This window comes from Duncaniella muris, from assembly GCF_003024805.1.
GTDB classification, from domain to species: domain Bacteria; phylum Bacteroidota; class Bacteroidia; order Bacteroidales; family Muribaculaceae; genus Duncaniella; species Duncaniella muris.
In genome coordinates this window covers 1-49,935 of the sequence record NZ_PUEC01000024.1, presented here as the reverse complement: position 1 = coordinate 49,935, position 49,935 = coordinate 1, and the positions used below count along the sequence as shown (strand labels likewise).

At 52.1% G+C, this 49,935-nt stretch carries 46 protein-coding genes, 1 tRNA gene, 1 rRNA gene and 1 riboswitch; of the genes, 21 read left to right on the top strand and 27 right to left on the bottom strand.

Annotated features, from left to right (window positions below; translation table 11 throughout):
• Positions 1-245 precede the first annotated feature (245 nt).
• From der to rhaD, 5 genes are all read left to right on the top strand, one after another.
• On the top strand, positions 246-1,565 hold the full coding sequence (der, locus tag C5O23_RS10505) for a ribosome biogenesis GTPase Der (RefSeq protein ID WP_107032900.1): 1,320 nt from the start codon (positions 246-248) through the stop codon (positions 1,563-1,565).
• Positions 1,566-1,666: 101 nt separating this feature from the next.
• Positions 1,667-3,100 carry a rhamnulokinase gene (locus tag C5O23_RS10500; RefSeq protein ID WP_107032899.1) on the top strand — a complete coding sequence of 478 codons (1,434 nt, stop codon included), beginning with the start codon at positions 1,667-1,669 and terminating at the stop codon, positions 3,098-3,100.
• A gap of 46 nt (positions 3,101-3,146) precedes the next feature.
• Entirely contained in the window at positions 3,147-4,400 is a 1,254-nt protein-coding gene (locus C5O23_RS10495) for an L-rhamnose isomerase (RefSeq protein ID WP_107032898.1), read from the top strand.
• Entirely contained in the window at positions 4,397-5,428 is a 1,032-nt protein-coding gene (locus C5O23_RS10490) for an L-rhamnose/proton symporter RhaT (protein ID WP_107032897.1), read from the top strand. Before C5O23_RS10495 ends, C5O23_RS10490 begins: the two co-directional genes overlap by 4 nt.
• 23 nt (positions 5,429-5,451) lie before the next feature.
• On the top strand, positions 5,452-6,261 hold the full coding sequence (rhaD, locus tag C5O23_RS10485; protein ID WP_107032896.1) for a rhamnulose-1-phosphate aldolase: 810 nt from the start codon (positions 5,452-5,454) through the stop codon (positions 6,259-6,261).
• Between the two features lie 127 nt (positions 6,262-6,388).
• Here the strand turns inward: rhaD and C5O23_RS10480 are convergent, their stop codons facing one another.
• A complete protein-coding gene (locus C5O23_RS10480; RefSeq protein WP_107032895.1) occupies positions 6,389-7,192 on the bottom strand; it encodes a TrmH family RNA methyltransferase in 804 nt (267 codons plus the stop codon).
• 190 nt (positions 7,193-7,382) lie between these two features.
• On the opposite strand from C5O23_RS10480, the gene C5O23_RS10475 reads away from it, so the two are divergent.
• Positions 7,383-8,240, top strand: a complete 858-nt coding sequence (locus C5O23_RS10475; protein ID WP_107032894.1) for an enoyl-ACP reductase FabI — start codon at positions 7,383-7,385, stop codon at positions 8,238-8,240.
• A gap of 90 nt (positions 8,241-8,330) precedes the next feature.
• On the opposite strand, the gene C5O23_RS10470 is transcribed toward C5O23_RS10475, so the two are convergent.
• The 3 genes from C5O23_RS10470 to C5O23_RS10460 are packed head-to-tail and all read right to left on the bottom strand — an operon-like array spanning position 8,331 to position 9,410.
• Positions 8,331-8,645 carry a TfoX/Sxy family protein gene (locus C5O23_RS10470; protein WP_107032893.1) on the bottom strand — a complete coding sequence of 105 codons (315 nt, stop codon included), beginning with the start codon at positions 8,643-8,645 and terminating at the stop codon, positions 8,331-8,333.
• A gap of 5 nt (positions 8,646-8,650) precedes the next feature.
• On the bottom strand, positions 8,651-9,055 hold the full coding sequence (locus C5O23_RS10465) for a VOC family protein (protein WP_107032892.1): 405 nt from the start codon (positions 9,053-9,055) through the stop codon (positions 8,651-8,653).
• A 1-nt stretch (position 9,056) separates the two neighbouring features.
• The gene (locus C5O23_RS10460; protein ID WP_107032891.1) at positions 9,057-9,410 is read right to left on the bottom strand and encodes a winged helix-turn-helix transcriptional regulator; all 354 of its coding nucleotides are present in this window, start codon (positions 9,408-9,410) and stop codon (positions 9,057-9,059) included.
• A gap of 214 nt (positions 9,411-9,624) precedes the next feature.
• On the opposite strand from C5O23_RS10460, the gene C5O23_RS10455 reads away from it, so the two are divergent.
• Positions 9,625-10,518: a radical SAM protein gene (locus C5O23_RS10455; RefSeq protein WP_107032890.1), complete on the top strand. Its 894-nt coding sequence runs from the start codon at positions 9,625-9,627 to the stop codon at positions 10,516-10,518.
• A 57-nt stretch (positions 10,519-10,575) separates the two neighbouring features.
• Here the strand turns inward: C5O23_RS10455 and C5O23_RS10450 are convergent.
• The 3 genes from C5O23_RS10450 to C5O23_RS10440 form a co-directional block, all read right to left on the bottom strand.
• Positions 10,576-10,648 (bottom strand) — tRNA-Thr (locus C5O23_RS10450).
• 113 nt (positions 10,649-10,761) lie between these two features.
• The gene (locus tag C5O23_RS10445; RefSeq protein ID WP_107032889.1) at positions 10,762-12,183 is read right to left on the bottom strand and encodes a DUF4270 family protein; all 1,422 of its coding nucleotides are present in this window, start codon (positions 12,181-12,183) and stop codon (positions 10,762-10,764) included.
• A 12-nt stretch (positions 12,184-12,195) separates the two neighbouring features.
• Entirely contained in the window at positions 12,196-13,020 is an 825-nt protein-coding gene (locus C5O23_RS10440) for a glycogen/starch synthase (RefSeq protein WP_107032888.1), read from the bottom strand.
• A 248-nt stretch (positions 13,021-13,268) separates the two neighbouring features.
• Between C5O23_RS10440 and C5O23_RS10435 the strand changes: the two genes are divergently transcribed.
• The 14 genes from C5O23_RS10435 (at position 13,269) to C5O23_RS10370 (ending at position 28,517) form a co-directional block, all read left to right on the top strand.
• Positions 13,269-14,129: a sigma-70 family RNA polymerase sigma factor gene (locus C5O23_RS10435; protein ID WP_107032887.1), complete on the top strand. Its 861-nt coding sequence runs from the start codon at positions 13,269-13,271 to the stop codon at positions 14,127-14,129.
• 30 nt (positions 14,130-14,159) lie between these two features.
• Positions 14,160-15,323, top strand: a complete 1,164-nt coding sequence (locus tag C5O23_RS10430; RefSeq protein ID WP_107032886.1) for a DUF4861 domain-containing protein — start codon at positions 14,160-14,162, stop codon at positions 15,321-15,323.
• A 151-nt stretch (positions 15,324-15,474) separates the two neighbouring features.
• Positions 15,475-16,566 carry a GDP-mannose 4,6-dehydratase gene (gmd, locus tag C5O23_RS10425; protein WP_107032885.1) on the top strand — a complete coding sequence of 364 codons (1,092 nt, stop codon included), beginning with the start codon at positions 15,475-15,477 and terminating at the stop codon, positions 16,564-16,566.
• A 153-nt stretch (positions 16,567-16,719) separates the two neighbouring features.
• Positions 16,720-16,827: riboswitch (TPP riboswitch) on the top strand.
• Positions 16,828-16,945: 118 nt separating this feature from the next.
• Positions 16,946-17,770 carry a bifunctional hydroxymethylpyrimidine kinase/phosphomethylpyrimidine kinase gene (thiD, locus tag C5O23_RS10420; protein ID WP_107032884.1) on the top strand — a complete coding sequence of 275 codons (825 nt, stop codon included), beginning with the start codon at positions 16,946-16,948 and terminating at the stop codon, positions 17,768-17,770.
• 37 nt (positions 17,771-17,807) lie between these two features.
• Positions 17,808-18,008 (top strand): sulfur carrier protein ThiS, encoded by a 201-nt coding sequence (gene thiS / locus C5O23_RS10415; RefSeq protein WP_107032883.1) that lies wholly within the window; start codon positions 17,808-17,810, stop codon positions 18,006-18,008.
• An 18-nt stretch (positions 18,009-18,026) separates the two neighbouring features.
• On the top strand, positions 18,027-18,608 hold the full coding sequence (locus tag C5O23_RS10410; RefSeq protein ID WP_107032882.1) for a thiamine phosphate synthase: 582 nt from the start codon (positions 18,027-18,029) through the stop codon (positions 18,606-18,608).
• Between the two features lie 5 nt (positions 18,609-18,613).
• The gene (locus tag C5O23_RS10405; protein ID WP_107032881.1) at positions 18,614-19,249 is read left to right on the top strand and encodes a thiamine phosphate synthase; all 636 of its coding nucleotides are present in this window, start codon (positions 18,614-18,616) and stop codon (positions 19,247-19,249) included.
• Between the two features lie 47 nt (positions 19,250-19,296).
• Positions 19,297-20,073, top strand: coding sequence for a thiazole synthase (locus C5O23_RS10400; RefSeq protein WP_107032880.1), 777 nt, complete (start codon positions 19,297-19,299; stop codon positions 20,071-20,073).
• 29 nt (positions 20,074-20,102) lie between these two features.
• Positions 20,103-21,803, top strand: a complete 1,701-nt coding sequence (gene thiC, locus C5O23_RS10395; RefSeq protein ID WP_107032879.1) for a phosphomethylpyrimidine synthase ThiC — start codon at positions 20,103-20,105, stop codon at positions 21,801-21,803.
• Between the two features lie 161 nt (positions 21,804-21,964).
• The gene (locus C5O23_RS10390) at positions 21,965-22,522 is read left to right on the top strand and encodes a DUF3575 domain-containing protein (protein WP_160631214.1); all 558 of its coding nucleotides are present in this window, start codon (positions 21,965-21,967) and stop codon (positions 22,520-22,522) included.
• Between the two features lie 12 nt (positions 22,523-22,534).
• Positions 22,535-24,592 carry a carboxypeptidase-like regulatory domain-containing protein gene (locus C5O23_RS10385; RefSeq protein ID WP_107032877.1) on the top strand — a complete coding sequence of 686 codons (2,058 nt, stop codon included), beginning with the start codon at positions 22,535-22,537 and terminating at the stop codon, positions 24,590-24,592.
• On the top strand, positions 24,589-26,865 hold the full coding sequence (locus tag C5O23_RS10380; RefSeq protein WP_107032876.1) for a hypothetical protein: 2,277 nt from the start codon (positions 24,589-24,591) through the stop codon (positions 26,863-26,865). The genes C5O23_RS10385 and C5O23_RS10380 overlap by 4 nt, the downstream gene beginning before the upstream one ends.
• A 63-nt stretch (positions 26,866-26,928) precedes the next feature.
• Positions 26,929-28,038, top strand: a complete 1,110-nt coding sequence (thiH, locus tag C5O23_RS10375; protein ID WP_107032875.1) for a 2-iminoacetate synthase ThiH — start codon at positions 26,929-26,931, stop codon at positions 28,036-28,038.
• A 167-nt stretch (positions 28,039-28,205) separates the two neighbouring features.
• Complete coding sequence (locus tag C5O23_RS10370; protein ID WP_107032874.1) at positions 28,206-28,517, top strand: phage holin family protein; 312 nt, start codon at positions 28,206-28,208, stop codon at positions 28,515-28,517.
• A gap of 85 nt (positions 28,518-28,602) precedes the next feature.
• Here the strand turns inward: C5O23_RS10370 and asnS are convergent, their stop codons facing one another.
• From asnS to rrf, 20 genes are all read right to left on the bottom strand, one after another.
• Positions 28,603-29,994 (bottom strand): asparagine--tRNA ligase, encoded by a 1,392-nt coding sequence (gene asnS / locus C5O23_RS10365; RefSeq protein WP_107032873.1) that lies wholly within the window; start codon positions 29,992-29,994, stop codon positions 28,603-28,605.
• A gap of 24 nt (positions 29,995-30,018) precedes the next feature.
• Positions 30,019-31,560 (bottom strand): pseudouridine synthase, encoded by a 1,542-nt coding sequence (locus C5O23_RS10360; RefSeq protein WP_107032872.1) that lies wholly within the window; start codon positions 31,558-31,560, stop codon positions 30,019-30,021.
• A 319-nt stretch (positions 31,561-31,879) separates the two neighbouring features.
• A complete protein-coding gene (gene purU / locus C5O23_RS10355; protein ID WP_255201602.1) occupies positions 31,880-32,749 on the bottom strand; it encodes a formyltetrahydrofolate deformylase in 870 nt (289 codons plus the stop codon).
• 164 nt (positions 32,750-32,913) lie between these two features.
• Entirely contained in the window at positions 32,914-34,887 is a 1,974-nt protein-coding gene (gene pulA / locus C5O23_RS10350; protein WP_107032901.1) for a type I pullulanase, read from the bottom strand.
• Positions 34,888-35,016: 129 nt separating this feature from the next.
• On the bottom strand, positions 35,017-35,895 hold the full coding sequence (locus tag C5O23_RS10345; RefSeq protein ID WP_107032871.1) for a Cbp1 family collagen-binding glycoprotein adhesin: 879 nt from the start codon (positions 35,893-35,895) through the stop codon (positions 35,017-35,019).
• Positions 35,892-36,626: a 16S rRNA (cytidine(1402)-2'-O)-methyltransferase gene (gene rsmI, locus C5O23_RS10340; RefSeq protein ID WP_107032870.1), complete on the bottom strand. Its 735-nt coding sequence runs from the start codon at positions 36,624-36,626 to the stop codon at positions 35,892-35,894. Before rsmI ends, C5O23_RS10345 begins: the two co-directional genes overlap by 4 nt.
• Complete coding sequence (locus tag C5O23_RS10335) at positions 36,626-37,234, bottom strand: hypothetical protein (RefSeq protein ID WP_107032869.1); 609 nt, start codon at positions 37,232-37,234, stop codon at positions 36,626-36,628. Before C5O23_RS10335 ends, rsmI begins: the two co-directional genes overlap by 1 nt.
• Positions 37,221-38,633, bottom strand: a complete 1,413-nt coding sequence (dacB, locus tag C5O23_RS10330; RefSeq protein ID WP_107032868.1) for a D-alanyl-D-alanine carboxypeptidase/D-alanyl-D-alanine endopeptidase — start codon at positions 38,631-38,633, stop codon at positions 37,221-37,223. The genes C5O23_RS10335 and dacB overlap by 14 nt, the downstream gene beginning before the upstream one ends.
• Positions 38,633-39,199, bottom strand: a complete 567-nt coding sequence (locus C5O23_RS10325; protein ID WP_107032867.1) for a GNAT family N-acetyltransferase — start codon at positions 39,197-39,199, stop codon at positions 38,633-38,635. The genes dacB and C5O23_RS10325 overlap by 1 nt, the downstream gene beginning before the upstream one ends.
• A gap of 3 nt (positions 39,200-39,202) precedes the next feature.
• Positions 39,203-40,168, bottom strand: a complete 966-nt coding sequence (gene ribD, locus C5O23_RS10320; RefSeq protein ID WP_107032866.1) for a bifunctional diaminohydroxyphosphoribosylaminopyrimidine deaminase/5-amino-6-(5-phosphoribosylamino)uracil reductase RibD — start codon at positions 40,166-40,168, stop codon at positions 39,203-39,205.
• A gap of 10 nt (positions 40,169-40,178) precedes the next feature.
• Positions 40,179-41,873, bottom strand: coding sequence for a (E)-4-hydroxy-3-methylbut-2-enyl-diphosphate synthase (ispG, locus tag C5O23_RS10315; RefSeq protein ID WP_107032865.1), 1,695 nt, complete (start codon positions 41,871-41,873; stop codon positions 40,179-40,181).
• A 3-nt stretch (positions 41,874-41,876) separates the two neighbouring features.
• Entirely contained in the window at positions 41,877-42,383 is a 507-nt protein-coding gene (gene purE / locus C5O23_RS10310; protein WP_107032864.1) for a 5-(carboxyamino)imidazole ribonucleotide mutase, read from the bottom strand.
• Positions 42,384-42,420: 37 nt separating this feature from the next.
• The gene (locus C5O23_RS10305; RefSeq protein WP_107032863.1) at positions 42,421-43,026 is read right to left on the bottom strand and encodes a phosphatase PAP2 family protein; all 606 of its coding nucleotides are present in this window, start codon (positions 43,024-43,026) and stop codon (positions 42,421-42,423) included.
• A gap of 34 nt (positions 43,027-43,060) precedes the next feature.
• Complete coding sequence (gene rpoN / locus C5O23_RS10300) at positions 43,061-44,497, bottom strand: RNA polymerase factor sigma-54 (RefSeq protein WP_107032862.1); 1,437 nt, start codon at positions 44,495-44,497, stop codon at positions 43,061-43,063.
• A 62-nt stretch (positions 44,498-44,559) separates the two neighbouring features.
• Positions 44,560-45,573, bottom strand: coding sequence for an N-acetylneuraminate synthase (neuB, locus tag C5O23_RS10295; RefSeq protein ID WP_107032861.1), 1,014 nt, complete (start codon positions 45,571-45,573; stop codon positions 44,560-44,562).
• Positions 45,574-45,577: 4 nt separating this feature from the next.
• Entirely contained in the window at positions 45,578-46,549 is a 972-nt protein-coding gene (locus tag C5O23_RS10290; RefSeq protein WP_107032860.1) for an ATP-grasp domain-containing protein, read from the bottom strand.
• A 5-nt stretch (positions 46,550-46,554) separates the two neighbouring features.
• Positions 46,555-47,544: an NAD-dependent 4,6-dehydratase LegB gene (locus tag C5O23_RS10285; RefSeq protein WP_107032859.1), complete on the bottom strand. Its 990-nt coding sequence runs from the start codon at positions 47,542-47,544 to the stop codon at positions 46,555-46,557.
• 28 nt (positions 47,545-47,572) lie between these two features.
• Positions 47,573-48,043, bottom strand: coding sequence for a lipocalin-like domain-containing protein (locus C5O23_RS10280; protein WP_107032858.1), 471 nt, complete (start codon positions 48,041-48,043; stop codon positions 47,573-47,575).
• Positions 48,040-49,488: a capsule assembly Wzi family protein gene (locus C5O23_RS10275; protein ID WP_161553593.1), complete on the bottom strand. Its 1,449-nt coding sequence runs from the start codon at positions 49,486-49,488 to the stop codon at positions 48,040-48,042. Before C5O23_RS10275 ends, C5O23_RS10280 begins: the two co-directional genes overlap by 4 nt.
• A gap of 348 nt (positions 49,489-49,836) precedes the next feature.
• Positions 49,837-49,935: ribosomal RNA gene (rrf, locus tag C5O23_RS10270) — 5S ribosomal RNA — on the bottom strand; the annotation flags it as partial.

Below are 49,935 nucleotides of genomic sequence, written 5' to 3'. Positions count from 1 at the left end.
GGCAATGCAGATTATTAAAGAGCATGTCGACAAAAGTAGTCTGAAGAAAAGACGCTTCAAAGCGAGCCTTTCCAACGACTATCTGACCGATATGCTACTTAAAGCAAAATTTTGATGCGGTTGCCCTGTTCTAACACGGCCGAAAGTTGTGGGATAGGAAATTATTCATTAAATTTGCACTGACGTTCGGCTTGTTTTTAACAACCCGGAACTCAACAACCGGAACCATCTATATAATCATCCAAATGGGACAAATGATCGCCATAGTGGGGCGCCCAAATGTAGGCAAATCCACACTTTTCAACAGACTTACCCAGTCACGCACCGCTATCACCAACGACGAGGCCGGAACTACCCGCGACCGCCAGTACGGCAAAGTTGACTGGAACGGGAAAGAGTTCTCGATTGTCGACACCGGCGGCTGGGTGGTCAACAGCGAAGACATTTTCGAAAACGAAATCAATAAGCAGGTCCACCTCGCCATCGAGCAGGCTGACGAAATTCTTTTTGTGGTCGATGCCATGAACGGCGTAACCGACCTTGACGACCAGGTAGCCGAAATTCTCCGCCGGTCAACCAAGCCCGTAATTCTCGTGGCCAACAAAGTTGACGCAGGTGACTCGCTCTACAACATCGCCGAATTTTACAGTCTCGGACTCGGTGACCCTATGGGAGTCTCAGCAGTAAGCGGCTACGGCACAGGCGATCTTCTTGACGAAGTGGTCCTCAAAATGCCCGAAAAAGATGATGACGAAGAGTCAAAGCTCGATGACATACCCAAGATCGCCATCGTAGGCCGTCCGAACGCAGGGAAATCATCGATCATCAACGCGTTTATTGACGAAGACCGACACATCGTGACCGACATCGCAGGTACTACACGCGACTCAATCTATACGCGCTACAATAAATTCGGCTTCGATTTCTATCTCGTTGACACAGCCGGTATCCGCAAAAAAACCAAGGTGACAGAAGATATCGAATATTATTCTGTGATCCGTTCGATACGCGCCATCGAGGCTTCGGATGTATGCATCCTCATGATCGACGCCACACGAGGCATCGAGTCGCAGGACGTCTCAATCTTCTCTCTCATCCAGCGCAACAAGAAAGGTCTTGTGGTTGTGGTCAACAAATGGGATCTCGTAGAAGACAAATCGAAGGAAGCCATCAAACATTACGAAGATGCCATCCGCGAGCGCTTCGCTCCCTTTGTCGATTTCCCTATCATATTCGCATCGGCTCTCACCAAGCAGCGCATCTACAAAGTGCTTGAAACAGCCCTCCACGTATGCGAAAACCGCAAGCGAGTGGTCCCCACCTCGCAGCTCAACACCGTGATGCTCGAAGCCATTTCAGCCTATCCGCCTCCCGCCAACAAAGGAAAATTCATAAAAATCAAATATGTGACAATGCTGAAAGGCTCCCCCATTCCAACATTTATCTTCTTCTGCAACCTGCCGCAGTGGGTCAAGGAACCCTACCGCCGCTACTTGGAGAACAAGATCCGAGAAACATGGGACTTCCACGGCACACCGATCAATGTTTTCATGCGTGAGAAATAATCACCACGCATGAAAACACACTCCCTCTCTCCCCTCACCTTCTCCCTCACGCCACGACAAATCACACACTACCTTAGGATTTAATAAACAACGTCATTATCATGAAAACTGAATCTGCCACCTATTATATAGCGGTGGATCTCGGCGCGACCAGCGGTCGCCTTATCCTTGCATTGTTTGACGGCGAAAAAATTTCAACCGAAGAACTTCACCGGTTCAAACACCCGATGCTTCCCATAGCAGACCACCTGTTCTGGAATTTGCCCGGACTTTACCACGAAATTCTCACCGGCCTGAAAACGGCAGCTGAAAAACTCAATAGCCTTGGAGCCAAAGCCCGGTCCATAGGCATAGACACATGGGGATGCGATGTGGCCTATTTCCATGCCGACGGCACACTTGCCGGACTTCCCTACTGCTACCGCGACCCCCACACCACCGGAGCTGTCGACAAGTTCTGCGAAGACATGTCAAAAGAGACAGTATATGGAAAGACCGGAATCCAATTCATGGATTTCAACACTCTGTTTCAGCTCTACACTATAGGCAAAGATCAGGGCAACGCACTCCACAACTCAGACAAAATCCTGTTCATTCCGGATGCGCTGGCCTATATGCTGACAGGCGAGGCCGTGACTGAATATACAGTCGCGTCAACATCTCAGATACTCAATCCCACAACCGGCCGGCTTGACGACGAACTTCTTGCCCGGATAGGACTGAGCGAGGATCGCTTCGGCAAACTCGTGAACCCAGGTCATCGTATCGGCTCACTTACACCCGCCGTTCAGCAGCTGACCGGACTGGGCGAGGTCCCCGTCATTGCAGTAGCCGGACACGACACAGCCTCGGCCGTGATCGGCGTACCTGCCAAAGATGCGAATTTCGCATATCTGAGCTGCGGCACATGGTCGCTTCTCGGCATCGAGACACCTAAGCCCATCATCAACGAAAAAGGCTTTGCCTACAATTTCACCAATGAAGGCGGCCTTGACGGCACCATCCGATATCTGAAAAACATCTGCGGAATGTGGATATTCGAACGCGCCCGCACCGAGCTGAAAGACGCGCCGGCCAGTGTTGCCGATCTGTGTGCGCTCTACACCGAATCTGACATCGACAGCACAATCAACCCAGACGATCCGTCATTTGCAAATCCGGCCTCGATGACCCAGGCCATCTGCGACTACTGCGAGCGTACCGGACAGAAAGTGCCGGTCACAGTGGCTGACTACGTACGTCTGATATTCCGCAGTCTGGCTCTCCGCTACAAAGAAGTGCTCGGCTGGCTGCGTGAGCTCTCCCCAAAAGAAATCAATACCCTGCATGTGATAGGCGGCGGATCACTCAACGCCCATCTGATGCAGCTCACCGCCAATGAACTCCAAATGCCCGTGGTGGCCGGTCCGACCGAATCCACAGCCCTCGGCAATGTACTCGTGCAGCTTCGCGCTGATGCCCGCGTCAGCGACCTCTCCGAAATGCGCAAGGTGGCAATCAACTCAACCGAGACAAAAACTTATCTCCCTCAATAAACAGACACATCAAATTTTACCTAAATACATATAAATCTATCTTATCATGAACGAAGGAACTGTAAAACAAGCTTATGAAATAGCCAAAGAGCGTTACGCAAAACTTGGTATCGACACTGACAAGGTGCTGCAGCAGATGCAGGACTTCCACCTCAGCATGCACTGCTGGCAAGCTGATGATGTAGCCGGCTTTGAAAACCAGGGCGGCTCGCTGACCGGCGGCATCCAGGTCAACGGCAACTATCCCGGCAAAGCACGCAATATCGACGAACTCCGCGCCGACATTCTCTATGCCATGAGCCTCATCCCCGGCAAGCACCGTCTCAACCTCCATGAAATCTACGGCGATTTCGGCGGCAAGTTCGTTGACCGCGACCAGTGCTCTGTCGAACACTTCCAGAGCTGGATCGACTGGGGCAAAGCCAATGACATCAAGCTCGACTTCAACTCAACCTCATTCTCTCACCCGAAGAGCGGCGACCTCAGCCTCTCGAACCCCGACAAGGGCATCCGTGATTTCTGGATCGAACATTCAAAGCGCTGCCGTGCCATCTCTCAGGCCATAGGTGAAGCTCAGCAGGACCCCTGTATCATGAACACCTGGGTTCACGATGGTTCAAAAGACATCACCGTCAACCGCTATCTCTACCGTGAGCTCCTCAAAGACTCTCTCGACCAGATCTTCGAACACAAATATGACTGGATGAAAGACTGCGTGGAGTCAAAGGTGTTCGGCATCGGACTTGAAAGCTACACCGTAGGCTCAAACGACTTCTACACATCATACGCCGCCAAGAACAACATGATGATCACCCTTGACACAGGCCACTTCCACCCCACCGAAAGTGTAGCCGACAAGGTGTCAGCCATGCTGCTTTTCGTGCCCGAACTGATGCTCCATGTGAGCCGCCCCATCCGTTGGGACTCTGACCATGTCACCATCATGGACGACCCGACAATGGACCTCTTCAGCGAAATTGTCCGTGCCGGCGCCCTCAACCGCGTGCACTACGGCCTCGACTACTTCGACGGCACCCTCAACCGCATCGGCGCTTACGTGATCGGTAGCCGCGCAGCCCAGAAGTGCATGCTCCGCGCACTGCTCGAACCCACCGAAACTCTGCGCAAATACGAACTCGAAGACAAGAGATTCCAGCGCCTTGCCCTCCTCGAAGAGTGCAAGAACCTCCCCTGGAATGCCGTTTATGACATGTTCTGCCTCAAGAACAATGTGCCTGTCGGCGAAAACTACATCGTCGAAGTGGAGCAGTATGAACGTGACGTCACCAGCAAACGATGATACTGATAGGTCTCCTTATAATCGCGATCGGCGCTTTCTGCCAGTCCAGCTGCTATGTACCCATCAACAAGATCAAGTCATGGAGCTGGGAAAGCTACTGGATTGTGCAGGGCGTTTTCGCGTGGCTCATTCTGCCGTTTCTGGGCGCACTCCTCGCCGTTCCGGCCGGCCATTCGCTGACAGAGCTTTTTACAGCCGACCAGTCATTCAACATCTGGATGACCATTCTCTTCGGAGCACTCTGGGGAGTGGGAGGTCTGACCTTCGGACTCTCCATGCGCTATCTCGGAGTGGCGCTCGGTCAGTCTATAGCCCTCGGCACATGTGCCGGCTTAGGCACCATAATGGGCCCCGTGCTGCTCAACATTTTCTTCCCTGAAAACGATCCGCTCTCTCAGCTGACAATGGCTGTGATCCTCGGAGTGGTTGTCACCTTGATCGGCATCGCCATCATCGGCATCGCCGGATCAATGAAAGCCTCATCGCTCAGCGAAGAAGAGAAGAAGGCTGCTGTCAAGGACTTCAATTTCCCCAAAGGAATCACCATCGCCCTGCTTGCAGGTTTCATGAGCGGCTGCTTCAACGTAGGCCTTGAATTCGGCAGCGGAATCAATTTCGGTTCACTCACCCCTGACATCTACAAAACCCTTCCGGCCACTCTGCTTGTGACCCTGGGCGGATTCGTCACAAACGCCGTCTACTGTTTCTATCAGAACCACAAGAACCGGACCTGGGGCGACTATGCCAACAGAGCCGTCCTCGGCAACAACCTGCTCTTCTGCCTCCTTGCCGGAGCTCTCTGGTACAGCCAGTTCTTCGGACTCGCACTCGGCAAAGGATTCCTGACCGACTCCCCTACGCTGATGACCCTCTCGTTCTGCATCCTCATGGCGCTCAACGTGGTCTTCTCCAACGTCTGGGGCATAATACTTAAAGAGTGGAAAGGCTGCTCGTCAAAAACGATCACAGTGCTTGTCATAGGCATCGCAGTGCTCATCGTTTCGTGCTTCCTTCCGCAACTGATCTGACCATCAATATTTATCACATACTTATGTCATCAATATTAGAAAACCGCCCCGTGCTCACAGCCGAGGTTGAAAAAGTAGCTGAAGTAGCCGGCTATCTCTGGGAAAAGGGATGGGCCGAACGTAACGGAGGCAACATCACAGTCAACGTAACCGAATATGTCGACGATGCGATCCGCGCCATGCCGGCCATCGCTCCCGCCGCTCCTATCGGCATGACTCTTCCCAACCTCAAGGGATGCTATTTCTTCTGCAAAGGCACCAACAAGCGTATGCGTGATCTCGCCCGCAAGCCTATGGCCAACGGTTCTGTGATCCGCATCACCGATGACTGCGCCCACTATGAGATCATCGCAGACGAACCGGTGAAACCCACCTCGGAACTGCCTTCGCATCTTGCCGTCCACAACTACCTCATCGGAAAAGGCTCGAAATACAAAGCATCGCTCCACACTCATCCGATCGAACTCGTGGCAATGTCACACTGCAACAAATATCTTGAAAAAGACGTGGCCACTCGCCTGCTCTGGAGCATGATCCCCGAAACCAAGGCTTTCTGTCCGCGCGGTCTCGGCATCATCCCCTATCAGCTTCCCGGCTCAAACATCCTCGCCGAGTCTACCATCAAGGAACTTGCCGACTACGACGTGACACTCTGGGAAAAACACGGAGTCTTCGCCGTAGAGGAAGATATCATGATGGCCTTCGACCAGGTTGATGTGCTCAACAAATCTGCCCAGATCTACATCTGCGCCAAGAACATGGGCTTCGAACCTGACGGCATGTCTGACGAGCAGATGAAAGAGATGACAGTGGCCTTCAACCTGCCCAAATAATCAGGCGCAAGCTACCCACACATAATCAGCCCCAGAAAGGCGGCCAAAGCCTCCTTATATATAAACGGTCCTGCCGGTCTGAAAGAAAAAATTCAGACCGGCAGGACCGATACTTTATGCAGAATCCCTATCGGGCTCTAAGCTCCCAGAAAGCCACAGCCGCCGCGGCGGCCACATTGAGCGAATCGACCCCGTGAGCCATAGGAATACGCACTGTATAATCGGCATCTTCAATAGTCGCATCGGCAAGTCCATCGCCCTCGGTACCCATAACTATAGCGAGCCGAGGCTCCTCTCTCAGCGCCGGGTCTTCAAGAGAGACAGACTTGTCAGTCAGAGCCATCGCCACCGTCTTGAACCCGGATTCACGCAATGAGCCGATCGGTCCGTCAAGCCATGTCCACGGCACAAGAAATACCGACCCCATCGAAACCCTTACCGCTCTGCGGTTGAACGGATCGCATGATGACGGCGTAAGCAGCACGGCATCAATGCCAAGAGCGGCAGCTGAGCGAAATATCGCTCCTATGTTGGTTGTGTCTACCACACCGTCAATCACCACCACCCTGCGGGCTTCATTCAGCACTGCACCGACAGTCGGAGCCTGCGGACGGCGCATGGCACAGAGCACCCCGCGTGTCAGAGTATAGCCGGTCAGAGTGCCAAGCAGATCCCGGTCACCTGTATAGACCGGGACTGAGTCTCCGCAACGCGCCACAATGTCGGCAGCGTCACCTTCTATATGTTTCCGCTCACACAGCAAAGCCACAGGCTCATAACCGGCTTCAAGAGCCACACGTATCACCTTAGGACTCTCTGCTATGAAGACACCCTTGTCAGGTTCTAGTCTGTTACGCAACTGGGCTTCGGTCAATGAGCTGAAAATCTCTGCTCCGGGATGTGTCAATGATGAAATTTCAATTATCGGCATAATTCTCAATCGTTAGTGGAGGGGTGTGAGCGTCAGAAAACTTTACTCCAAATTATCACAAAATTAAGTCAATATTACGGTTGTTGCAACCTCCGGGGAGCGTTTTTGCCGAAAATATTTCAAATCCCGCCCAATTCTGCGTAACTTTGCACCCGCGAAATAAAAGAAACGAATTAATTTAATAGACCAAATGGCTTATAATCTTTTGAAAGGAAAGCGCGGCATTATCTTCGGCGCGCTCAATGACATGAGTATTGCCTGGAAAGTAGCTGAGAAAGCTGTAGAAGAAGGCGCTACAATCACTCTGTCAAACACCCCGGTCGCAGTCCGCATGGGTGATGTCAGCAAACTCGGCGAAAAGCTTAATGCTGAAGTTATCCCGGCCGATGCAACCAATGTGGAAGATCTCGAAATGGTATTCCAGAAATCAATGGAAATCCTCGGAGGAAAGATCGACTTCGTTCTCCATTCTATCGGCATGTCACCCAACGTGCGCAAGAAACGTCTCTATGATGACATCGACTACGATCTGCTCAACAAGACGCTTGACATATCAGCCATATCATTCCACAAGATGATTCAGGCCGCAAAAAGACTTGATGCGATCGCTGACCACGGCAGCATCGTGGCCCTCAGCTACATCGCAGCCCAGCGCACAATGTTCGGCTACAACGACATGGCCGATGCCAAAGCGCTCCTCGAATCAATAGCCCGCAGCTTCGGCTACATCTACGGTCGCGAAAAGTCAGTGCGCATCAACACCATCTCTCAGTCGCCCACCCAGACCACTGCAGGCAGCGGCGTGAAGGGCATGTCTTCGCTCATGGACTTTGCAAACCGTATGTCGCCCCTCGGCAATGCCACAGCCGACGAATGTGCCGACTATTGCATTGTCATGTTCAGCGACCTTACCCGCAAGGTCACCATGCAGAACCTCTTCCATGACGGCGGTTTCTCAAGCATGGGCATGAGCCTCCGTGCAATGGACCAGTACGAAAAAGGCTTTGACCAGTACCGCAACGAAGACGGAACAATCCAGTACGGCTAAACACTCAGCCAGACAGATCCAGACTATAAGCACAGATCCCGAAACCGCCACGGCTTCGGGATCTGTCTTTTCTGTGTGAGCTCTCTATTGTTACTTTTTCTTTGATTTCGGAAACGGGAGATCATTCCATAGAGTTTCAATCACCTTAAGAGCCTTGCGGGTGTCAGCGAAGTCAAGGATATAGGCCTCCTTTGCGCCCTGATAAGGAAAGCCGCACTCGGCATCAGTCATCAAGTCGGCAATACAGGGCAATTTCTTTACGTAAGCGATATTGTCGCAGGCTGTGATTACACATTTTTCATTGACATAGATGACGTAATCGCCCATCATCTTGCGACTGCGAACCACACCCAATGGAGCAAGTGCATCACAGATGAATTCAATAAATGCATAGGTACACGCCATTTTATTTAGTCTTTGGTGAAAGAGTGGATTTCAATCAGGTTCCCTTCGGGGTCTGCAATATAGCAGGTGCGTTGCCCCCAAGGCATAGTTTGCGGTGCAAATACTGACTTTGCTCCAAGGGCGGTCACTCTCGCATACTCTTCATCTACATCGCTGAATGTCGGTACATAAAAAGCCAGTTCGACCGTGCCGTTCAGTCCGCATGGATAAGAGTATTCCCGCCCGGTCATCTGTTCAAAGGCGGTACGTGGGAACAATATTAGCCACATATTGCCAAGCTGCATCCTTACATCAGGGTCTTCACCGTTCCAATCGGTTTCAAACCCCATTATGTCACGATAGAATGCCACCATGCGGGTATTGTCAGTCGTAAACAATCCGATGGTATTGAAATTAAATTTAGCTGCCATATTATCTGTTTGCATTTTTACGGTTTTCCATTATCCGTTCAAAATTCTCGCGTCCCCAGTTGAGCAGAGCCTCGACGTGAGGCAAAAGAGTTTTACCGAACTCCGTCACCGAATATTCCGTCCGTGGAGGGACATCCGGAAAGAGTTCGCGACGGATTATGCCGTCGGCGGCCAGCTGACGAAGCACTTGCGACAGTACCTTCTCCGATACTGACGGAATGTTGCGGTACAGCTCATTGAAGCGCACCGGTCCGTTCTCTGAAATCTTCACGAGAACCACCAGCGCCCACTTGTTGCCGAGCCATTCAAGCATCGGAGCCGCCTTGCAATATTCGTAGTCAAGTTTTTTTGCCATAACCGAGGTTTCAAAAATGACTGATCACGAGCAATACAAACTTTTCGGTAAGGGTCAAACCTATCGGTAAGTCATTGCTTCCACACTGATAATCATCTAATTTTGCACTACAAATGTGAAACATTCGCGAGTGAGCAGAGAGCGCATGTCGGCGCAGCCGATGCGCGGTGCAAAGCACTCTGACTCACCGCAAAGTTACAAAAAATAATCAAATATGATGTATCCGCAACTCCATTTCACCGGGCAGGTGTGGCGTCCGCCATACGAGGCCAATTCGCAGCTTCTTCAGATCACATCCGGCTGCACATGGCACAAGTGCAAATTCTGTAGCCTTTATCACGGCACTCCGTTCCGTATGTCGCCGCTGTCAGAGGTGGAAGAAGACCTGAAAGTCATTCGCCAGTGGCAACCGCGTGCCAGACGAGTATATCTCACAGGAGCCAACCCTTTTGCGTTGAGCTACAACAAACTGATGGATGTGGCACTTCTGTTAAGAAAATATCTTACTCACATGGTATCGTTCGGAATGTTCGCCCGTGTGACAGACATTAAATCAAAATCTGTGGAAGAGCTGAAAAACCTCCGGCACATGAAGCTCGACAGCATCAACATCGGCATCGAGACGGCTCACGATGAGACCCTCGACAGAATGAACAAAGGTTATCACGCCTCTGACATTCTCGAACAGTTATCGAAACTTGACGAAGCCGGAATCCGCTACAACGTGTTCTATCTGAACGGACTCGGAGGACGAGGGAAAGGAGAGGAAAGCGCCGTGGCAACAGCCCATGTCCTCAATCAGCTCCACCCCTGCATAATCAACATTGTATCACTCACGATATTCCCGGAGTCACAACTGTTTAATGAAGTACTCGACGGGACTTATGAGGAAGAACCGGAAATCGAGAGGCTGATGGAAATGCGCACACTCATTGACCGACTTAGCATAAAAGTCAACCTCCTTGGCCATCACATATCCAATACGGTACCGATCACCGGAGCGCTTCCAAACGACAAAGTCACATTGCTCCGAGAATTTGACAATGCGATAGCCAAGTTCCCGGAAGAAGAACTCAAAACATACCGCCACCGGATATGGCATCTGTGATTTGCACATGCAAAGTATCAAAAAAAGCAGGGAGCGACATTTCTGTCACTCCCTTTGAGCCGCGAGTGGGACTCGAACCCACGACCTTTTCGTTACGAATGAAATGCTCTACCGACTGAGCTATTGCGGCTTGATGGCTGCGGTCCGGACTCTGGGATGTCCGTCATATGCCTAGACCACAAAAAAGTAACTTTGCGGCAACCCCGTCAGGACTATTGCAGCGCAAAGTTACTAATTTATTTTTTAATTACCAAGGGTCTGCTTGCTGTAGCTGAACTTGATCTTGGCATTCGAGAAATCAAGCGTTGCCATTACCGGTTCGGTTACATAAGGTGTTATGGAGCTTACCTGAGTGGATGTGGTGTTGTAGCCGTAGTAATAGCTGTAGTAGTTTGAATTGGAATTCACATAGAACGACACCAGTGCCGGACAGATGACGAACTCCTCATCCTCTTCCGTAGCTTCGCCTTTCTTGATTATGTCGAGAATATAATCGCGCATTGACGAGAATGTATAGCTCTTGGTGGTAGAGTTGTATGAAGCATAGAACGACGAGAGATTGTCATTGATCTGAGTTCCGGCAAAAAATTTGTCCTTATCCTTCTTCTTGACAAGCAACACATATGGCGGAGGTGTCAGACCGTAGTCATTTTCGATCTCTTTGGCGGGAATCGAGAGCGAAAGTGAGTTGACCACTGCAAGCGATCCGCTGTTTTCCTGATAGCGGCGGAGTATTTCGCGTGCCGGGAAGTTGAACTCCACATCGTAGCCGGTGGGAGCTATAAGCATTGTTTCGCCTGACTGGGCGCGCTGCTTAAGTTCTTCCGACATCTTATATACTATATTATTGTTGGTGATTACCTCCGGAGTGACAGCCATATATGATCCGACGAGGTTGAACACTGTGTCACGCTGCGGATCGGTGTCAGGAATCGGCATAACCGAACGGTAATAGACGTTGATCATATTGTTGACTATTCTTGTCACACGTCCTGAACCGAATGAATTGGCGATGTATAATCCGGGAAACCATTTTGCGAATGCCTGTGGGGTGGCAAATGTGGCCTCCGAGGTCTTGAACTGATTGTAGAGACGGACACCGAATTCTGTCGGCAGAGTCACCTTTATATCCTTTATAATACTGCCCTCGCTGTCAGCCCCTATATCCTCGGCTCCGTCAATGAGCGCCGAGTACGATGTTGAACCGATAGGTGCCGAAGGATCGTAATATCCGTCAGGAGTGAAGTCACTGTAGATCGGCGAAGGCAACTGTTTGTTGAGTTCATAAACCGTAAGCCCCATCGGCACCACAGAGTCTCCGGCAAATCCGTCCTTATACATAGAAAGGACGAGCTTGACAGAATCAATATAGTCCGGCTTGACATAAAATGTATCGACATAAGACGATGGCATATACTGGCAGACGATATCGCTGCGGAGATTGCCATATCCTTTGGCATCCAGATTTCCGAGAAGCTGAAGCACAGTGCGTGACTGCACCAGATCATTGCTGACCGGGCGTCCGCTGACGGTAAAGTTGGAGTCTATGACGATCTCAACCTCATCCTCGACCAAGCTCCCGCCGGCTGTTGAGGTGCTTTCGTCACATGAAATGACTGAGAGTGTGGCTATTACGCCTGCTGAAAGCAGAGCTAATTTTTTCATTTTGATCGGAGATTAATCATCTTCCTCGCCTAAAAGCGAGCGATAAAATTCTGTGTAACGGTCAACGCGATCTTCCTCGCCCTCATAAGCAAGGAATGGTTTACCGGAAGCCTTGGCATATTCAACCAGCGCTGGATCGACATCACCGGTCACCTGGATGACGGCATCGGCATAGTCAATGGCCAGACGGTTAAGGGTGGCGAAATCCACGGGGTCGGAGCCGAGAGCCGCTATATCTTCTTCGCTGAAATCACTCATGCGCAGTTTCTCTGCGAAACGCGGGTCAAGAGTTCCTTCAAACTTTTCAGGCTGCAGGGCATAGACGATCTTTGAGTCTCGAAAAATCGGGTCATCCGAATAACGTCTGCGCAGATACAGTGGAGTCAGAGCCGAAACCCAGCCGCTGCAGTGGATCACAGCCGGCTGCCAACGGAGTTTTTTGACGGTCTCCGCAACACCCATTGTGAAGAACATGATGCGTTCGTCATTGTCAGCCGGCAGAAGATCTGTTTCGAGCCCCTTTTCAGGTAATGGCTGAAAATAATCGTCATTGTCAATAAAATAGACCTGCATGCGCGAAGGCAGCAAGGTCGCCACCTTAATTATCAAAGGGTGGTCTGAATCATCTATGATAAGATTCATGCCGGAGAGACGAATCACTTCGTGGAGCTGGTTGCGGCGTTCGTTGATGCAGCCATATTTCGGGGTGAAGCTCCTCACTTCGAATTCTTTGCCATGAATACCCTGCGGTATGTCACGACCAAGGACTGACATTGATGTGTCCGGCAGATAAGGCGATACTTCTTGCGAGACGAATAGAACTTTTTTGGGCGCCATTTAGGATAGATAGTCTTAGCGAACCGGCCAAGGTCCATATTTTTTACAGCTGAACTCTTGGCCCAGGCTCTTTGTTATGTGATTGGATTGCAAAGTTACAATTTTTTTTTCATTTTTCCACCATCGCGCGCATCCAAACAGCAACTTTTCGACTTTCAGACCTTGATCTCACCTCTTTTAAGACTCTCAAATTTTGATATAAGCCGAAAAATTACTACCTTTGCACGAATTATCTGCTATAAGTAGACATGAGACAATTAAAAATCACCAAATCTATAACCAATCGTGAAAGCGCGTCGCTCGATAAATTCCTCCAGGAAATCGGCCGCGAAGAGCTCATCTCCGTCGAAGAGGAAGTAGAGCTCGCCCAGCGCATTCACCAAGGAGACCAGAGAGCTCTCGACAAGCTCGTTCGTGCCAACCTCCGCTTCGTTGTATCTGTGGCAAAACAATATCAGAACCAGGGGCTCAGCCTCCCCGATCTTATCAACGAAGGCAATCTCGGCTTGATTAAAGCGGCACAGAAATTTGACGAGACACGAGGCTTCAAGTTCATCTCCTACGCCGTGTGGTGGATTCGTCAGTCCATCCTCCAGGCTCTGGCCGAACAGAGCCGCATAGTGCGCCTGCCGCTCAACCAGGTAGGTTCGCTCAACAAAATCAGCAAGGCACTCTCGAAATTCGAACAGGAAAACGAACGCCGTCCGTCGCCTGAAGAACTCGCTGAAAAGCTCGACGTGCCTGTCGACAAAATCGCCGATACACTCAAAGTTTCAGGACGCCATATTTCTGTCGACGCCCCCTTCGTTGAAGGCGAGGACAACAGTCTTCTTGACGTGCTCACAAACGATGACTCTCCTATGGCTGATGCAACACTCACCCAGGAGTCTCTGTCAAAAGAAGTAGAGCGCGCCCTCAAGCAGCTCCACGACCGTGAACGCGAAATCCTCAAAATGTTCTTCGGCATAGGCTGTCAGGAAATGACCCTCGAAGAAATCGGCGCCAAATTCGACCTGACCCGCGAACGTGTGCGCCAGATTAAAGAAAAGGCCATCCGCCGGCTCAAGGGTCAGAAAAGCCACCTGCTCAAAGCATATCTCGGCCAGTAATCAGCATAAACCTCAAAACCGACTCAATTCATGCTCGCGTTTTCACTCCTGCTTTCAATTACTGTTACCGTTACGAATCCACAACCGACACCCCGCCAGGCGGTGCCGGTTGTTGTTCCTATAGCACAAAACGGTAAAGAAATCAACTCGGCGGTCATCAAAGGCCAGCCCGACACGCCTTGGCAACTTGACGATCTCAACGACGACGGCCGTCCCGATGAACTCGTTTTCCTCGTCGACCTGAAAGCCAACCAGACAAAGACTCTGACCGTCGACCTCTCATCGGCCCGCCCGAAAACATCATTCACCCCCGAAACCAAGGCCTACCTCAAGCTCAACGACAAAAACAAGAAGCATCCTGAGATACAGGCCATCGCTTTTCCGGGCGATGTTGACAACCGCCAGATGTACAACAGCATCTACGGCCACGGAGTTGTGCTTGAAGGGCTCTATAATGCCATTCGCATCTACATGGACAACCGCCAGAGCGTAGACCTCTACGCCAAAAACACCCCGCGGCTCGAACTTGACAGCACCGGCTTCTACACCACCCGCAAGCAACTCGAACAAGGCTACGGCCGCGACGTGCTATGGGCCGGAACCTCAGTGGCGCTCGGCTCGTTCCGCGGATGGCAGAACGGCAGCCCCGTCACCATTGACACCGTCACCACCCGAATGCAGCGCGTGATCGCCACAGGTCCGGTCCGCTCCATAGTCGAAGTCTCTGACCGCGGCTGGATCTACAACGGCACACCTCTTGAAATGCGCCAGCGCTACACAATCTATGCCCGTCACCGCGACATCGACGTAGACATCACCATTTCAGGCGCTCCCAAAACATATACTTATTGCACAGGGGTGCAAAAACTCGCCACTGACAACCAAGGCTTCCTCACCCAAACCGGTCTTGCCGGAAGCTGGGGCACAAATCTGCCTGACAAAGGAATGCCCGACATAACCGACACAATCGGGCTCGGCATCTTTGTGCCGGCAGCCTATCTGCGATCTGTCAAGGAAGATAACGTCAATTATCTGACACTTCTGAAAACCGACACCAAGGGCCGCATCCGTTACAGCTTTATCTCCGGAGCCGAACGCGACAGCGCCTCTCCCCACTCTGCCACCGAATGGTTCAACTACCTACACCGGTGGGAAAAAGAGAAACGAAATCCGGCAAAAATAACAATCAAATAAAACAATTCGAGAGGATGCTTGGTTATCAGGCATCCTCTCAATTCGTTAATATCAAAAAAAATAAAATTTCAATTTTAATATATCACAAACATTCATTACCTTTGCGGCTCAAAACTCACTTAGTAGCTTGTAACAAATCAATTAAAGACTAATGAAAACTGCACTGATCACAGGTATCACCGGCCAGGATGGTTCGTTTCTGGCAGAGTTCCTTTTAGAGAAAGGTTATGATGTTCACGGCACCATCCGCCGTTCGTCAGTAGATTATCGCGAACGCATCGCACACCTTGAGGGAAAGCCCAACTTCCATCTTCACTATGCCGACCTCGGTGACTCGATGTCGATACTACAGGTAGTGTCAAAAGTGCGCCCTGACGAAATCTACAATCTTGCCGCCCAGAGCCACGTCCAGGTATCTTTTGACTCGCCCGAATTCACAGCCGACATCGATGCCACCGGTGTGCTCCGCATCCTTGAGGCCGTGCGCCTCACCGGCCTTGCCGACACCTGCCGCATCTATCAGGCTTCAACTTCAGAGCTTTATGGAAAGGTTGAAGAAGTTCCTCAGAACGAAAAGACACCCTTCCACCCCTACTCACCCTATGCAGTGGCAAAACTTTACGGATTCTGGATCATCAAGGAATACCGCGAGGCATATAACATGTATTGCTGCTCAGGCATTCTCTTCAACCACGAATCAGAACGCCGCGGCGAGACATTCGTAACACGCAAGATCACCCTTGCCGCAGCCCGCATCGCCCAGGGAAAACAGGAAAAACTCTATCTCGGCAACCTTTCATCGCTCCGCGACTGGGGCTATGCCAAGGACTATGTGGAATGTATGTGGCTCATCCTCCAGCAGGAAAAACCCGAAGACTACGTGATCGCTACCGGCGAACAGCACTCAGTGCGTGAATTCTGCCTCTACGCTTTCCGTCGCGCAGGTATCGAACTGCGTTTCGAAGGCGAAGGAGCCGATGAAAAAGGCATCGATGTAAAGACCGGCAAAGTAGTCATCGAAGTATCGCACGACTTCTACCGCCCGACCGACGTTGTCAACCTCTGGGGCGATCCTTCAAAAGCCCGCAAGCAGCTCGGCTGGGACCCTTCCAAGAAGACCTCTTTCGAGCAGCTCGTCAACCTCATGGTAGATGCCGACATGGCCAAAGTAGCCGTAGAACGCGCCGGCGAACAGGTACGCACCAACCTTGCCGAATATCTTGAAAAAGGCATCGTGAAATAACCGCAGACAAAACTCTGCTCTCAAAAGGAGCTCATTTTTGCCGATGCGCCCGGAGTGGGGCGCATCGGTGATTTTTCAGATGATTTTTCAAAGTCCCGATGCCGTTTTTAGACCGCTTATGATTTGGAAAATCACGAATAAAACTCTACCTTTGCGCCGACAAAGGGGTGCGGCATTCACCCTCCTGTGATTGCCGCTGAGATGATACCCTCTGAACCTGATGCGGTTAGTACCGCCGAAGGGATTGCACTTGACTTTGCCTCAGCCGCTTTGTCAGTCCGACGTCTGACCGCCTGCCGTCAGCCGGACTTCGAAGAGTATCGTCTGGCCTTATGCCCACTATGGCATAAAGCAGGAGTTTTAATAATAACAAAGCGCGATGAGAACTTACTATCCCACTCTCACAATCGCCGGGTCCGATTCATCGGGTGGCGCCGGCATCCAGGCTGACATCAAGACAATGTCGGCCATCGGCTGTTATGCCATGTCGGCCATAACCTCTATCACAGCCCAGAACACCACCGGGGTGCGGTCGATCATGCCAGTGTCGCCGGGAGTAGTGACCGATCAGATCGACATGGTCATGACCGACATTCCGCCTCTGGCCGTCAAGATCGGGATGCTCTGCAATGCAGAAGTCGCCGCGGCTGTAGCCGATCGTCTCGAACACTATCGTCCCGAAAATCTCATTATCGATCCGGTAATGGTCTCGACCTCCGGATCAATGCTCCTTGAAGAGGATGCCATCGAAATCCTTGTCAGCCGCATTTTCCCTTTGGCCACGCTTGTTACTCCCAACCGGATGGAAACCGAAAAACTGGCCGGATCTTTAGACACCGCAGAGCAGATCGAAGCATTGCGGAAATTTGGCTGCAAGAACATTCTGATCAAAGGCGGCGACTCTGACAATACTGATTTCAAAACCGACACACTGTATCTCGGCGCCACCGGAGAAACCATCGAACTCAAAGCCGATGCTGTCGACACAAAAAACTCCCACGGAACCGGGTGCACCCTCTCATCGGCCATAGCCTCTTATCTCGCACTCGGCTACTCCCTGACCGAAGCCGTCAGAATGGCAAAACTCTACGTGACACGCGCCCTTGAAGCCGGTGCATGGATCTCCACAGGCCACGGCCACGGACCCGTGAACCACTTCTTCTCACCCAGACGATTAAAAAATTTCAATCCGAAAAGCCGCTGATCCCGGCAGGCTATTTCAACAGATAAAACCAACAACCATGACCGTAAAAGTCAACCAAGTAGACATAACCCTCTCTGACGGCGCCTCTCTGCAAGATGCTCTTGACGCCAAAGAAATAAAACCACAGGGAATCGCCACAGCCGTCAACGGAAAAGTAATACCCGCCGTGCTGCGTCCGTCTCATAAACTTGCCGACGGAGATGACATTGTCATCATCAAGGCATTCTACGGAGGCTAAGCCATAAATCTCTCCGCGATGACAGCGATAGCCATTACACCGGAACGCCTCGAAAACGAGCGGCATGAAGCAGCAGCGGTATGCGCGCTTCTTGATGCCGGATGGCACAGAGTACACCTCCGCCATCCCGGAGCGTCACGCACCGATGTCAGAAAACTCATCGAAGCAATACCCCAGGCTTTCCACAGCTGCCTCGTGCTCCACGGCCACTTCGACCTCTGCAACGATTTCAATCTCGGAGGCCTGCATCTGAACCACCGCTGTCCGGACGCACCGGCCCTCTACAGAGGAGCCTTGAGCCGTTCATGCCACTCGATCGATGAACTCAGAAAATGCACAGGGCTGGCCTATGCCACCCTCAGCCCCATTTTTGACAGCATCTCCAAACAAGGCTATCACTCAGCATTCACCGGCGAGACCCTCTCCGCTCTTGACGATATCCCGACTCCGGTCATCGCACTCGGAGGCGTTACTCCTGAACGAATTCCATATCTCAAACGTTATAACTTCAATGGCTTCGCCATGCTTGGAGCCATTCCGTGGAACAGCCCGGCCACAACTGTAAGGCAGTTTGCGGAACAAACCATAAAACTAATCTGACTCTTATGCTCCAGTTCATAACCCATCCATCCGAGCGCTACACGATTGCGGAAGAAGTCCAGATGGTCCTTGAAGGAGGCTGCAAATGGATACAGCTCCGCCTTAAGGATGCCACTGATGAAGAATTCCGGCAGACGGCTCTTGAAATCATCCCGCTCTGCAAGGAAAACGAAGCCTTCCTCGTGTTCGACGACCGCGTAGAACTTGCCATAGAGATGTCGGTCCACGGCGTGCACCTCGGCAAAGATGACATGAATCCGCTCGTCGCACGTGAGAACATGGGAGCGGAAGCCATCATCGGATGCACAGCCAACACCGCCGCTGACATCACCCGGCTCCGCGGCTGGGACGTGGACTATGTAGGCCTCGGCCCCTTCCGCTACACCACCACCAAAGCCCGCCTCTCGCCGGTAATCGGCCTTGACGGCTACACGGATATAGTCCGTGAAGTCCGCGCCGCTGACATCCTGCTCCCCATCGTGGCTATCGGCGGAATCACCCTTGAAGACATACCGGCAGTCATGGCCACAGGAGTCAACGGAGTAGCCATGAGCGGATCAATCATCAACGCCGATGACCCGGTGGACTACACCCGCAAGGTGCTCGGCGCTCTTCAGGAAGCATTTGAAAAGCGCCGGTAATCATCAGCCACACCACTTCCAGACAAAATCATCACACAAGCTTATATATGAACGACATTTTAACCATCGGAGGAAAAGAATTCACCTCACGCCTATTCGTAGGCACAGGCAAATTTTCGTCCAACCGCCTGATGCTTGAATCAATTCTCGCTTCAGGCTCGCAGATGATCACTGTGGCCATGAAGCGGATCGACATGGACCATGAGGAAGAAGATGACATGCTGCGCCACATCAACCGCGAGCATGTACGGTTTCTCCCCAACACTTCAGGCGTCCGCACAGCCGAAGAAGCCGTGCTCGCAGCCAATCTTGCCCGTGACTGTTTCGGGACCGATTTTATCAAACTTGAAATCCACCCCGATCCCAAATATCTGCTCCCCGACCCCATCGAGACACTGAAAGCCACCGAAGTCCTTGCAAAACAAGGCTTCAAGGTGCTCCCCTATATCCAGGCCGATCCGGTTCTGTGCAAGCGCCTTGAAGAAGTAGGCACCGCTGCTGTAATGCCACTCGGCGCACCGATCGGAACTAACAAAGGGCTCAAGACACGCGATCTGCTTGAAATCATAATCGAGGAAAGTCGTGTGCCGGTGGTGATCGACGCCGGACTCGGAGCTCCCTCTCACGCAGCCGATGCAATGGAAATCGGAGCCGATGCCGTTCTGGTCAACACAGCAATCGCCGTAGCAGGCGACCCTGTTGAAATGGCCGTCGCATTCAGACTTGCAGTCGAAGCCGGACGTAAAGCCTATCTCGCCGGTCTGGGATCTGTCTCTTCATCAGCATCCGCAACAAGCCCTCTCACTGAATTTCTCAATCTATAAATCAGACATTTATCACCATAACTCAGAATATGGAAATAGAAAACATCGACGTAAACAGCTATCCCGGTTCAGAAAAAGTCTACATTGACGGAAAACTCCATCCGATCCGCGTAGCCATGCGGCGTGTCAACCTCACCCCTACTGTAAAAATCATTGATGGCGAACGCCTGACCCGCGAGAACGGCTCTGTCTATGTCTATGACACCAGCGGTGTCTACACAGACCCGAACGTAACCGTTGACATCAACGCCGGACTTCCCCGTCTGCGCGAGGAGTGGATAGCCGGACGCGAAGACCTCGAACAGCTCTCATGCATCACCTCTGACTACGGACGCATGCGCGAAGCCGACAGCTCTCTCGACTCAATCCGCTTCAGCCACCGCTACGCACCCCGCCGCGCGGCCGAAGGCAGGGAAATAACCCAGATGGCGCTTGCCCGCCAGGGTGTCATCACCCCTGAGATGGAATATGTAGCCATCCGCGAGAACAATAATGCCGAAGCCCTCGGCATCAAGAGCCACATCACTCCTGAATTCGTACGCCAGGAAGTAGCAGCCGGACGTGCCGTCATCCCCGCCAACATCAACCATCCCGAAGCCGAACCGATGATCATCGGCCGCAACTTCCTCGTAAAACTCAACACCAACATCGGAAACTCCGCCCTCTCTTCCGGAATCGAGGAAGAAGTCAGCAAAGCCGTGTGGAGCTGCTACTGGGGAGGCGACACTCTGATGGACCTCTCGACCGGTGACAACATCCACGAAACCCGCGAATGGATCATCCGCAACTGCCCGGTGCCCGTAGGAACAGTCCCCGTCTACCAGGCTCTTGAAAAAGTCAACGGCAAAGTGGAGGATCTGACCTGGGAAATCTATCGTGACACACTGATCGAACAGGCAGAGCAGGGTGTTGACTACTTCACCATCCATGCCGGAGCTCTCCGCGCTCATGCTGACATGGTTCAGGAACGTCTGACAGGCATCGTGTCGCGCGGCGGATCTATAATGACCCGCTGGGCCGTGATCCACGATCAGGAAAACTTCCTCTACACCCATTTCGATGAAATCTGTGAGATCCTCGCCCGCTACGACGTAGCAGTTTCGCTTGGCGACGGTCTGCGTCCGGGTTCTATCCACGATGCCAATGACCGCTCGCAGTTCCTCGAACTCGATGTGCTCGGTCAGCTCACTGAAATAGCCTGGAAACACAATGTACAGGTGCTCATCGAAGGTCCTGGCCACGTGCCGATGCACAAGATCCGCGAGAACATGGACCGCCAGATCGACAAATGTCACGAAGCGCCGTTCTACACCCTCGGCCCGCTGACCACCGACATCGCTCCCGGCTACGACCACATCACCTCGGCAATCGGAGCCGCACAGATAGCCTGGATGGGCACCGCTATGATCTGCTACGTGACCCCCAAGGAACATCTCGCACTCCCCAACCTCGAAGATGTGCGCAACGGTGTGATCACCTACAAGATCGCAGCCCATGCCGCCGACCTTGCCAAAGGACATCCCGGCGCACAGGTCCGCGATGACGCCATGAGCAAGGCCCGCTTCGAATTCCGCTGGAAAGACCAGTTCAACCTGTCGCTCGATCCAGCCCGCGCACGTCAGTACTACGTAGAGAGCCACAAGGACGATGACCACTTCTGCACCATGTGTGGTCCCAACTTCTGTGCGATGCGAATCACCCAGCAACTTGTTGACGACTGCGCAAAATAAAATATTCATCACTTGATGCCACCGTATATAACCGCAAGAGGGACCCTACTGCGATTGTAGCACCCTCTTGCGTCTATCAGTGGTTATTGCTTTTCATGTCTTCTGATGACATAATCACACACTATAACTTAACCGTTCAACTATTTTTACAATTTTCACCGATGACCAATAGGCTTTTTCTTTGGCTCCTCTCCATCCTCTCTTTCACACTATGCTATGTCCCGGCCAAAGCGCAGAGGGTCGCGTTGAAGACCAACACGCTTGACTGGGTGCTTATGTCGCCCAACCTCACCCTTGACACCCGTCTGTCACGCAGAGTCACTTTCGAGATCGGCGTTGCCGGAAATCCTCTCGACAAGACTGTCTACGGCTCAGATATCAAGCTCAAAAACCTGCGCATCGAACCGTCGCTGCGCTACTGGTTCAACCGCCCGATGGCCCGCCACTTCATGGGAGTAGCATTCAGCGGCGGAGTCTTCAACCTGCGCCTGCGCGAACACTGCTACAAAGGCAACGGAGTAGCCGCCGGTCTGACCTACGGCTATGCCCTCGTGCTCAACCGACACTGGAACGTAGAATTCACTCTTGGACTTGGAATGGCACGTGTATGGGGCTACAACTATCTCTACCAGAACGGCCAGCCTGCCACCACAAACATGAGCCGGTGGGTGCCTGTGCCTGTCGGAACCGGAATTTCATTCTCTTACATTTTTAAATAATCCGCGAAAGAAATGGAAATGACAACAGCCAAACGCATCCTCTCCTCTATCGCGGCTATCCTCATGATAGCGCTCGCCGCTACAGCACGTGACATCAATGTCCGCGGCATCGTTACCAATTCACAGGGCGAGCCGATGCAGGGAGTCTGCATTTACAATGCTGAAAACGAACAGCTCCTCACAAGCACCAACGAAGAAGGCAAGTATCTCGTAATCATTGACGGCGACGGCAAGCTCGTGTTCTCCATCCTCGGCATGGAAGACACCGAAGTCCCCGTAGAGGGACGACTGACCATCGATGTTATGCTGACACGTTCCTCGATAACCCTTGATGAAGTCCTGGTCAAGGCCAAAGGCAAACTCAAGACCGTGGCCCCGGAGCCTACCGACATCGAGATCAAAGGTAACTATGCCCACATAAAGACCCGCATAAAAGTGCCTCACCGCTTGTTCGGCTCCTCCACCCGATTGATAATCCAGCCGGCACTCTACAATGTCTCGGCATCGAAAATGTGGTATCTCAAGCCACTCGTGTTTGACGGACGCCGCTACAACATCACCCAGGACCGAATGCTCGACTTTGATCTCAATGACGATCCGCTCACACCCTATGTAGAGGTCCAGAAACATTCAAGCCGCAAGGACGACATGATCTTCTGGAGCGACTCCGTCTATCTCGATAATCCTGACCACGACTTCCACTGCGACATGCTCATGGCAATGGAAAACTACAACCGCGTATTCTATCGCGACACCACAACCATAGCCCGCGGCACTGTCAACCCGATGCGCTTCTTCCAGTACAATCTGATCGGGACCGAAGTCACCGACACCACATTCTATCCGACACCTGAAATGCAGATGCGCGACACCCGTGGCGACGTCATGCTGACATTCCGCGTCAACGACGCCCGCCTTGACATGGACCAGGGCAACAACCGCTCTGAAATGAACTCGCTTCTGAGCCAGCTGCAGCGCATCGAAAACGACCCGGATGCCGCCCTCAAGAGCTTCTATATCTACTCCACTTCGTCGCCTGAAGGCAACTATGAGAAAAACGTGACTCTCTCGCAAAGACGCATGCAGTCGGCTCTTGACCTGATCATGGACAACCTCTCCCCCACTACCCGCCGATACATGGAAGTCAAAAGCGATGCCTCAGTCGAACCGTGGGAAACTCTCGTCAAAATGCTCCGTGCCGACAGCCTCAACACCGAAGCCGATGCAGTGGCCGAGATCATAGCCCGCTACCCCGGACAGATGGACATGCAGTCAGTCCGTGTGCGCAAACTGCCCTTCTATTCATCGCTGATACCCGAAAAATATCTTCCCCGCATGCGTAAGGTCAGCTATGAATTTCTGACATCGCAATACCGCTATCTGACCGACGATGAAATAGCCGAAGTTTACAAGACAGATCCCAAATCGCTTTCACGTTTCGAATTCTTCCGTCTTTACCGCTATGTGGCCAAGACACCGGCTGAGAAAGAGGAATATCTGAAAAAAGCGCTTGAGACACATCCGAACTTCATTGTCGCCGCCACTGACCTCTCGGCCATGAAGCTCGAACGCGGCGAAGCGGACTACGACCTACTCGCCGCCTATCTCAAACCCGGAAACAAGACAAAGAAAATCCCCGACGAATCACGGCTCAACCACATAGCAGCCTGCCTCGCCTCTCACCACTATCTCGAAGCCGACTCGCTGGCATCGCTTCTGCCTGACACTCCGAAATTCCACAAAGCCAAAGTCTACACCGATGTGTTCAACGGACGCTATGAGGAAGCCATGCAGGAAGTAGCCGCCGAATCACCCATCAATGAAGTGGTGATACTCCTTGCCCTCAAAGCCAATGATCAGGCCTGGCGCAAGGCTTCAAAACTCGGAGGCTCAGCTGAAGAAGAATACCTCAAAGCTGTGGCGGCAAACCGTGTGGATGAATACATGGCAGCCGTAAGCCACCTTGAAAATGCTCTCCGCCTTAAGCCCGAACTTAAGGAAATCGCCAAAATAGACGGCGACCTTATTGACCTTATGGAAGAACGTGAAGAAGAGGAGGAACAGATATGAAAACCAATATACGCACCATCTGCACTATTATAAGCTCCTGCATTCTGCCCTTAGGCGCTTATGCCACCCAGGATGCTCCGGTGGCCATCGACTCGACTATGAACGCGCTTGACTACGTGCTCCAGCGCCCTGCCCCTGCCGAGAAATTCGCTCACAAACGCTTCGGCGACCATCTTTTCATCTCTATGGAAGGCGGCCCCGAATGGATGCGCCCCAACTCGCATCTGTCAGGTCCGTCATCCGAAAACGGTTACCGCGCGGGGATATCCATCGGAGACTGGATAACTCCCGTCCACGGCTGGCGTCTCGGAATCAGCGGCGGACGCCACCACGGACTCAGAGACTACAAACCGTATTTCGCAGCCCTCTCACTCGACTACATGATGAACCTCTCATCCCTGCTTCGAGGCGACAACCCCTCACGCCATTTCGAACTGGTCGGAATCATGGGAATCGAAGGCCAGGCGCTCCACCGCGAAGGTCACCGTCTCTGGGGTGTGGCCGGTGCCAGAATAGCCCTGCAGCCAAGAGTCTACCTCACATCATCCACCTATCTCTATGTGGAACCTCGTCTCGGCATCTACGGCGACAAGCTTGACGATGTCAAGACATGGCACAAATATGACTGGAACGCATCTGTCATGGTCGGTCTCGGCTACCGTATGGCCGGAGGAAAAGGCATCAGCGTGGACAACTCCATGTTTGCCAACAACCATTTCCGCGACAATCTCTTCATTGGTCTCTCAGGAGGAATTGTGTCAATCGGCGAAAACACCTCTGAATGGCGTGACCGCATAGGCGCCGCAGGAACCCTCTCTATCGGAAAATGGTTCAGCGCACCCGCCGGCCTGCGTCTTTCGATCGGCGGCGCGGAACTCCGGCAGCCCGCAGGATTCAAAAAACGCTACAGCACAATAGCCGATCTTGACTTCCTTTGGAATCTTAATTCGGCATTCGTAGGCTATAACCCCGATGCCAAAATAGAGACAAACGTGGTGCTGGGTGCAAGCGCAGCCTGCCTCTCAGGCGAAGGAAAGAAATTTTTCCCCGGGCTTCATGCCGGACTTCAGGGCATATGGAAAGTCTCACCCTCTGTAGGGCTCTATCTTGAACCCAATGTCAGGGCATTCGACAGTGAGATAGCTCGTGCCAGCCACCGCGTCGCTCTGATGCCAGGAATTAACGTTGGCCTCGTCTACCGCTTCAACACATCACCCGAATATGATGCCTACAAGTCGCATTTCGACTATCGAGAATTCCTCTACTCACGCCGCTACTTCTTCGATCTTCTCGGCGGAGTGCTGATGCGTTCGCGCTCATGGCAGCCCAACTGCGCCGTTGCCATAGGCTTCGGCAAATGGTACACACCGGAGAGCGCCTGGAGAATCAACGGTGAATACGAATATTATAACACCGGAGCCAACTACCGCTCCCTCTCGCTCTCGGCCGACTATCTGTTGAGCCTGTCGACACTCGCCGGCGGCTTTGACAGCGAACGTAGCTTCGATCTTGATGCCTTCGTAGGCATGAACGCCGGTATCGCACATTATAACCATAAGCACAACAGCATTATCTGGGGACCAAGAGCCGGACTGCGCGGACGCATCGGTGTGTCACCCGCAGTCGACATCATCCTCGAACCTCAGGTGCAGCTGCTTGCCATCCCGAACTACACACGCCGTTTCAATCCTGAAGCACGTCTGCTCGCAGGCCTCAGCTACAAAATAGGCCGCACCAGGAAAGAACGTTCGGCCCATGCTTCTGCCACTGATTTATCGGAATTCCGCCCCTATGTCGGAATAGCGGGAGGCCCGATGCTCTACAGCGAAAGTTTCTCCAACACATCGTTCCGCAAAGTCTCCTGGGGCTTCAACGCCACAGCCGGAGGGTGGCTCACCGGCACCTCCGGACTGCAACTCTCATTCGCTTATGACTGTGTGCCCTTCAACCGGATCGTCAATCAGGAGATCAAAACCCTCAGCCTCGACTATATGCTCAATCTCACCCATGTGTTTACCGGAGAGACTGACCGCCGCTTTGAAATCAGCCCGATGGCCGGAATCGGCTTCGGCTGGGGATCATGCAGAAACTCCAAGACATCACTGGCTCTTGAAGGCGGCCTGCGCGCCAGCTATCGCCTGACCGACAACATCGGTCTGACACTGACTCCGATGGTGACCGTCTGGCAGCCACGAATCAATGGCGAAAAACACAACGGCCACCACTTCGTGGGAGTCGGTCGCCTACCGCTTGGCATAACCTACCGATTTTAACCGAGAGGCTGACGCTGCTCTCTCGCGTCGGCCTCTTGCAAAAACATAAACACCAAAACTCTTATGTTTTCAGAAGAACTAAAAAAATATGACTGGGATGAGACCACACGTTTCATCCAGTCTCGCACGGCAGCTCACGTCGAGAGTGCCCTGCGCAAGCAGCATCTCAGTGTCGAAGACTTCATGGCACTGATCTCGCCTGCCGCGGAGCCTTATCTCGAACAGATGGCGCAGCTTAGTCACCGCTACACTATGGAGCGCTTCGGCAAAACCATCTCTCTCTACATTCCGCTCTATGTGTCTAACGCGTGTACTAACTCCTGTGTGTATTGTGGCTTCAACCACAACAACCCCCTCGAACGAGTCACACTGACCCTTGATCAGGTCAAGGCCGAATGCGAGGCCATCCGCCGTTTAGGTCCTTTTGAAAACCTGCTTATCGTATCCGGTGAATTCCCGGCCCTCAACGGCGTAGACTATCTTGAAAAGGTGCTGAAAGTGGCGCGTCCCTATTTCAACAATCTCACCATCGAAGTGATGCCAATGAAGACCGAAAGCTACGCACGGCTGGTTGAAAGCGGTCTTAACGGAGTGGTATGCTTCCAGGAGACCTACAATGCCGCCAACTACAAGACCTATCACCCCAAAGGCATGAAGTCCATTTTCGACTGGCGCGTCAACGGCTTCGACCGCATGGGCCAGGCCGGGGTCCACAAAATCGGCATGGGAGTGCTCATAGGTCTCGAAGACTGGCGCACCGACCTTGCAATGCTTGCCCGCCACCTGCGCTATCTGCGCAAAAACTACTGGCGCACCCGCTACAGCGTGAATTTCCCGCGCATGTGCCCGGCCGAGGGCGGCTATCAGCCCAAGGTCGTGATGAGCGACCGCGAACTGGCTCAGGTGACATTCGCTTTCCGCATATTCGACCACGATGTGGACATATCTTATTCTACACGCGAGGATCCGGAGTTCCGCGCCAATATGATGAAACTCGGTGTCACCTCCATGAGTGCCGGAAGCAAGACCGAACCGGGCGGATACTGCTCTACGCCTGACGCACTCGAACAGTTCGAGGTGTCTGACCCACGCTCGCCTGAAGCTGTGGCAGCCGACATCCGCCGCCTCGGATATGAAGCCGTCTGGAAAGACTGGGACAAGATCTTCGATTGACCTGAGAGTGTAATTCCACACACCAATACAAGAGCCGGTTGGACAACCCTGTCAGCCGGCTCTTGAAGTTTTTATCAGCGTTTTATTGCTGCATGACAAAACTTTTTCACTCCGCAGCCATTTATTATATATAACATTACTCACTTATAAAACTATTTGACTGTCTTATGAAATCTTTTGGCAAAGGCCTTTTCTGGATTGGCTTCATACTCCTGATGGGAGTGGTAATAGCATATATGATAACGATGTTTGTCGGAGTTGTGGCTCTCGCGTCATGGACCACCGCCGTCACATTCGGCGCGCTGATAATTGTCGGCGGAATTTTCATGCTCATAGGCCGTGCCTCAGAGCGCCGTGGCGAAATGAAGCGCTTCATCGAAAATGAGAAGAAAGATATAGCCACAGCAGAAAAAAAAGCTTCATCCGCTACTGATGAAAGTCAGGCATCAACCATCCCCACCTCTTCGCAGATGCAGTAACAGTCAGGCTCTCTACGAAACAAAACGCCGGATTCCTTCTCGGAGTCCGGCGTTTCTACTATATAAAGAAAATGATTCAGTATTATCAGAATTCAGCCTTGCCCGGAGTGCGCGGGAAAGGAATGACGTCACGGATGTTGGTCATGCCGGTAACAAAGAGCACCAGGCGTTCGAATCCGAGACCGAAGCCGGAGTGAGGCACTGAACCGAAGCGGCGGGTATCGAGATACCACCACATATCCTTCATCGGGATATCGAGTTCCTCAATGCGGGCCAGAAGCTTGTCATAATTTTCCTCGCGTTCAGAACCTCCGATGATTTCACCGATATGCGGGAAGAGCACGTCCATAGCGCGGACTGTCTTGCCGTCTTCGTTCTGCTTCATGTAGAAGGCCTTGATTTCTTTCGGATAATCTGTAAGGATCACGGGCTTCTTGAAGTGTTCTTCCACAAGATAGCGTTCGTGTTCGCTCTGAAGGTCGGTGCCCCAGTGCACAGGGAATTCGAACTTCTTGCCTGATTCCTCAAGAATCTTCACGCCCTCGCCGTAAGTCAGACGCACGAAGTCATTCTCGACCACGAACTTCAGACGCTCGATGAGATCCTTGTCATACATATCCTGAAGGAAGGTGATGTCATCAATGCAGTGTTCGAGCGCATAGTTGATGCAGTATTTCACAAACTCCTCGGCAAGATCCATGTTGTCAGTGATGTCATAGAAAGCCATTTCCGGCTCGATCATCCAAAACTCCGACAAGTGGCGCGGAGTGTTTGAATTCTCTGCGCGGAAAGTCGGGCCGAATGTGTAGATCTCACCGAGAGCGGTGGCGCCGAGCTCGCCTTCGAGCTGACCTGACACAGTCAGTGCGGTCGGCTTGCCGAAGAAATCCTGAGAATAGTCGGTCTTGCCGTCTTCAGTCTTGGGAAGGTTGTTGAGGTCAAGGGTTGTGACCTGGAACATGGCTCCGGCACCCTCACAGTCACTCGCTGTGATCAGCGGAGTGTGGAGATACTGGAATCCCCGTTCGTTAAAGAATTTGTGGATGGCGAAAGCCAGTGCGCTGCGCACTCGCAGCACGGCTCCGAACGTATTGGTGCGGGGACGCAGGTGAGCTATCTCGCGAAGGAATTCCAATGTGTGGCCCTTCTTCTGCAGGGGATAGCTTTCAACATCGGCTGTGCCGTAGACCTTAAGGCTCTCGGCCTGCACTTCGCAGGTCTGGCCTTTGCCCTGCGACTCGACGAGCATGCCTTTGACGCAGATGCTTGATCCGGTTGTGACAGGTTTGAGTTCCTCATCGCTGAACTTGGCCATGTCAAACACGATCTGTATATTTTTTATTGTAGAGCCGTCACTGAGTTGCACAAACTGCACGTGTTTGTTGCCGCGGCGGGTGCGCACCCAGCCTTTGGCTTCAACCTCGGTTCCGATCAAAGACGAATCTTTGAGCAGATCAGCTACTTTTGTTCTTTTCATTTGCAAGAGTCTGATTAGTAATGATTATTCAAACGAGCCCATTTTGAGGAAGTTTACTTCTTCCTGGGTCAGATAGCGCCAGCGACCGCGGGGCAGGTTCTTCTTGGTGAGTCCGGCGAAGTAGACGCGGTCGAGCTTGGTCACGTGATAGCCGAGGCTTTCAAAGATACGGCGCACGATGCGATTGCGTCCGGAGTGGATCTCGATACCGGCCTGGTTGCGGTCAGTGTCGGTGGCATATGAGATAGCATCGGCGTGGATAGGTCCGTCTTCAAGCTCAATGCCGTCAGCAATACGCTGCATATCCTCTTCGGCTATATCTTTGTCAGTCCAGACATGGTAGATCTTTTTCTTGACATATTTGGGGTGGGTCAGCTTGGAAGCGAGATCGCCGTCGTTGGTAAGCAGAAGCACACCGGTTGTGTTGCGGTCGAGACGGCCTACGGGGTAGATGCGTTCGTCGCAGGCTCCCTTGACGAGATCCATCACAGTCAGACGTCCGTTGGGATCATCGCTGGTGGTCACGCAGTCTTTCGGCTTGTTGAGCAGGATGTAGCACTTGCTTTCCAGTGCCACTACCTTTTCATCATATTCAACCACATCGCTGTGTGAGATCTTTGTTCCGAGTTCGGTGACAACATTGCCGTTGACCTTGATCAGACCCTGCTGGATGAATTCATCAGCTTCGCGGCGCGAGCAGAGACCTGCATTGGCCATGAACTTGTTGAGACGGATCTGTTCATTTGGATCGGGCAGCGGCATTTCATATTCTATGCGGCGGGGGCGCGGAGTGAAGCTGCGACCTCCCTGCGGCATTCCATACTGGTTCTGGCGGGGAGCCTGCTTTTTGAATCCACCCTGACGGTTGTTGTAGCCGTTCTGGTTGTTATAGCCACCCTGGCGGTTGTTGTTATAGCCGCCCTGATTGTTATAACGGTTATTGTTATAGCCGCCCTGACGATTGTTGTTGTAGCCGCCCTGGCGGTTGTTGTTGTAGCCGCCCTGACGATTGTTGTTGTAGCCGCCCTGGCGGTTGTTGTTGTAGCTACCCTGACGATTGTTGCTGTAGCCGCCCTGGCGATTGTTGTTATAGCCGCCCTGACGATTGTTGTTGTAGCCGCCTTGATTGTTATAACGGTTATTGTTGTAACGGGGCTGATAGCCTCCGCCTGCGTTTTCGCCTTCTGATGAAGTTGCGTTCACGCTTCCTTCGGGTGAAGTCTGAGGCTCTCCTTCGAGCTGGGGATTAGCCTGCGGACGGGGCTGATAATTATTATTGTAGCGGTTATTATTGTTGTTGTAACGGTTATAACCGCCCTGGTTGTTATTGTTGTAACGGTTGTTGTTATAGCCGCCCTGACGATTGTTGTTATAGGGACGCGGCTGATATGGACGGTTGTTGCCATAAGAGCTGTTGCCATAGGAAGACTGATGACGTTCCTGGCGTTCCTGGCCCTCATGTCCACCTTCCTGTGATGAGAAGTCACTGCGGTTTTCTACACTGTCTGAATTGATGGGGCGAACTCCGATTCGCGGGCGTTTGCTTTTCTTTTCGTTGCTGTCCATGAGTGGTTTTCTGAATTTTGGAAGTTTGAGATACAGTATGGATTAATTTTTGATCAAAGCCTCGCGGCTTATTGGTTACGGTTGTTTTTTTTGATTTTCAGCTATGGTTCAGCTGCAAATTTAAATACTTGATAGTTGAGTGAATAGAATATCGTTATTATCGTTGATTTCCTATCGGATATTGTAATTGTGATGCCAGGCTCTCCTGCTTGGCCAACACAACTGCAAAAGTAATCATTATTTTCAATTTTTCCTATATCCTGACAATGAAAATTTTGCTATTTTTTCAAGCCTTTTTCGCAGCAACGCCGAGCAGGCATCAGCTGAACACAACGGTTTTGTTGTTATATGTCAGTATTTTACGCTGTATATGCTTTTCAACGGCCCGCGATAGCACTATTTTTTCCAGATCACGGCCTTTCTTGACAAGTTCATCGATGGTATCCTTGTGTGAGATACGGGCCACGTCCTGCTCTATGATCGGTCCGGCGTCAAGGTCGGCTGTGACATAGTGACTCGTGGCTCCGATGAGTTTCACGCCTCTCTCATAGGCCTGATGGTAAGGCTTGGCTCCTACAAAAGCCGGAAGGAAGGAATGGTGTATGTTGATGATGCGGTTAGGATATCGCCTGATGAAATCCTCTGAAAGCACCTGCATGTAACGGGCAAGCACTATGAAATCAACCTTATGCCGGTCAAGTATCACAAACTCACGTTTTTCCATTTCCTCCTTGTTGTCGCGTGTGACCGGAATGTGCTCGAACGGTATGCCGAACTGCTTTCCGGCTATAGCGAGATCAGGATGATTGCTGATGATCACAGGAATATCAACATCCCACTCGCCGGCCATATGGCGCGCGAGCATATCGTAGAGACAATGTGACATCTTGCTGACGAAGATAGCCATACGCTGCCTGCGGGTCGAGAAACTGATGCGGTAGGTCAGCTCATAGCGCCGGGCATAAAGGGTGTTGAAATATTCATCGATCTTTTCGGCCGGGATCATGAAGTTTTCAAGCTCCCACTCTACGCGCATGTAGAATATGCCGTTCTGACGGTCTACATACTGGTCGAGATAGATGATATTTCCTCTGTTTGTTGTGATGAAATCTGTTATTACAGCTATGATTCCGGGCTGATCCGGACAGTGCATACGCAGGATGGCGGTAGGTTTCTTTCTGTTATCCACGACGGTTTGCTTTTTCAGATAAGTAACTAATTTCAATATTCCGCAAATATACTCAATTTTCCACTACCCTAAAAACATCAGCATAAAAAACCCGCGCTCCGGAAGCTGAAGGCTTCTGAAGCGCGGGGCCTATATCTTGCAAAGATTGCCGGAAAAACAATCTTCTACTGCGGCAAGGCGAGTATGAGAGCCGAGCGCGGAGCCACTGTCATTTTGCCGCCCTTGCTTTCGCCAAGTCCTGAGGCGGAAATGCGGCCGTCATCAGCGATCACAAGCCACTTACCGCGCGGAATCTTCACTTCACGGGCCTCATCGGCTCCGTTGAACACCACTTTGATCTCTTTCCACTGATCGCCGTTCGCATGGTCTTTCAGTGAATAGGAAATGAGATTCGGTTCCTTGACATTGTCAAATTTCAGATGCCTGGCCACCTGATCGGCTGTAGCCATTCTGAATGCAGGATGCTCCTTGCGCAGCTTGATCAGCTCGCGGTAATAGTCAAACTGTTCGCGGTTGACATGCTTGAGATTCCAGTCGATAGCGTTGATCGAGTCAGGCGACTTGTAGGAGTTGTGGACTCCTTTCTTATCACGGAAAATCTCTTCGCCGGCAAACATAAATGGTGTGCCCTGCGAGGTGAACACTATGGTCTGGGCCAGACGTGCCGCGCGCTGACGGTCGGCCTCGCTTGCGTCAGGCATCGACTTGCGCAACTTGTCGGTGAGCATAAGGTCGTCATGACACGAAACATAGTTGATGATCTGTGTCGGAGCCGAGGCATAGGCGAATTTAGAGTTGTTGCCCTTTGAATAGTCTACCTGCGGATGGGCTGTGGCACCTACAATACCGATCTTCACAGTCTCTTCCAGTCCGGGCTTACCGGTGGCGAATCCGCGGTCAGAGGCATCGGTATAATGGCCCTTGACAGCATCTCGGATGTCATCGCTGAACACTGCCACCTGAGGCATCTTGCTGACATTCTCTTTCAAAGCGCGCTGGCTGACAGGCAGAGGCGAGTCACCTGCTGTCCAGCCTTCGCCATAGACAAAAATATCAGGATTGATCTCTTTCAGCGCGGCAGCCACCTCATTCATTGTCTCGATATCATGAATGGCCATCAGGTCAAAGCGGAATCCGTCAATGTGATATTCCTTTGCCCAGTATTTGACAGAGTTGACAATAAAGTCGCGCATCTGCCGGCGGTCAGAAGCTGTCTCATTGCCGCAGCCCGACGCATCGCTGTAACTGCCGTCAGGACGGTGACGGTAATAGTAGCCGGGAGCGGTCAGAGAGAAATTGGAGTTGTCATTGTCGGCAGTGTGATTGTAGACCACGTCCATGATCACTCCGATGCCGTTGTCATGCAGCGACTTGACCATCTCTTTCATTTCTCGGATTCTTGCTGACGGATCGGCCGGATTGGTCGAATAGGAGCCTTCGGGCGCATTGTAGTTGTAGGGATCATAACCCCAGTTATACTGGTTGGAAGGCAGATTTGCTTCGTCGACACTGTTATAGTCGTATGACGGAAGAATATGGACATGCGTGATGCCAAGCTCTTTCAGATGGTCAATTCCGGTTGCTTCGCCGTCAGGACTGGTGGTTGACGGTTCGGTCAGAGCGAGAAATTTTCCTTTGTTGACTATACCGGATGACGGGTCGACCGAAAAATCCCGGTGGTGCATCTCATAGATGACGGCATCGTTGATATGTGCGATGGCCGGGCCCTTGTCGCTCTCCCACCCTTCCGGATCAGTGGCGGCAAAATCGATCACCGCCGCACGGTGGCCGTTGGTACCGACAGCCTTGGCCCAGACTCCGGGAGTTTCGTCAAGCCACTTGCCGTTGTCGAGAATCGAGAAGGTGTAGAATGAGCCGTAGAGCTGACGCGGCACTGCCGCAACCCAAGTTCCACCCTCGCCGCGAGTCATGTCAATAGTATCCACAGCTTGTGTGTTTCGGTCACTGTCATAGAGAATCACTCTTGCCGCCTGAGCTTTAGGCGACCACAGACGCCAGTGTGTTCCCTTGCTGTCCACTGTCAGTTCAAGATCCTCACCGGAATAGGTGGGATAAGTCTGAAAGACTGCATCGGGGTTCTCTGCCTTTGTGGCTACGGATGCGCTTAATGCGAGCATTGTCAGATAGATTGATCTTTGATGCATTGGATTGAATGATATGGTATTAAAATGAAAAGAATCGGGAGCGCGAACTCCCGATAGGTAAGTATGTATATAATGATATTTTTTATCAATCCGAGCCGGTCATCAGTCAACCTCGATCACCAGGAAGTCTGAAAGCTGCCAGAATTTTGCTGGATCTGAAATTCTTATTACTTTCTGACCATTGACGTCAACGATCGTGTAGGAACCCTTGGGCTGAGAGGTGAGCACTTTGGCCTTCTTGCTGTGAGTGGGGATCTCGGCGAGGGTGCGACGGTCACCGGCGGTGAAATAGCTCATGTCGAAATTGCCTTCCATCACTTTGGTCTTGCGGAGGAAACCGGACTGAAGAATCTTCTTTTCTTTAAGTTCCTTACCGGTTCCAATGGCATAATATACAGTGTTGAGTTCGTTGGTAGCGGCATTGGCAGCTTCCTGCGCGGCTTCTTTCTGCTCGCGTTCTGCTGTCAGACCGGTGTTGAGCGAGTCAACGTCGCTGTTCAGATGAGTCACCTGATTGTTAAGTTCTTCAATTCGGATGTTGGCGCTCGCAAGCTGATTTGTCAGAGTGGCGATTTCAGTCTGCTGCTCGGCCATCTGCGCTTTCAGATTTGCGATTGTACGTTTGAGAGTGCTGCTCTCACCGCCGTTGTCGGCAAGTTTCTTTTCGAGTTCGGCAAGACGTTCGCGACGCTCCTGAAGAGCTTTCTGTATGGCGATCATGTCATTCTTGATCTGGTCTCTGCGTGACACCGATTCACCGAGTGAGCCGGGAGTCGAGATGATCTTTTCGAGATCTTTGATCTGATTCATGCCGTCTGAAATGTCATTGACAAGAACCAGAAGACTGTCTTGGGTGGCAAGCGTCTCACAAAGATCGCCTTTCAGCTGTTCATTCTGAGCTTCGGCTTCACGAAGTTTACCTCCGTTACAGGCGCTGAGTATTGCAGTAGCAATAACTGCCAAGGTTGCAAGCTTTTTCATAAATCTGTTGTTGAATGTGAGTTTTGTCTATATTTATTCTTATGTACCTTAGGTGCCTTATCATCCCGTGCACCTACGATTATAACAATTTCTCCTCGCGGAATGTTTTCTGTGAAGTAATTCTTCAGTTCGTCGAGCGTTCCGTTGACGGTGGTGTTATGCAGTTTCGAGATCTCACGGCTGACAGAAGCCTCTCGCTCTCCGCCACAAGCCACTGCAAGCTGCTCAAGTGTCTTCACAAGCCTCAGCGGCGATTCATAGATGATTGAGGTGCAGTCACTGGCGGCGATTTTCTCCAGCCTTGTCTGACGGCCCTTTTTCGGCGGTAGAAATCCCTCGAATGTGAATCGGTCTGTAGGAAGCCCTGAATTTACGAGCGCTGGCACAAAAGCCGTGGCACCCGGCAGGGTTTCCACCTCGATTCCATCGCGCCGGCACTCACGTGTCAGCAGAAATCCCGGATCACTGATGCCCGGAGTGCCGGCATCCGAGATCAGCGCAACTGTCTCTCCGGCAAGAAGCTGGTCAATGATCGGCCTTACTGTGGCATGTTCGTTGAACTTATGATGGCTCGAACAGGGGGTGGTGATTTCGAAATGGCGCAGAAGCACTGCCGAAGTCCTTGTGTCCTCGGCATAGATGCGGTCACAGCTCTTAAGCACCTCGATGGCTCTCGGTGTCATATCGGCCATATTACCGACCGGGGTAGGAACTATATAGAGTCTGCCCATCAGAAATGTTTTGCGACTATAGCCATGAATTCCTTGACCTCTTCCTTTTCTGAATCCCAGCAGAGATCGTTGTAGAAATATTCCTCGGCTTCATCCATATCGGCCATCGAGCCTATCACTTCAAGTGTCTCCTTGAACTCCTCGTTTGAGTTGCGGAAAAGTTCACGGCAGAAACGGAAGCGGTCATTCAGAGTGAAAGCCTTTGAAATATCAGCCGCACGTTCGCGGGCAAGTTTTTCGTCAAGAGTCAGTCCTGACGGCGCCTCATCGGCATCGGCCTTTTCTTCAGCCTCGACGCTTTCCGCTATTTCAGATTCCGGAGTCCGGACATCGGCATCCTCATGGCTGACAGCCGCTGTCTCGGCGGGAATCTCAGCCTCGGCTTCGGCCTCCTGCTCCTCAACCGCGGCATCGGCATCGGCTGCCGGAGCGTCACAGACTACCGCGGCATCGCAGGCTGCAAGCGCATCGGCAAGCAGCTTTGCCTTGCCGGCAAGCAGCTCTTTCATTTCAGACGGAGTCTCGTCGCCGCGGTTGATCCGGAGCAACAGCAATCCCTCTATCTCGTAGGCCAGGTTCAGCAGGCCGGTCATATCATTGTTCATCATTCGGATTTTCAGTTATAGTCTCTTCCTCTGAAAGATTTTCAGACTGCAAACTTACGTCAAATTTTTCTAATAACAATCTCTCTATGTCATTTTTTAACGCCGCACGGCTGCAACGGAAATTGTTGACCATAAAAATTATCACATGGGTCGGATGGCCGTTTTCATCAAAAAGATAGCCCGCATAGCTCTGCACTCCTCTCATCGAACCGGTCTTCATGGCCACGCGCCCTTCCAGAGAGGTCCCCAAAAGGAAATTGCGCATCGTCCCGTCATATCCGGCACGAGGGAAGAGCGAACTGTAGTCACCGCCGAAAGGATCTGTGATCATATACTGATAGATTCCGGCAAGGAAACGCGCTGTCAGACGGTTGTCACGCGAGAGTCCGCTGCCGTCCTTGATCACTACGCCGTGAGGGCTGATTCCTGACAGAGACCACACCGCCATCTCTTCCTTTATGGCATCCTCGCGGGTGCCCCCAGGGGTGATGGCCCGCAGAATCCCTTCTGCCATAAGATTGTCTGACCGGAACATCAGGCTGCGCATGATTTCTCCGAGGCTCGGCGAATGATGTTCATAGACAGTCCATGAGTCCTGAGAATAGGCGGTCTTGTTGCCTCCGATTTCAATCCCGCTGTCATGCAACACGGTCACTATCTCATGGCGCATGGCTTTCCACGGATTGGGCATGGAGAACACGTCGTTGAGTCCGCGACGCTGATTCCCGCTGACAATGAAGGTCTCGGATCCGTCCTTGCGGTCTATCTTGACCCTGCGGCGCTTTGGATTCGTATAGGAGAATTTCAGATCAGGCACAAAAGGCTCAGTCTCTTTCGAGGGCAGACGCAGTCTGAATCTGTTGTCGCGGAAATTGGCTCCCTGAAGTCTGGCTCCATATGGCCACGGTATGTCCTCGTCCATCCATCCCGGAGGAGTAGTGGCATCTGGAAAATCGGAGGAGTCAATTATGACATCGCCGGTGACGGATGTGACGCCAAGCCGGCGCAGACCGGCGGCAATGCTGTCGGCAAAGCCCTGGGATGACGGCAGAAACTGTGATTCGATTGTCGGATCACCGCAGACTCTGACCACGATATTGCCTGAAAGCACTCCGTCACTGATGCTTCCATCGGCCACCACGGGTGTGATGAAACATTCGCTCGTATCAGCAAGGTTCAGCATCGACCCTACGGTCACTGACTTCATGACTGACGCCGGAATCAGTGACCTGTCTACGTTTTCCGAAACTATATCCGCGCCGAAACGCAGATCGCGGATAAGGATTGCGGTGTTGACTGAGTCAATGCCGCTGACACGCAGCGGAAAGGCAGAGGCCGAGACAGCCCCGCTCAGAAAAATAACGGCGGTGACCGCTATGCGGCAAATTTTCTTGATTACCATCAGCCTTTGAATTGCATATGGTCCATCATGACGTAACAGAACGGACGCTCTCCTACCGCGCGGAAACCTACACGCTCGTATAGACGGCGGGCGCGGTAATTATCTTTGTCAACCAGCAGTCCGGCCGGCTTGCCTGCGTCAGCCGCTCTCTCCACAGCTCCCTTAATCAGCATCGCGGCTATACCTTTCCCGCGGTATTCTGGAAGCACTGCCAGTGTGTCAAGATAAAATTCATCAGCATCAGTCTCATCTTCGACATCATCAAGGTTCTTGTCAAGGACAGTCTTGACAAGCTCAAAAAACGGCTTGCGCAGTTCGGCGAGCTGAGCCCCGTCATAGGACACTATGACTCCTACAGCCTTTCCGCCATCATCGGCTGCCACAAGTGTATTGAGATAGCTGTACTGGCTGTCATCTCTTTCAGCCAGCGTGGTGAACAGGCGTTCCACATCTGCAAGCGTTCTGTTTTCGCCTGCAAGGTTCTCACATATTTCCGCTCCCACTGCATCCATTATTGAACGGGCTATCAGAGGTGCGTCAGCCTTTCTGGCCTTTATTATTTCCATTTTCTAATTTCTATATGTTATGATTCGATGGCCGTCAACAGTCTCACTGTCTATAACAAACGGGAGTCGGATAAGATCGGGTGCTTTCACACGGCCATTGATACACTCCGGCGAGATTTCCACCCTGATTTCATCCCAAAGGTCCTCTTTCATGAACGATTCGAGCACCTGGGCTCCGCCTTCCACAAGGACTGATGTGATTCCCTTACGGTAAAGTTCCGACATGGCGTCTCCGAGCAATCCATAATCCGACATCATGATCACCGGGATATCACCTTTGAATATTCCGGCTTCAGGTCCGACGCGCCTGCGCCTGTCAAGCACTACCTTGACCGGCGATTTTCCGGCATAGAGACGAGTTGAGAGCGACGGATTGTCGGCAAGCACTGTCCCGCTCCCCACAAGGATGGCATCATGCGTGGCCCGAAGTTTGTGCACGAGCATAGAGGTGAGCGGTGTTGAGATTTTTCCGTCGATAAAACCGTCGCGGCTCTGCGCCCATTTGAGGGTGATGAACGGACGCTGTTTCTCATGAGCGGTCATGAACCTGAGGTTCAAAGCACGGCATTCGTCTTCAAGGACCCCAGTGACCACCTCAATCCCGGCTGCTTTCATCCGCGCTATACCCCTGCCTGATACCTTGGCAAATGGATCGGCCGTACCGACCACCACCCGCGGTATGCCCCGCTCTATTATCATGTCGGCGCAAGGCGGCGTCTTGCCATAGTGGGAGCAAGGTTCGAGAGTGACATACATAGTAGAGTCCAGCAGACTCTCCCTGTCTCTGACAGAGGCCACGGCATTGACCTCGGCATGACCTTCGCCACAACGGCGGTGCCATCCCTCGCCTATGATCCGCCCGTCATTCCCCACGATGACCGCTCCGACCATCGGGTTGGGCGATGCGTCAAGCAGACCGTGACGCGCGAGATCGAGTGCCCGGCGCATATATTTTTCGTTTATCTCCATCCGCAGTTTTTTATCGCACCGGGCCTGACGGTTCAACCCAGTCACCATTGGCCTTGATAAGGCTGACAAGGTGGCTGATAGCCTCTTCGGCAGGAATATTTTTTTCAATACACTCTTTCCCTTTGTAGAGACTTATCTTACCGGCGGCGGCACCTACATATCCATAGTCGGCGTCGGCCATCTCGCCCGGACCGTTGACTATACAGCCCATGACTCCGATTTTCAATCCCTTGAGATGCGAGGTGGCGGCTTTGATTTCTCGCAGTGTGGACTGTAGATCGTAGAGCGTACGGCCACAGCCGGGACATGATATGAATTCGGTCTTCGAGATTCTCAGTCTGGTGGCCTGAAGTATATTCAGAGCAAGCGCTGTCAGCCGCTCGCGGCTTTCGCCGGAGGCTTTGATCCAGACTCCGTCGGCAAAACCGGCAAGCAGCAGCGAACCGAATTCAACCGATGCTGCAATTGTGCGCTCCTGCTCACTGAGCCCAGTGTAATCCCGACAGACAATCACCGGATTTTCCACCCCCTCGCTCTTAAGCACGGTAAGGAATGCCCTGAGGTGGCCAAGCGCGTTGGAGACTTCGGAACCGAGCACTACCACGCGGTCAGAATCAGCCTTAAGCTCCTCAATCAGCTCAGGTGCGATTCCGTCTTCAGCCTTGAGCGCCAAGGCTCCGGATAATGAATCGGGGTCAATATCAAGGCCAACAACCTGCGGAAGTCTGTCAGTCCAGCGGCTTTTGCGCCGTGAAGGTTTATAGCTGTCATAATCCTCTCCGACAGTGACTGCCGCGACTTCCGGGCCGGAAGACAGCGAAGCGATGAACTTGACGATGCCGGTTGCCGGTTCGATCTCACATTCCGGTTCCTCGCTGAGCGATACACGGATTGTGTCACCGATGCCTTCGGCAAGCAGACTACCGATGCCGACGGCTGATTTTATGCGTCCGTCCTCGGCATCACCGGCCTCTGTCACTCCAAGGTGAAGCGGGAAGTGCATGTCCTCCCTGGCCATCGCATCGACAAGACGGCGCACGGTCTCGACCATCACGCAGACATTCGATGCCTTTATCGAGATAACCACATCACGGAAGTCGTGGCGCAGACAGACACGCAGAAATTCAAGAGCACTTTCCACCATTCCGGCCGGCGTATCGCCGTAGCGGCTCATGATGCGGTCTGAAAGTGATCCGTGGTTGACACCGATGCGCAAGGCGGTGGAATGTTCCCTGCATATGTCGAGGAGCGGAACCAGCCCTTCCTCTATCTTTTCGATCTCGGCTGAATATTCCTCATCGGTATAGTCGATCTTTTTGAATACACGGCCAGGATCAACGAAATTGCCTGGATTGATGCGCACTTTTTCAACCCGTGAGGCTGCGGCAAACGCAGCCCGCGGATTGAAATGTATATCGGCAACAAGTGGCACCGAGCAGCCGTCGGCCCGGAGTCTGGCTGAAATTTCAGCCAGATTTTCAGCCTCACGGACTCCCTGGGCTGTCAGACGCACTATCTCGGCTCCGGCATCAGCTATCCGCTTGATCTGAGCCACGGAACCGTCGGTATCCATAGTGCTTGTCGATGTCATTGACTGAAGGCGCACGGGATTGTCGCCTCCAATAGTGACATTCCCGACTTTCACTGGCCAGGTGGCTCTCCGCCGATAGTTGAAATCAAGTGTCTTTGATTTGCTTTCTGTCATCTGTCAGTCGACCTTAAAGTCATATTTAACATCCTTGAGTTCCTCGTTGGCCTTGACGATCTTCTTTGAAAGGGTCGCGCGGTAAGCTTCATAGCGTTCGGCAAGTGCTGGATCGGAAAGAGCGAGAATCTGCACGGCTGTGATGGCAGCATTCATGCCGGCATTGATCCCGACTGTTGCCACTGAGATGCCCGGAGGCATCTGGACTATCGAATAAAGTGCGTCCATGCCGCTGAGAGTCGAATTGATAGGAATGCCGATCACGGGCAGCGGTGTCATCGCCGCGATCACTCCCGGCAGCGCGGCTGCCATGCCTGCGGCGGCTATAATGACTTTGATGCCTCTTTCCTGCGCTCCGTGGGCGAAACTTTCAACTTCCGACGGTGTGCGGTGGGCCGACAGTGCGTTCATTTCAAACGGCACCTCCATCTGGTTGAGGAAATCGGCGGCTTTCTTGAGGATGGGAAGATCACTGGTGCTTCCCATTATTATACTTACGATCGGTTTCATGATATGTTAATTTATTAATATGTAGAGGTTAAATTTTTCAGAGCATTGACATCAGATATACGCAGATGAATCCATTGGCGCATCCGGCAAGTACCTGCCACAATGTGTGGCGTCCGAGATATACACGGGCTGTCATCACAGCTCCCGCCAGAATTATAACGGCCGAAAGCCAGAGATTCATATTATAGAGCGCGTAGTGCGATGCTACGATTCTGAACAGCAGGGCCACGAGTCCGCCCATCGCTGCTGCGTGGGCACTGATTTTCCACCAGTAGTTGACCGCGACATTTATCACCGTTGCCAGTGCGGCACCGGCGAAGAACATAGGCAGCCACAGCGGGGCGCTCGCCTTGAAAAAGAAAAATCCGCAGCCAAGATAGCAGAGCACCACAGCTCCGTAGGGCAAGTATCGCTCCTTGCGCTCGTTGAGCCCCGGATCAGAGACCATGCCTGACCGGAAGAGTGCCATGATGATAGACACTGGAATCAGACAGGTGATGACAAAAGTTATTCCGACAGCCGTGCAAAGAAGATTGACCGGCAGATATCTAAGTATGGTAAGAAATGCGGCCAGGATCATGCCATAGGTGGGAACCAGCAGCGGAGAAAACAAGACCGACAATATTTCCGAAATTCTTTTCATTATTCTCTGATTATAAATATAACGTTAATTCATGCTATATGCCTTTCCGCAAACGCGCCACCGGCAGGCCAAGGCGCTCGCGGTATTTCGATACTGTCCGTCGGGCTATCTCATAGCCCCTGTCGTTGAGTTCTTTCATAAGCGCGTCATCGCTGAACGGATGGAGCGGGTCCTCACCCTCGATGATCTCGCGAATCACTGCAAGGATCTCACGCGAGGATGTCTCTTCATCATCTCCTCCTACACGCTCGTTGAAAAAGAATTTCAATGGATAGATGCCTACAGGGGTCGAGACATATTTGCCGGCCGTCGCTCTTGAGATCACTGAAAGGTCATAGCCTGTCTCGCGCGAGACATCCTTGAGAATCATGGGCCGCAGGCGAGTCTCGTCTTCGCTGACAAAAAAATCGCGCTGAAGTCTGACTATCGCCGCCATGACATTGTAGAGAGTCTGCTGGCGCAGGCGCAGCAGATCAATGAAGTCTGTGGCATCCTCACGCTTGCGGCTGACAAACGCCATCGCATCCTTCCGTGAGGCGGCTGTCGAAGCCACTGAAAAGCTTTCGGCATCAGCTGAAAAGCTCTTTTCGATAGTGAGATCAGGGATGTTGTTAAGCAGCGTCAGGGTGATACTGTCACCGTCTACTTCTACATTGAAGTCGGGTATTATATGCCGCGAACGTACATCGGCTTCACTGTCACCGATAATGCCTCCTGGTTTTGGATTAAGCGAACGGATCACGTCTATGGCCTCCCGCAGGCTGTCACGGTCAATGCCCAATGCCGCTCCAAGACGGTCGTAATGGCGCAGAGAGAAAAGGTCGAAATAATAGTCTACTATCTCCAGTGCGAGTTTACGTGAAGGAGTCGGTTCAAGCCTTTTGAGCTGTAATGACAGGCAATCTCTTAGATCATATGCACATACTCCGGCCGGATCAAGGGCTCGGATGCGGTCGGCTACAGCACCAAGCTGCTCCATAGTCAGCTCAAGTCCGGCATTTATAGCAAGATCATCGAGAATCTGCGGGAGCGTGCGGGTCAGATAACCGTTGTCATCAAGATTCCCTATAATATAACCGGCAGCAAGAAGTTCAGTGTCGTTTATATCGGTTTCCCGCAACTGGTTCATGAGCCATTCTCCGAGGGAATTCTCTCCGGCTACGGCCACCGGTTCATAATAGACATCATCACGCGAGGAATTACGCGCTTCAAGCCGGTAGGCCGGAATCTCGTCATCGTCCTTGTAATCTGCGAGCTGCATCTCTTCGGCACTTTCGTGAAAATCATCCTCCGGGGTCTCGCTGTCGCTGCGGTCGGCAATCTCAAGCGCCGGATTGTCATCAAGCTCGCGCCTTACCTCTTCCTCCACTTCCGGACCGGTCATCTCAAGCATACGCACAAAACGCATCTGCAGGGGCGAGAGCCTCTGCTGGAGTTTCTGGGAAAGCGATAATCTGAGTGATTCTTTCATTTCTGTTACAATGCCGTGATGACTGCTGCTGTTTTTACTGTCGCTGACACATCGCCGCAGCGCTACAGTTCGATCAGAGAATCATATGCGAAATTCTTTTTGGCCACCTGACCGATCACACTGTCCCACTGCATCGGGCTGATGCCATTGCCGGGGCGCTTGACCGTAATGTTCTCTTCTGTGAACATCTCACCCTTGACAATGGTTCGTGAGGCAACAATGCTCTTGCGGGCTACTTCTATATTCGGTCGCTCCGAGTCTGCCACGGCCTTCACGCCGCTGCCCAGCGCTTTTTCTATATGGCGCACGGCCTTTACCATCTCGGCGAGCTCAGCCGGATCGAGCGAGGCGCGGTGGTCTGGTCCGGGCAGATTTTTGTCAAGTGTAAAATGCTTTTCTATCACCTTTGCGCCAAGTGCGGCGGCCGCGACAGGAACCTCGATTCCAAGTGTGTGATCGCTATAGCCCACGCCACCGGTGTTCAGCCGGCGCAGACTGTCCATAGCTTTGAGATTCACATCGCTGTAAGGTGTAGGATACTGGGTTGTGCAATGCAGCAATATGATGTCTTTGCGGTTTATGCCTCCGGTTTCGAGGATCTCGACTGCGGTTGCTACCTCGTCAATGGTCGACATTCCAGTCGAAAGTATCACCTTGCCGCCGGTCTTAGCGATCTTGCGCAGATAGGGCAGATTGGTTATCTCGCCGGATGGAATTTTCCAGTAGTCCATATCAAGAGACGCAAGGGAGTCGATGCTCACAAGGTCAAACGGAGTGCTCATGAAACCGATGCCTTCCTCGCGGCAGAGTGCTGCCAGTTCAGGATAGGCCGAAAGAGGCAGATGGATTGCCTTACACATCTCAAGCTGTGATTCGGCCTCTCCGGTGGTCTCTTTCTGATACTCGGCCTTGGGGGCTATCGATGAGATGACCAGTTCAGGCACCGCAGTCTGGAATTTGACATAATCCGCTCCCGCACGGGCGGCTTCCACCACCATCCTGCGCGCCATTTCCATCGAGGCGTTGTGATTTACGCCGGCCTCGGCTATGATGATTATTTTTTCTGCGTCGTTCATACAGTCAATGGAAATTTTTTTTAACATCAAATACCGCTTCTTCAAAGTAGCGGCAGATCATTACTCCGCTTCTGACTTCACGGCTGCCGTCATAAGGCTGCCCGCAAGCTTCCGCAAGAATCATCGCCGGAATATCGGCTCCGGCATGGACCGAGCATACCACTCCGCCGCCAAGCCGCGGATTGATCTCCATAAGCATCAGCCGGCCGCTTTCAAGGTCACGCAGATACTGCAGGGTCACGGCTCCGCGCAGTCCGAGACGCTCTACAGCCTGACGTGAGGATTCAAAGATATCCTGATCATCGACTGTAACCGTTCTGGAAACTTCGCCGCCTACCACTTCGAGTCTGCGCCGCGGGCTCACGCACAGGGTTTCGCCTTTCTGTGTGATATAGCAGTCAACAGTGTATTCCTCTCTCTTCGGATAATATGTCTGAAGCAAATATTCGTCACTGACATTTTGGAGCCGGCGGAAATCGCTTATTCCGTTCAGCACTTCAATTCCCTTGGAAGCCGATCCGCGCCGCGGCTTGGCTATCAGAGGAAACACAGGCTTGCCTCCACGATATGTTGTCGGTATTTTCAGACCTGCGCTCTCGAAAGCACAGGCTGAAAGCACTTTGTCAAACAGAGTCTCGGCCAGCCCCGGTTTGACAACCGGTGACCACGCATCGCCGTAGGTGGCCACATAGGCCCCGGCTATCGAGATCGCACCGTCGACAAACGGCAACAGCACATCGATATGATAGGCTCCGACAATCTGATGGATATGATCAAGTATGTCAGGCGCACCCCAACGGCGACCAATGATTATACCGCCTATGAGCGCTACGGGCACTTCAGCTTCAAGTTCATAGCTGTAGATTCCGATCTCAAGCCCCATCCGGTTTCCGGCCTCTATGAGTTTTCGCCCGAAAGAAACCCGTTTGGCTCCTCCGAGAAAAAGGATATTGATTCTCTTTTTACCCTCTGCCATAAGCCTCAGACGTTATAGATACCGCTCTTGTATTTCGACAGGTTATCACCCTTGGTAAACCACTCCACCGTCTCGCGCAGTCCGTCTTCCAGGCTGTAGCGCGGACGCCAGTCAGTCAGAGATGTTATCAGACTGTTGTCACCGCAAAGCCTGAACACTTCGCTGCCTGAGGGTCTCAGACGCTGCGGATCCGTCACATAGTCTACCTTTTCGCCCATGATCCTTGCTATTGTTTCAAGCGTTTCGCGCATGGTGACCTCTGTGCTGGTGGCAATGTTGATCTCTCGGCCTTCTATGCCTTCTGCGCGGCCGAGCGCAATGAAACCCGCTGCCGTATCCTTTACGAAATTGAAATCACGGGTAGGTGTGAGATCGCCCACTTTTATCTCGCGCATTCCGGATGCGATCTGAGTGATGATCGTAGGAATTATGGCACGGGCGCTCTGACGCGGACCGTAAGTGTTGAACGGACGCGCAATCACAACCGGCAGTCTGAATGCGTTGTAGAAACTGAGTGCTATGGCATCGGCTCCGATCTTTGTAGCGCTGTAGGGCGACTGCGGCTGACGCGGATGGGACTCGTCGATAGGCACATATTTTGCCGTTCCGTAAACTTCACTGGTCGAGGTTACAATCAGACGGCGCACCCCGCAGTCGCGGGCGGCCTGACACATATTGAGCGTTCCCTTGATATTAGTGTCGACATAGCTGTCAGGCGCTACATAGCTGTAAGGAATCGCAATCAGTGCGGCGAGATGATAGACTGTGTCACAGCCTTCGGTAATATGGCGGCAGAAATTCGGGTCTCTGACATCGCCTGTGACTACTTCAAGATCCGGGCTGCTTACTTCTTCAAGCCAGCCCCAGTTGTTGAATGAATTATACTGGCTAAGCGCTCTGACTGCGTAGCCTTCGGCCAGCAGCATCTCGGTCAGATGAGAGCCGATAAATCCGTCGGCTCCGGTAACGAGCACTCTTGTTTTTGCCTTATCCATATCTCTTATTGTATATATAATGTCTGTGTTAATAGGGTCTTTTTAGATAATATGTATATGTTACATCGTCAGCTCCGACATATGAGAGCACCATACGATGGTTTTTAAACCGGTCGATGTGCAGACGTGTTATGCCATCGCTCACCAGATGCAACGCAGCCGGCGCCCTGTAGCCCGGCTCGTGGCCCGGCTCGTCATCACTGTAGCTGAAATTCAATTCAAGCACATCATTTTCTTCACGCCATGAACCGGTATGTTCCACATATTCATGACGGGGCAACATCTCCACAATCTGAATGATCTTGCCCTGAAACGCCCAAGTATAAAGCTCAACACCGCTTCCATCGGTGTAAAGCGGCAGGGCCTCTCCGTCAGCAGTAAGCTTTTCAAGACGCCATTCGCCGAAATAATCGCCAATGTCGCCATCATTCCGGGTGCAGCCGCATGTGACAAGCACCAGCAGCAACACAATAAATATATCGGTCAGTCTGTGTCTCATTTCTGTCTGCTTATTTTATATTTGATCCCTACAAGAGCGCCGAATGCATTTCCGGGCATCGTACCTCGGTCAAGCTCAACCTGCATGTTAAGGCTAAGTCCTTTGACAAGCGTAGCCGGATGCCAGTTCGCCTCCAGCATAACCGCCGTTTCATGGATCGGAGTTTTCAACATAGCCTTCGAGGTTCCCCACGCTTTGCGGTAGCCCCCTTTCAGTCTATAACTGATATCACCGCCCAGTTCACCCTCCACTCCGATGTGGAAACCACGCAGACTGTTGGCGATGAAGCCGGGGTAGCCGTCGCGGTTATAGATCGGCGCCATGATGGCCGGTGTGCCTAACGACTGTCCGTAGTAGGCATATGAGTTATGCGAGGCATTGTTATAATAATCATCAGCACCTGAAACATGGTCAGGCACTGTGGTTCCCGGATTGTCAACCGGAGCAAAATGTATAGGCCCGCTCTGATTCGTGAAATCAAGATATTCCACAACGGCACCACTTACCAAACCTTTCGATTTTGCCTTATAGCCAAGACCCCAGAGGCCATCCCAGCCGTTGAGTTTACCTATGCCGGAGCCATCTTCCCAAAGCCAGGAACAGTAAGCCGATAGTTCGGATCCATTGGCAAAAGCATATCTGGCTTTGATATCCCATGTGCCGAGATGGTTTCCTGACACAAATCCCTCACCTCCGTCTTTCGAAGGAAGTAGCATCATGAAAAACTCCTTTATCCCTGCCGGATATTTGTCTTCAAGTATAAGTTCTCCACGCCGATAGTAACGGTTCGTGCCCCCGAAAACGGCAACGGCCTGCATACCGAACGTAACAGACAGCCGCTCAGTCGGCTTAGTGCGGAAATAGCATCGCTTGTAATTATAAAGCTCGTTCTCGCAGATATGATAGGAATAATAGTTATAATGATCACGCCACCATGAACTATCCATCATTTTGCCAAATGCCACCTCACCGGAAATCTGCATCCAGCCATTGGTGAAAGGTATGTTCTGAAAATCCCAGAAACCGGCTCTTATCTGCGGAATCGGTCTCGCGTTTCCGCTCTCCACCAGATCTCCGCTCGTCAGCGACTGAGGCAGAATAGGAGAATCATGCTCCTTCATCCCGGCTTCGACAAACACCCCGCGGTATTTTATTTCGCCGTAAAGCTGCTGGATTCTCAGCATTGAAGGACGCTCTGAATGATAAAACCATGAATTACTTTCCCGGTCATAGCGCTCATAGCTCACCGCAGAAGAGTAACCGCCTATCACGTCAAACCCAAAACCGAACGAAAAACGCCGGTCATAGTCCATGTCATGCCAGAGACGGGCTTCCGCCTGCACATTGTCAGCCTGAGTGAAACGCCCGTGACGCAACGACGAAATATAAAACGGCGCAAAATCACCGCTTCCGGCTCCCACACTGAACTCTCCCTCATAATTCATCGGAAGTTCAGCAGAAACCGCAAAAGGCAAAACTAATGCAAAAGCCACTGCCGACTGTCTGAATCGCCGTCTAAAATTCATGCCATCACAGGATTCTAAATTGTAAAATAATATTTTTCTAATTTCATTTGGGACAGATAAAACCATTCCCGATACAAATTTAGGCAAAATCCGTGAGAATCCCCAGCCGCCACAAAAACATAATTCAAAATTTATATCCCATGAGCGGAACCATCCTTATTCCAGCTGTGAATAAATAAGGGGTCAGCGGTTTTTTCCGGTGGGCGGAGGGATATAAAAAAGCGGGCCGGAAGCTGTCGCTGTGACAGGATCCGGTCCGCGGTTTAGAGGGGGCGGTTATCTACTTTCCCACTTTCGTAGTATCATCGACGTGGTGAGGTTTAACTTCTCTGTTCGGAATGGGAAGAGGTGGAGCCCTCACGCTAT

Excerpts from the sequence above, each read along its gene's own strand:
- ispG (WP_107032865.1), bottom strand. The coding sequence starts at position 41,873 with ATGACAGAAAGCAAATCAAAGACACTTGATTTCAACTATCGGCGGAGA.
- C5O23_RS10285 (WP_107032859.1), bottom strand. The coding sequence starts at position 47,544 with ATGGATAAGGCAAAAACAAGAGTGCTCGTTACCGGAGCCGACGGATTT.
- C5O23_RS10410 (WP_107032882.1), top strand. The coding sequence starts at position 18,027 with ATGACAGCGATAGCCATTACACCGGAACGCCTCGAAAACGAGCGGCAT.
- dacB (WP_107032868.1), bottom strand. The coding sequence starts at position 38,633 with ATGGTAATCAAGAAAATTTGCCGCATAGCGGTCACCGCCGTTATTTTT.
- C5O23_RS10335 (WP_107032869.1), bottom strand. The coding sequence starts at position 37,234 with ATGATGAACAATGATATGACCGGCCTGCTGAACCTGGCCTACGAGATA.
- C5O23_RS10325 (WP_107032867.1), bottom strand. The coding sequence starts at position 39,199 with ATGGAAATAATAAAGGCCAGAAAGGCTGACGCACCTCTGATAGCCCGT.
- gmd (WP_107032885.1), top strand. The coding sequence starts at position 15,475 with ATGAAAACTGCACTGATCACAGGTATCACCGGCCAGGATGGTTCGTTT.
- C5O23_RS10345 (WP_107032871.1), bottom strand. The coding sequence starts at position 35,895 with ATGAAAAAGCTTGCAACCTTGGCAGTTATTGCTACTGCAATACTCAGC.
- C5O23_RS10490 (WP_107032897.1), top strand. The coding sequence starts at position 4,397 with ATGATACTGATAGGTCTCCTTATAATCGCGATCGGCGCTTTCTGCCAG.
- thiC (WP_107032879.1), top strand. The coding sequence starts at position 20,103 with ATGGAAATAGAAAACATCGACGTAAACAGCTATCCCGGTTCAGAAAAA.
- C5O23_RS10495 (WP_107032898.1), top strand. The coding sequence starts at position 3,147 with ATGAACGAAGGAACTGTAAAACAAGCTTATGAAATAGCCAAAGAGCGT.
- thiS (WP_107032883.1), top strand. The coding sequence starts at position 17,808 with ATGACCGTAAAAGTCAACCAAGTAGACATAACCCTCTCTGACGGCGCC.
- C5O23_RS10440 (WP_107032888.1), bottom strand. The coding sequence starts at position 13,020 with ATGGCGCCCAAAAAAGTTCTATTCGTCTCGCAAGAAGTATCGCCTTAT.
- C5O23_RS10460 (WP_107032891.1), bottom strand. The coding sequence starts at position 9,410 with ATGGCAAAAAAACTTGACTACGAATATTGCAAGGCGGCTCCGATGCTT.
- C5O23_RS10455 (WP_107032890.1), top strand. The coding sequence starts at position 9,625 with ATGATGTATCCGCAACTCCATTTCACCGGGCAGGTGTGGCGTCCGCCA.
- C5O23_RS10275 (WP_161553593.1), bottom strand. The coding sequence starts at position 49,488 with ATGAATTATGAGGGAGAGTTCAGTGTGGGAGCCGGAAGCGGTGATTTT.
- C5O23_RS10435 (WP_107032887.1), top strand. The coding sequence starts at position 13,269 with ATGAGACAATTAAAAATCACCAAATCTATAACCAATCGTGAAAGCGCG.
- C5O23_RS10385 (WP_107032877.1), top strand. The coding sequence starts at position 22,535 with ATGGAAATGACAACAGCCAAACGCATCCTCTCCTCTATCGCGGCTATC.
- C5O23_RS10400 (WP_107032880.1), top strand. The coding sequence starts at position 19,297 with ATGAACGACATTTTAACCATCGGAGGAAAAGAATTCACCTCACGCCTA.
- C5O23_RS10465 (WP_107032892.1), bottom strand. The coding sequence starts at position 9,055 with ATGGCAGCTAAATTTAATTTCAATACCATCGGATTGTTTACGACTGAC.
- C5O23_RS10290 (WP_107032860.1), bottom strand. The coding sequence starts at position 46,549 with ATGGCAGAGGGTAAAAAGAGAATCAATATCCTTTTTCTCGGAGGAGCC.
- thiH (WP_107032875.1), top strand. The coding sequence starts at position 26,929 with ATGTTTTCAGAAGAACTAAAAAAATATGACTGGGATGAGACCACACGT.
- thiD (WP_107032884.1), top strand. The coding sequence starts at position 16,946 with ATGAGAACTTACTATCCCACTCTCACAATCGCCGGGTCCGATTCATCG.
- neuB (WP_107032861.1), bottom strand. The coding sequence starts at position 45,573 with ATGAACGACGCAGAAAAAATAATCATCATAGCCGAGGCCGGCGTAAAT.
- der (WP_107032900.1), top strand. The coding sequence starts at position 246 with ATGGGACAAATGATCGCCATAGTGGGGCGCCCAAATGTAGGCAAATCC.
- pulA (WP_107032901.1), bottom strand. The coding sequence starts at position 34,887 with ATGCTCGCATTAAGCGCATCCGTAGCCACAAAGGCAGAGAACCCCGAT.
- C5O23_RS10475 (WP_107032894.1), top strand. The coding sequence starts at position 7,383 with ATGGCTTATAATCTTTTGAAAGGAAAGCGCGGCATTATCTTCGGCGCG.
- C5O23_RS10500 (WP_107032899.1), top strand. The coding sequence starts at position 1,667 with ATGAAAACTGAATCTGCCACCTATTATATAGCGGTGGATCTCGGCGCG.
- C5O23_RS10280 (WP_107032858.1), bottom strand. The coding sequence starts at position 48,043 with ATGAGACACAGACTGACCGATATATTTATTGTGTTGCTGCTGGTGCTT.
- purE (WP_107032864.1), bottom strand. The coding sequence starts at position 42,383 with ATGAAACCGATCGTAAGTATAATAATGGGAAGCACCAGTGATCTTCCC.
- C5O23_RS10405 (WP_107032881.1), top strand. The coding sequence starts at position 18,614 with ATGCTCCAGTTCATAACCCATCCATCCGAGCGCTACACGATTGCGGAA.
- rsmI (WP_107032870.1), bottom strand. The coding sequence starts at position 36,626 with ATGGGCAGACTCTATATAGTTCCTACCCCGGTCGGTAATATGGCCGAT.
- rpoN (WP_107032862.1), bottom strand. The coding sequence starts at position 44,497 with ATGAAAGAATCACTCAGATTATCGCTTTCCCAGAAACTCCAGCAGAGG.
- C5O23_RS10370 (WP_107032874.1), top strand. The coding sequence starts at position 28,206 with ATGAAATCTTTTGGCAAAGGCCTTTTCTGGATTGGCTTCATACTCCTG.
- rhaD (WP_107032896.1), top strand. The coding sequence starts at position 5,452 with ATGTCATCAATATTAGAAAACCGCCCCGTGCTCACAGCCGAGGTTGAA.
- C5O23_RS10380 (WP_107032876.1), top strand. The coding sequence starts at position 24,589 with ATGAAAACCAATATACGCACCATCTGCACTATTATAAGCTCCTGCATT.
- C5O23_RS10305 (WP_107032863.1), bottom strand. The coding sequence starts at position 43,026 with ATGAAAAGAATTTCGGAAATATTGTCGGTCTTGTTTTCTCCGCTGCTG.
- asnS (WP_107032873.1), bottom strand. The coding sequence starts at position 29,994 with ATGAAAAGAACAAAAGTAGCTGATCTGCTCAAAGATTCGTCTTTGATC.
- C5O23_RS10430 (WP_107032886.1), top strand. The coding sequence starts at position 14,160 with ATGCTCGCGTTTTCACTCCTGCTTTCAATTACTGTTACCGTTACGAAT.
- ribD (WP_107032866.1), bottom strand. The coding sequence starts at position 40,168 with ATGGAGATAAACGAAAAATATATGCGCCGGGCACTCGATCTCGCGCGT.
- C5O23_RS10470 (WP_107032893.1), bottom strand. The coding sequence starts at position 8,645 with ATGGCGTGTACCTATGCATTTATTGAATTCATCTGTGATGCACTTGCT.
- C5O23_RS10480 (WP_107032895.1), bottom strand. The coding sequence starts at position 7,192 with ATGCCGATAATTGAAATTTCATCATTGACACATCCCGGAGCAGAGATT.
- C5O23_RS10445 (WP_107032889.1), bottom strand. The coding sequence starts at position 12,183 with ATGAAAAAATTAGCTCTGCTTTCAGCAGGCGTAATAGCCACACTCTCA.
- C5O23_RS10360 (WP_107032872.1), bottom strand. The coding sequence starts at position 31,560 with ATGGACAGCAACGAAAAGAAAAGCAAACGCCCGCGAATCGGAGTTCGC.
- C5O23_RS10390 (WP_160631214.1), top strand. The coding sequence starts at position 21,965 with ATGACCAATAGGCTTTTTCTTTGGCTCCTCTCCATCCTCTCTTTCACA.